General features: G+C 74.4%; 46 protein-coding genes and 3 pseudogenes (1 of these 49 cut by a window edge). 21 read left to right on the top strand and 28 right to left on the bottom strand.

Translation table 11 applies throughout. The features are described from left to right. The 3 genes in view from ACZ4TV_RS19410 to ACZ4TV_RS19400 are tightly spaced (each overlapping or abutting the next) and all read right to left on the bottom strand, a layout consistent with a single transcriptional unit that may run on beyond the window. Positions 1–1068, bottom strand: the 5' portion of a protein-coding gene (locus ACZ4TV_RS19410) for a PLP-dependent cysteine synthase family protein (protein WP_468135899.1). The gene continues 21 nt to the left of window position 1, outside the view; the window shows 1068 of its 1089 coding nt (coding positions 1–1068); its start codon is at positions 1066–1068; its stop codon lies off the left edge, out of view. Further along, positions 1065–1910 carry a Rossmann-like domain-containing protein gene (locus tag ACZ4TV_RS19405; RefSeq protein WP_468135898.1) on the bottom strand — a complete coding sequence of 282 codons (846 nt, stop codon included), beginning with the start codon at positions 1908–1910 and terminating at the stop codon, positions 1065–1067. The genes ACZ4TV_RS19410 and ACZ4TV_RS19405 overlap by 4 nt, the downstream gene beginning before the upstream one ends. Continuing rightward, on the bottom strand, positions 1907–3187 hold the full coding sequence (locus tag ACZ4TV_RS19400) for an ATP-grasp domain-containing protein (protein ID WP_468135897.1): 1281 nt from the start codon (positions 3185–3187) through the stop codon (positions 1907–1909). The genes ACZ4TV_RS19405 and ACZ4TV_RS19400 overlap by 4 nt, the downstream gene beginning before the upstream one ends. A gap of 157 nt (positions 3188–3344) precedes the next feature. Here ACZ4TV_RS19400 and ACZ4TV_RS19395 point away from each other — a divergent pair, with 157 nt between their 5' ends. After that, positions 3345–3917, top strand: coding sequence for a GNAT family N-acetyltransferase (locus tag ACZ4TV_RS19395; protein ID WP_468135896.1), 573 nt, complete (start codon positions 3345–3347; stop codon positions 3915–3917). Positions 3918–4002: 85 nt separating this feature from the next. After that, positions 4003–4839: a class I SAM-dependent methyltransferase gene (locus ACZ4TV_RS19390; RefSeq protein ID WP_468135895.1), complete on the top strand. Its 837-nt coding sequence runs from the start codon at positions 4003–4005 to the stop codon at positions 4837–4839. A 39-nt stretch (positions 4840–4878) separates the two neighbouring features. On the opposite strand, the pseudogene ACZ4TV_RS19385 reads toward ACZ4TV_RS19390, so the two are convergent. Both ACZ4TV_RS19385 and ACZ4TV_RS19380 read right to left on the bottom strand, forming a co-directional pair. Beyond that, positions 4879–6254 (bottom strand): annotated as a pseudogene (locus tag ACZ4TV_RS19385) (DUF2264 domain-containing protein). A gap of 69 nt (positions 6255–6323) precedes the next feature. Then, entirely contained in the window at positions 6324–6608 is a 285-nt protein-coding gene (locus ACZ4TV_RS19380) for a hypothetical protein (protein WP_468135894.1), read from the bottom strand. A gap of 98 nt (positions 6609–6706) precedes the next feature. On the opposite strand from ACZ4TV_RS19380, the gene ACZ4TV_RS19375 reads away from it, so the two are divergent. Next, positions 6707–7096, top strand: a complete 390-nt coding sequence (locus tag ACZ4TV_RS19375; RefSeq protein WP_468135893.1) for a response regulator — start codon at positions 6707–6709, stop codon at positions 7094–7096. Between the two features lie 200 nt (positions 7097–7296). Here the strand turns inward: ACZ4TV_RS19375 and ACZ4TV_RS19370 are convergent, their stop codons facing one another. Together ACZ4TV_RS19370 and ACZ4TV_RS19365 are read right to left on the bottom strand one after the other, a co-directional pair. Then, on the bottom strand, positions 7297–7707 hold the full coding sequence (locus ACZ4TV_RS19370) for a rodlin (RefSeq protein ID WP_468135892.1): 411 nt from the start codon (positions 7705–7707) through the stop codon (positions 7297–7299). A 240-nt stretch (positions 7708–7947) separates the two neighbouring features. Continuing rightward, positions 7948–8394 (bottom strand): annotated as a pseudogene (locus tag ACZ4TV_RS19365) (class I SAM-dependent methyltransferase); the annotation flags it as partial. Positions 8395–8447: 53 nt separating this feature from the next. Here ACZ4TV_RS19365 and ACZ4TV_RS19360 point away from each other — a divergent pair. Beyond that, positions 8448–9965: an AMP-binding protein gene (locus tag ACZ4TV_RS19360; protein WP_468135891.1), complete on the top strand. Its 1518-nt coding sequence runs from the start codon at positions 8448–8450 to the stop codon at positions 9963–9965. Positions 9966–10181: 216 nt separating this feature from the next. Here ACZ4TV_RS19360 and ACZ4TV_RS19355 read toward each other — a convergent pair whose 3' ends face one another. The 3 genes from ACZ4TV_RS19355 to ACZ4TV_RS19345 form a co-directional block, all read right to left on the bottom strand. Further along, positions 10182–10373: a hypothetical protein gene (locus ACZ4TV_RS19355; protein WP_468135890.1), complete on the bottom strand. Its 192-nt coding sequence runs from the start codon at positions 10371–10373 to the stop codon at positions 10182–10184. 106 nt (positions 10374–10479) lie between these two features. Beyond that, positions 10480–11754: an RNA polymerase sigma factor gene (locus ACZ4TV_RS19350; protein ID WP_468135889.1), complete on the bottom strand. Its 1275-nt coding sequence runs from the start codon at positions 11752–11754 to the stop codon at positions 10480–10482. Next, entirely contained in the window at positions 11751–12170 is a 420-nt protein-coding gene (locus tag ACZ4TV_RS19345; RefSeq protein ID WP_468135888.1) for a YciI family protein, read from the bottom strand. Before ACZ4TV_RS19345 ends, ACZ4TV_RS19350 begins: the two co-directional genes overlap by 4 nt. 264 nt (positions 12171–12434) lie before the next feature. Between ACZ4TV_RS19345 and ACZ4TV_RS19340 the strand changes: the two genes are divergently transcribed. The 3 genes from ACZ4TV_RS19340 to ACZ4TV_RS19330 all read left to right on the top strand — a co-directional run bounded on the left by ACZ4TV_RS19340 (position 12435) and on the right by ACZ4TV_RS19330 (position 14397). Further along, positions 12435–12866, top strand: coding sequence for a GNAT family N-acetyltransferase (locus tag ACZ4TV_RS19340; protein ID WP_468135887.1), 432 nt, complete (start codon positions 12435–12437; stop codon positions 12864–12866). Between the two features lie 13 nt (positions 12867–12879). Continuing rightward, complete coding sequence (locus tag ACZ4TV_RS19335) at positions 12880–13260, top strand: PhzF family phenazine biosynthesis protein (RefSeq protein ID WP_468136015.1); 381 nt, start codon at positions 12880–12882, stop codon at positions 13258–13260. 390 nt (positions 13261–13650) lie between these two features. Next, positions 13651–14397, top strand: a complete 747-nt coding sequence (locus tag ACZ4TV_RS19330; RefSeq protein ID WP_468135886.1) for a hypothetical protein — start codon at positions 13651–13653, stop codon at positions 14395–14397. Here the strand turns inward: ACZ4TV_RS19330 and ACZ4TV_RS19325 are convergent. Beyond that, entirely contained in the window at positions 14394–15071 is a 678-nt protein-coding gene (locus tag ACZ4TV_RS19325; protein ID WP_468135885.1) for a lysophospholipid acyltransferase family protein, read from the bottom strand. The genes ACZ4TV_RS19330 and ACZ4TV_RS19325 overlap by 4 nt on opposite strands. A gap of 228 nt (positions 15072–15299) precedes the next feature. Between ACZ4TV_RS19325 and ACZ4TV_RS19320 the strand changes: the two genes are divergently transcribed. After that, positions 15300–17852, top strand: coding sequence for a D-alanyl-D-alanine carboxypeptidase family protein (locus ACZ4TV_RS19320; protein ID WP_468135884.1), 2553 nt, complete (start codon positions 15300–15302; stop codon positions 17850–17852). A gap of 123 nt (positions 17853–17975) precedes the next feature. Here ACZ4TV_RS19320 and ACZ4TV_RS19315 read toward each other — a convergent pair whose 3' ends face one another. Beyond that, positions 17976–18800 carry a hypothetical protein gene (locus ACZ4TV_RS19315; RefSeq protein WP_468135883.1) on the bottom strand — a complete coding sequence of 275 codons (825 nt, stop codon included), beginning with the start codon at positions 18798–18800 and terminating at the stop codon, positions 17976–17978. Next, positions 18800–20083: a VWA domain-containing protein gene (locus tag ACZ4TV_RS19310; protein ID WP_468135882.1), complete on the bottom strand. Its 1284-nt coding sequence runs from the start codon at positions 20081–20083 to the stop codon at positions 18800–18802. The genes ACZ4TV_RS19315 and ACZ4TV_RS19310 overlap by 1 nt, the downstream gene beginning before the upstream one ends. A 169-nt stretch (positions 20084–20252) precedes the next feature. Here ACZ4TV_RS19310 and ACZ4TV_RS19305 point away from each other — a divergent pair, with 169 nt between their 5' ends. Then, positions 20253–20618: a DUF6204 family protein gene (locus ACZ4TV_RS19305; protein ID WP_468135881.1), complete on the top strand. Its 366-nt coding sequence runs from the start codon at positions 20253–20255 to the stop codon at positions 20616–20618. A gap of 4 nt (positions 20619–20622) precedes the next feature. Here the strand turns inward: ACZ4TV_RS19305 and ACZ4TV_RS19300 are convergent, their stop codons facing one another. Together ACZ4TV_RS19300 and ACZ4TV_RS19295 are read right to left on the bottom strand one after the other, a co-directional pair. After that, the gene (locus tag ACZ4TV_RS19300) at positions 20623–22317 is read right to left on the bottom strand and encodes an FAD-dependent monooxygenase (protein ID WP_468135880.1); all 1695 of its coding nucleotides are present in this window, start codon (positions 22315–22317) and stop codon (positions 20623–20625) included. 76 nt (positions 22318–22393) lie between these two features. Further along, the gene (locus ACZ4TV_RS19295; protein WP_030770995.1) at positions 22394–22804 is read right to left on the bottom strand and encodes an organic hydroperoxide resistance protein; all 411 of its coding nucleotides are present in this window, start codon (positions 22802–22804) and stop codon (positions 22394–22396) included. A gap of 129 nt (positions 22805–22933) precedes the next feature. Here ACZ4TV_RS19295 and ACZ4TV_RS19290 point away from each other — a divergent pair, with 129 nt between their 5' ends. Beyond that, on the top strand, positions 22934–23410 hold the full coding sequence (locus ACZ4TV_RS19290; RefSeq protein WP_468135879.1) for a MarR family winged helix-turn-helix transcriptional regulator: 477 nt from the start codon (positions 22934–22936) through the stop codon (positions 23408–23410). A gap of 61 nt (positions 23411–23471) precedes the next feature. Beyond that, positions 23472–24512 (top strand): PHP domain-containing protein, encoded by a 1041-nt coding sequence (locus ACZ4TV_RS19285; protein ID WP_468135878.1) that lies wholly within the window; start codon positions 23472–23474, stop codon positions 24510–24512. A gap of 29 nt (positions 24513–24541) precedes the next feature. On the opposite strand, the gene ACZ4TV_RS19280 is transcribed toward ACZ4TV_RS19285, so the two are convergent. Beyond that, positions 24542–25495: a helix-turn-helix domain-containing protein gene (locus tag ACZ4TV_RS19280; protein ID WP_468135877.1), complete on the bottom strand. Its 954-nt coding sequence runs from the start codon at positions 25493–25495 to the stop codon at positions 24542–24544. Between the two features lie 101 nt (positions 25496–25596). Here ACZ4TV_RS19280 and ACZ4TV_RS19275 point away from each other — a divergent pair, with 101 nt between their 5' ends. After that, positions 25597–26628, top strand: coding sequence for a saccharopine dehydrogenase family protein (locus ACZ4TV_RS19275; RefSeq protein ID WP_468135876.1), 1032 nt, complete (start codon positions 25597–25599; stop codon positions 26626–26628). Between the two features lie 344 nt (positions 26629–26972). Here ACZ4TV_RS19275 and ACZ4TV_RS19270 read toward each other — a convergent pair whose 3' ends face one another. Beyond that, positions 26973–27881 carry a UbiA family prenyltransferase gene (locus ACZ4TV_RS19270; RefSeq protein WP_468135875.1) on the bottom strand — a complete coding sequence of 303 codons (909 nt, stop codon included), beginning with the start codon at positions 27879–27881 and terminating at the stop codon, positions 26973–26975. A 76-nt stretch (positions 27882–27957) separates the two neighbouring features. Between ACZ4TV_RS19270 and ACZ4TV_RS19265 the strand changes: the two genes are divergently transcribed. Genes ACZ4TV_RS19265 through ACZ4TV_RS19255 form a run of 3 tightly spaced genes read left to right on the top strand, consistent with a single transcriptional unit; the run spans position 27958 to position 30694 of the window. Then, complete coding sequence (locus ACZ4TV_RS19265) at positions 27958–29019, top strand: type III polyketide synthase (RefSeq protein ID WP_468135874.1); 1062 nt, start codon at positions 27958–27960, stop codon at positions 29017–29019. A gap of 5 nt (positions 29020–29024) precedes the next feature. Further along, on the top strand, positions 29025–29654 hold the full coding sequence (locus ACZ4TV_RS19260) for an isoprenylcysteine carboxyl methyltransferase family protein (protein ID WP_468135873.1): 630 nt from the start codon (positions 29025–29027) through the stop codon (positions 29652–29654). Beyond that, positions 29651–30694, top strand: coding sequence for an NAD(P)/FAD-dependent oxidoreductase (locus ACZ4TV_RS19255; protein ID WP_468135872.1), 1044 nt, complete (start codon positions 29651–29653; stop codon positions 30692–30694). The genes ACZ4TV_RS19260 and ACZ4TV_RS19255 overlap by 4 nt, the downstream gene beginning before the upstream one ends. A gap of 58 nt (positions 30695–30752) precedes the next feature. Here ACZ4TV_RS19255 and ACZ4TV_RS19250 read toward each other — a convergent pair whose 3' ends face one another. After that, positions 30753–31757, bottom strand: a complete 1005-nt coding sequence (locus tag ACZ4TV_RS19250) for a hypothetical protein (protein WP_468135871.1) — start codon at positions 31755–31757, stop codon at positions 30753–30755. A 177-nt stretch (positions 31758–31934) separates the two neighbouring features. Between ACZ4TV_RS19250 and ACZ4TV_RS19245 the strand changes: the two genes are divergently transcribed. Further along, the gene (locus tag ACZ4TV_RS19245; RefSeq protein ID WP_468136014.1) at positions 31935–33563 is read left to right on the top strand and encodes a carboxylesterase/lipase family protein; all 1629 of its coding nucleotides are present in this window, start codon (positions 31935–31937) and stop codon (positions 33561–33563) included. On the opposite strand, the gene ACZ4TV_RS19240 is transcribed toward ACZ4TV_RS19245, so the two are convergent. Then, complete coding sequence (locus ACZ4TV_RS19240) at positions 33547–34293, bottom strand: hypothetical protein (RefSeq protein ID WP_468135870.1); 747 nt, start codon at positions 34291–34293, stop codon at positions 33547–33549. The genes ACZ4TV_RS19245 and ACZ4TV_RS19240 overlap by 17 nt on opposite strands. Positions 34294–34455: 162 nt before the next feature. Here ACZ4TV_RS19240 and ACZ4TV_RS19235 point away from each other — a divergent pair, with 162 nt between their 5' ends. Next, on the top strand, positions 34456–34935 hold the full coding sequence (locus ACZ4TV_RS19235; RefSeq protein WP_468135869.1) for an HAD domain-containing protein: 480 nt from the start codon (positions 34456–34458) through the stop codon (positions 34933–34935). Here ACZ4TV_RS19235 and ACZ4TV_RS19230 read toward each other — a convergent pair. The 5 genes from ACZ4TV_RS19230 to ACZ4TV_RS19210 form a co-directional block, all read right to left on the bottom strand. Further along, positions 34901–36769 carry a hypothetical protein gene (locus tag ACZ4TV_RS19230; protein ID WP_468135868.1) on the bottom strand — a complete coding sequence of 623 codons (1869 nt, stop codon included), beginning with the start codon at positions 36767–36769 and terminating at the stop codon, positions 34901–34903. The genes ACZ4TV_RS19235 and ACZ4TV_RS19230 overlap by 35 nt on opposite strands. Next, positions 36766–40767, bottom strand: coding sequence for a vWA domain-containing protein (locus tag ACZ4TV_RS19225; protein WP_468135867.1), 4002 nt, complete (start codon positions 40765–40767; stop codon positions 36766–36768). The genes ACZ4TV_RS19230 and ACZ4TV_RS19225 overlap by 4 nt, the downstream gene beginning before the upstream one ends. Then, a complete protein-coding gene (locus ACZ4TV_RS19220) occupies positions 40764–41921 on the bottom strand; it encodes an ATP-binding protein (RefSeq protein WP_468135866.1) in 1158 nt (385 codons plus the stop codon). Before ACZ4TV_RS19220 ends, ACZ4TV_RS19225 begins: the two co-directional genes overlap by 4 nt. Positions 41922–42020: 99 nt before the next feature. Then, complete coding sequence (locus ACZ4TV_RS19215) at positions 42021–46958, bottom strand: DNA-binding protein (protein ID WP_468135865.1); 4938 nt, start codon at positions 46956–46958, stop codon at positions 42021–42023. Further along, the gene (locus ACZ4TV_RS19210) at positions 46955–47821 is read right to left on the bottom strand and encodes a DUF4132 domain-containing protein (RefSeq protein WP_468135864.1); all 867 of its coding nucleotides are present in this window, start codon (positions 47819–47821) and stop codon (positions 46955–46957) included. The genes ACZ4TV_RS19215 and ACZ4TV_RS19210 overlap by 4 nt, the downstream gene beginning before the upstream one ends. A 201-nt stretch (positions 47822–48022) precedes the next feature. Between ACZ4TV_RS19210 and ACZ4TV_RS19205 the strand changes: the two genes are divergently transcribed. Both ACZ4TV_RS19205 and ACZ4TV_RS19200 read left to right on the top strand, forming a co-directional pair. After that, a complete protein-coding gene (locus tag ACZ4TV_RS19205) occupies positions 48023–48739 on the top strand; it encodes a GmrSD restriction endonuclease domain-containing protein (RefSeq protein WP_468135863.1) in 717 nt (238 codons plus the stop codon). Beyond that, positions 48736–49074 (top strand): hypothetical protein, encoded by a 339-nt coding sequence (locus tag ACZ4TV_RS19200; RefSeq protein WP_468135862.1) that lies wholly within the window; start codon positions 48736–48738, stop codon positions 49072–49074. Before ACZ4TV_RS19205 ends, ACZ4TV_RS19200 begins: the two co-directional genes overlap by 4 nt. A gap of 136 nt (positions 49075–49210) precedes the next feature. Here the strand turns inward: ACZ4TV_RS19200 and ACZ4TV_RS19195 are convergent, their stop codons facing one another. Both ACZ4TV_RS19195 and ACZ4TV_RS19190 read right to left on the bottom strand, forming a co-directional pair. After that, the gene (locus tag ACZ4TV_RS19195) at positions 49211–49549 is read right to left on the bottom strand and encodes a lantibiotic dehydratase (RefSeq protein WP_468136013.1); all 339 of its coding nucleotides are present in this window, start codon (positions 49547–49549) and stop codon (positions 49211–49213) included. 38 nt (positions 49550–49587) lie between these two features. Further along, positions 49588–49776, bottom strand: a pseudogene (locus ACZ4TV_RS19190) (lantibiotic dehydratase); the annotation flags it as partial. Between the two features lie 199 nt (positions 49777–49975). Between ACZ4TV_RS19190 and ACZ4TV_RS19185 the strand changes: the two are divergent. After that, positions 49976–51058: a phage baseplate protein gene (locus tag ACZ4TV_RS19185; RefSeq protein WP_468135861.1), complete on the top strand. Its 1083-nt coding sequence runs from the start codon at positions 49976–49978 to the stop codon at positions 51056–51058. A 179-nt stretch (positions 51059–51237) separates the two neighbouring features. Here the strand turns inward: ACZ4TV_RS19185 and ACZ4TV_RS19180 are convergent, their stop codons facing one another. Further along, positions 51238–53790 carry a PEP/pyruvate-binding domain-containing protein gene (locus tag ACZ4TV_RS19180; protein ID WP_468135860.1) on the bottom strand — a complete coding sequence of 851 codons (2553 nt, stop codon included), beginning with the start codon at positions 53788–53790 and terminating at the stop codon, positions 51238–51240. 633 nt (positions 53791–54423) lie between these two features. After that, complete coding sequence (locus tag ACZ4TV_RS19175) at positions 54424–54564, bottom strand: hypothetical protein (protein ID WP_468135859.1); 141 nt, start codon at positions 54562–54564, stop codon at positions 54424–54426. A gap of 466 nt (positions 54565–55030) precedes the next feature. On the opposite strand from ACZ4TV_RS19175, the gene ACZ4TV_RS19170 reads away from it, so the two are divergent. Further along, positions 55031–55609, top strand: a 579-nt coding sequence (locus tag ACZ4TV_RS19170) for a transposase family protein (protein ID WP_468135858.1), incomplete at its 3' end; no start/stop codon positions are given.

Below are 55609 nucleotides of genomic sequence, written 5' to 3'. Positions count from 1 at the left end.
GGGTGCGAGTACGGTCGTGCAGCGGGCCCAGCCCGTCGCCTCGACCGCTCTGGGGTGCGCGATCTCCAGGGGGCGGTCGCAGAGGGCGCGGGTGTCCAGGCCGTGGGCGCGGCAGAAGTCGTCGTCGTAGACGGTGCCGAGGTAGCGGTGCGGTCCGTCGGGGAAGACGGTGGCGACGACCGCGCCCGGCTCGACGCGGGCCGCCCAGGCGGCGACGAGGGCGACGGCTCCGGTGCTCCAGCCTCCGCTGACGAAGGCGGAGCGGGCGAGGCGGCGGCAGGCGTCGACCGCCTCGGCGGGCCCCACCCAGTGCACCTCGTCGAAGGCCTCGTGGGCGACGTTGGCCGGGTGGATGCTGCTGCCGAGGCCGCGCATGAGGCGGGGCCGGGCGGGCTGTCCGAAGATGGCCGAGCCGACGGAGTCGACGCCGATGACCTTCAGCCGGGGCCAGCGGCGGCGCAGCGCGCCGGCCAGTCCGCCGCTGTGGCCGCCGGTGCCGACGCTGCACACGAGGACGTCCAGGTGGTCGAGCTGTGCGGTCAGTTCGGTGGCGAGGGAGAGGTAACCGGCGGCGCAGTCCGGGTTGTTGTACTGGTCGGGCCAGTAGGCCTGCGGCATCCGGCGCAGCAGCTCGCGCAGCCGGTCGAGCCGGGCGGCCTGCCAGCCGCCCTCCGCCGCCGGACGGTCGACGAGCTCGAGCTGGGCTCCGTACGTGCGCAGCAACTGCCGCATGGACGGTTCGAGTTCGCTGTCGCCGACGAGGACGACGGGGTGGCCGAGGGCCTGGCCGGCGAAGGCGAGCCCCACGCCCAGGGTGCCGGAGGTCGATTCCACGACGGGGGCGCCGGGCAGCAGTTCGCCGCGCGCGCGGGCACCGGTCAGCATGGAGACGGCTGCGCGGGCCTTCATCCCGCCGGCGCCGAGGCATTCGAGCTTCGCCCAGAAGCCGGGGTGGCGGTGCGGCAGGTCGGTGCGGATCCGGGCGAGGGGGGTGCGGCCGAGCAGCGGCAGGAGGTCGGGGTTGGCGGCGGGGGCCGCCGGGCGGGGCAGGATCGGGGCGATGGTCACCGGGTGCCCCCGTAGCGGTGGACGACGCCGGGGCCGCCGTCGAGCCAGAAGAAGGGGTACGGCTCGGCGGACACGGCGCTGACCCCGGCGCCGAGGAAGTGCGGCAGGACGGCGCTGCCGGTCTGGGCGAACATGACGAGCGGTTTGCCGGTGGCGGCGGCGTGGTCGAGCAGCGGCTGGAAGGTGCCGTTGCCCAGGGTCATGCCGGAGGCCAGGACGGCGTCGCAGTGCTCCAGCTCCGCGAGGGTGTCGGTGAGGACGGGCTCGCCCCATTCGGTGGCGCCGCCCTTGAGGTCGCAGGGCGCGTACGCGGTCCCGCGCTCGCGGAGCTGTTCCAGCAGGGAGTTGACGACGCCGACGACCAGGACCCGCCGCAGCCCTGTTTCGGGGAGCAGGTCGGCCACGGCGCGGGCGCGGGCCCGGGAGCGCTGGAGGGAGCTGCCGGCCGGGATCGGGTACGGGCGGGCGCCGTTGTCGGGCGTGTGCGGGCGTACGTGCATCAGGTAGGCGTCGAGCGCGGCGATGCGTACGGGCAGCAGCGGGTGGTCGAGCAGGTCGGCGACGGTGGCGCCCGCGCAGTCGTCGAGCGCGGCCGGGGGCAGCGCGCCCGGTTCCACCGCGCAGGAGCCGACGGCCGCGGCCAGTCGCAGGCTGAGCACCTCGTTGCGGTAGCCGCCGGAGCGGCCTTCGTGCCGTACGGCCTGGGCGGTGGTGAAGGCGAGTGCCACGCGCTGCTCGGCGGGGTCGGGTCCGTAGGCCCCGGCGCGCACGCGCCCGAGGAGCTCGGCGACGGTCCGCACCCGCGGTTCCCGGAGGGTGGAGGGGAGGGTGGGGGCGGTCACGCGTTCACCGCCGGGGGAAGGTCGCGACGGTCGTAGGTGGGGCGCAGGCCGGCGAGCAGCCGTTCGGCCGTCTCGCGGGCGCCCGCTCCCTCGGTGTCGGCGGTCATGACGTGGCCGAGGTACTCGTTGTTGCTGGTGGCGGCGCGTACGGTGCGGCCCGCTTCGGCCAGGGTGAGCTCCAGCACGCCGGGGTGGGTGCGGACCTCGTGCGCGCCCTCGATTCCGGTGAGGGTGCCGGCGCCGTCGGGCAGCAGGAAGGCGATGGCGGCGCTGTGCACGCCCGTCGGGCGGACGGCGAGGTCGGGCGCCCGGCCGAGGGCGACGTCCACGCAGGCGGCCGCGAGGTCGACGCCCGTGACGTGGCGGACCAGTTCGGTGATGCGGTTGCCGGCCGGGCGGGGGTTCACCTCGATCAGGCGCGGCCCGTCGGGGGTCAGCTTGAGCTCGGTGTGGCAGACGACGTGGTCCAGCCCGAGTGCCTCGACGGCTCGTACGGCGCTGTCGGCGGCCTCCTTCGCCGGGGCCGGGCCGAGGTCGGCCGGGAACATGTGGCCGGTCTCGATGAAGGCGGGCGCTCCGCCGATGCTCTTGTCGGTGATGCCGACGACGTGGGTGGCGCCGTCGTGGGAGACGGTCTCGACGCTGATCTCCGGTCCGGTGAGCAGTTCTTCGAGGAGGAGGACGGGAGCGCGGTGCTGTCCCCGGGCGTTGACGGGGAAATCGGCCAGGGCCCGGCAGGCCTGGTCCAGTTCCCGCTCGTCGTGGACCTGGCGGACCAGCATTCCGGCGCACAGGTCGACGGGCTTGACGACCAGCGGGTAGCCGATCTCGCCGGCGGCGGTCCGCGCCTCTTCGGCGTCCGCGCAGACGGCGAAGCGCGGGCCGTCCACCCCGGCCCCGGCCAGTACCCGGCGGGTCAGGTCCTTGCGGCAGGCTTTCTCGACCGCTTCGGCGCCGGGGCCGGGCAGTCCGAGTCGCTCGGCGATCCGCGCGACGGCGGGCAGGTAGTAGTCGCAGGAGGAGACCACGCCGTCGAAGGCGAGCACCTCGTGCAGCCGCTCGACGAGCGGGAGCAGCGCGGCGGGGTCGTTGGTGTCGGCCGTGATGATGTTGCGCGCCGCGAGCAGCGGGTGCGGTCCGTCGGCCGGGGCGGAGCGCAGGTAGTGGTGCAGGTCCCGGGTGAGGAAGCTGAACTCGTGTCCTCCTTCGCGGATCGCCCGGGGCAGGAGCCTGCTCATCGACCCCACCCAGCTTTCGACAACCAGCAGATGTCCCACGGGACTTCCTCTCAGATCATGGCGACAGCGCGAACAGCTCTCGGGCACACGTGCGGTACGGAGCGCCTGACAGGAGGCGTCCGGACCGTGACCGACACGAAAGCTATCCGAAATCGTTTTCATTTCCAATAGGACGAATTTCCGCTACGGTGGAGCGATGGAGGATCTGAAACAACATCAGGCGCCGCCGCGTCGCAGAACGGACGCCTACGAGGTACGCCGCGCCCGGCCGGAGGACGTACGGGGCGCGCGCAGCGTCATGCTCGACACCTTCTACCGGGAGTTCACCTACGGGTACGTGCCCGAGTGGCACTCCGACGTGGTCGACATCCGCGGCACCTACCTGGACCACCCGCGCCACACCCTCGTCGTGGCCGTCCGGGACGGGGAGGTGGTGGGCACGTGCGCCGTGCACTCCCGGGGGCCTGCCCACCCCCCGCATCCGCGCTGGCTGGCCGAGCGCTACCCGTCCGGCCGAACGGCGCAGCTCCTGCGCGTCTACGTACGCCCCGCCCACCGGCGGCACGGGCTGGCCCGGGCCATGGTGCGCGAGGCGTGCGCGTTCGTGGCCGGCGTCCCGGGCTACGAACGCGTCTACCTGCACACCAATGTCGACATCCCGGGCGCGGAGGCGTTCTGGCGCAGCCTGGCCACCGAAGTCTGCGACGCCCGTACGACGGGTGAGCACGGCGGCTTCGGGACGGTCCACTTCGAGATCCCGATGCCGTAGGGGGTGTCTTGCCGACGGGCTGGGCAGCCGAAACGTACCTATGCTCGGAGATGGGGGCTGCCCCGAGCCGTGGAGGATGGCTGTCATGACCGAGGCGAGCGAAGCGGAAGCGGTCCAGGCTGACCACGCCCTGAAGGCGCGGCATCGCGCGATGTGGGCGCTGGGCGACTACCAGTCAGTGGCCTCCCACATCATTTCGGAGCTGGGTCCCCTGCTCGTCCAGGAGTGCGGCGTACAGCGCGGCGACCGGGTGCTCGACATCGCGGCGGGCGCCGGCAACGCCGCGATTCCGGCCGCCCTGGCCGGGGCCGACGTGGTGGCCAGCGACCTCACCCCGGAACTCCTGGAGATCGGGCGCCACCTGGCGGCGGTGGACGGCGCCCGGCTCGAGTGGCGGGAGGCGGACGCCGAGGCCCTGCCCTTCGCGGACGGCGAGTTCGACATCGTGATGTCGTGCGTCGGGGTGATGTTCGCTCCGCACCACCAGCGCGCGGCCGACGAGATGCTGCGCGTCTGCCGCTCCGGCGGCACCATCGGGATGATCAACTGGACCCCGCAGGGGTTCATCGGCCGGATGTTCGCCACGATGAAGCCGTACGCTCCCCCGCCGCCGCCCGGAACCCAGCCGCCGCCGCTGTGGGGGGACGAGGAGCACGTCCACGAACTGCTCGGCGACGCGGTCACCGACGTCGAGGCCCGCCGCCGGACGGTGCGCGTGGACCGGTTCACGAGGCCCGCGGACTTCCGGGAGTTCTTCAAGGCCTGCTACGGGCCGACCATCGCGGTCTACCGCAACATCGGCGGTGATCCGGACCGGGTCGCCGCCCTGGACGACGCCCTCGACGCCCTGGCCGCCGAACACACCGTGGACGGCGTCATGGAGTGGGAGTACCTGCTGCTGACGGCCCACCGGCGGAGCTGACCCCGCCCCCGTCCGGTCGGTCGGCGACGAGGGCCCTCATCAGCCCCGCTGCCGCGCGTGGACGTGGTCGACGGTGAGCGGGTCGAAGGTGATCCGGGTCAGCGACCCGTCGTCCGCCCACCGCACTTCGACGGTGTCGGTGCCCGCGTCGGCCTCGGTGACCGCCTCGGACACGGGCGCGGCGTCCGGGGCCGCGCCGAGCACGGCCAAGGCCGCGTACAGCGTGGTCCCTTCCGCCTCGGCCGAGAGCCTCGGCATGCGGGCCCACGCGGTGAAGGCCGTGCCCGCGGGCGCCCGCAGCTCGTCCTGGCCGCTCCACCCGTGCAACGGGTGCAGGGCGGACACCAGGGGCTCCGCGGGGCCCGTCGCCCAGCCCGTCTGGTGCACGCGGGCGCCGGGCGGAGCCCCGAGGACCCGGTGGACGCGCAGTTCGTACGGGCCCCGTCCCCGTCGACGGCGCCGCGGTCGAGGAAGTAGCGCAGGGATCCGCTCAGCAGCCGCCGCGAGGTGCCCGGAGTGAGGGGGGTGTGGCCGGTGACCGCGCCCAGGGCCACGCCCGACGCGGCCGCGAAGCGGTAGGTCAGGGAGCGCCCGAAGTGGAGCGGCGCGCCGTCGGCCCCGAAGAGCAGGGAGAGGCTGTCGAGGTGCTCGCGCAGCCGGGCGCCGTACGGCGACGCGGTGTCCGGGCCGGTCGTGCGGCCGCCGAGGTGGGCATCCAGGACGGGATACAGGTGCAGGGCCCAGCCGTTGTAGTGGTCGAAGGCGCGGCCGTCCCCGTCGGCGTACCAGCCCCGGCCCCGGTACCAGCCCTCCAGCAGGTCGAGGCCGCGTCGGCGGGCCCGGGCGGTCTCCGCGTCCCCGCGGCCCACCGACTCCAGGAATCCGGCCACGGTGAAGGGGAAGAGGTACCAGTTGTTCGGCGAGGGCACATGGCGCAGGGCTCCGCGCAGCCACTGCTCGGCGCGGTCCCGGACGCCCCTGTCCAGGCGGTCCCACAACCAGGGCCGGGTCAGTCTCAGCCCGAGGGCCACGGAGGCGGATTCGACCATCGGCTGGCCCTGGACGTGCAGGTCGCGGATGACCGGCCAGGACTCGCCGTCCTCGCCCCCGGGTGTCCGGGTCCCCGCCGCCAGCCCGCTCGCGTACCGGTCGAGCCAGCCGTGGGGGTCCTCGCCCCCGGCGCCGGCGACCCGGAAGGCGGCGGCGAGGAAGGTCCGGGCGTAGCCTTCGAGCCCGTCCGAGCGGACGCCGGAGGAGGAGGGCCGTCCCGGCAGGTCGAGCAGGGCCCCGCCCGGCGTGGCCCACCGCCAGGCGGCACGCACCAGCCCGTCGGCGGCCGCCTCCCAGTGCTCGCGGGTGTAGCCGGTGTACGGGCTGAGCTCACGGTGGTCGGCCGGCAGTCCGAGGATGCTCATGCCGGGATCCTGATCGCGTGCCCCGCACGGGTCAATGGATCGATCACGACGGCTCCCTCGTCGGCGCCTTCACGTCCGACGGGGGCCCCGGCCCTTCTCGGGCGCGATCATGGCGATCAGCCCGAGGTCCAGCTCCGCACCGTCGACGAGCACGGCCTCGACCGTGCGCGTGTCCGGGTCGATGTCCGCTTCCACGCCCTGCCCGCGGTAGCGGGGGTATCCGGAGGCCCCCCGCTCGCCGGTCGCCTCGACCACGGCCGAACGCAGGGCCCTGTCCGCCGGGGAGGCGCCGCGGAGGTTCTCGATGTGCTCGGGCACCAGCAGGATCTCGAAGCTCTGCGGCTCAGTGGTCATGCCTCGAAGTTACCTGACCAGGTGCCCCGGAGCGGGTGGGCACACGCCCCACCTCGTACGCTCTGCAGGACTCCCCCACGCAGACGAAGAGGAACACGATGAGCGGCGATTCCCCGAGCAAGATCCTCCTTGTGGCGAAGGACCGCACCCTGCGGACCCTGCTGGAGCGCCTCCTCGTGGGCCGGGGTTTCGCCGTGGTCGACGGCGGGAGCGGGGTGGACGCCGTCGCCCTGCTGGGCAGCGACGGCCCCATCGACGTGGTGGTCTGCGAGCGCACCGGTCCGGGTCTGGACGAGGTGGCGATGTTCGAGGAGATCCGCCGCCACCCCGATCACGGACGCGTGCCGATCCTCGCCCTGCCGCCCGCGGACCCGGAGTGCACGGACCGCGCGCTGGAGGCCGGCGTGAGCGACTGCCTCGCGAAGCCGTTCCACCCCACGGAGTTCCTGGCCCGCGTCGAACGCCTCGCCGGACGGGGCGCGGTCTGATCCGGCGCACCCATGCCGAAGAGCCTCCGACCCGATGGGGTGGGAGGCTCTTCGACGTGCGGTTTCGGTGCCCACGCTGACGGCCGCTCGGCCGACGCGCGCCAGTGCAAGAGGCGGATCCGCGGATCCGGGTGGAACAAGCCGGGGCCCCGTGGGCACTCGCGCGGGCGTCGGAGGCCCCGGCTCGCACAAGGGGAACGTCAGCTGTTGGCCGAGAGGTTGCCCGACAGGATCGGGATGTTGCTGAGAATGTGCGAGAGCGGCTCGTCACCCTTGGCCTGGGTGGAGTTCTCGGTGCACTGCTGGGTCTGCGGGTTGGACAGGATCGGGATGTCCTGGACGCCGACGTTGACCAGGGCAAGGATCGACTGGACGTTGACCTTCGCCGGCAGGCCGATGCAGGGCTTGTTCAGGGTGCCCTGGACCAGGCCGAGCTGCGGGCTCAGGTCGCCGTTGGTCTTCTGGTTGCCGTAGATCTGGTGGGCGCCATTGCCGTTGACGGTGTTGATCCCGTTGTCGTTGCCGATGGCCATGGCCGGGGCGGCCAGAGCGGCGCCGGCGCCGACGATGGATGCGGTGGCAGCGGCGGTGGCCATCATCTTCTTGATCATCAGTGGTCCTTCTGTCGCAATCGCACGAGTGCATGGTGGTGAGCGCCTTGATCAACGGTCGGGGCGGCGGCAGGTTCCGCTGCTTCACCCGTTCGGCCGCCCTTACGCCTCGTAGGCCTCGTGCGCCTCGTAGGCCTCGTGCGCGTCACACCCGCGGACCGCCAGGCTCAGCTCGACGACGTAGTGCTCCTCCACCCGCCCGTCCGGGAACCGGTCCATGAGGAGGGCTCGTTCGTCGGCGGTGACGTCCGGGTCGTTCTGCCAGACCGCCAGCGCGCCACCGGGGCGCAGCACGCGCAGCGCCTCGGGGACGGCGCGGGCCGGGTCGGTCCAGTGCCAGGACTGCGCGTACGTCAGCAGGTCCAGGCAACCGGACGCCAGCGGCAGCCTGTTGCCGTCCGCGCGGACGAGCGGCGTCCGGGGGTTGCGGCGCCGGAACTCCGCCGCCATGAACTCCGCCGCCATGCCCTCACCCGGCTCCACCCCCACCACGTGGGCCCCGCGCGCTTCCAGCAGGGCGGTGGCGATTCCCGTACCGGCGCCGACGTCGGCGACTCGGGCGCCGGCGAGCGGAAAGCCGGCCAGTTCGGCCAGCGCGTCGAAGAGTTCGCTCGGGTACGTGGGACGATGGGCGGCGTAGCGCGCGGCCGCGGAACTGAAGGAACGAGCACGGGATTCGTTCGTCATGCCGTCCATGATCCCGGTGGCCCGCAATGGCGCGGAGAGACGGGTTGCACAGGGTGGCCGCACGGTATGTCACGGAACTGGTAGGGGCGTTCGAGCGGTACGCGGATCGGCCCGCGATCGGGGTGGGTCCGGTCGTCCTGCGGTTCCAGGAGGTGCAGGACGGGGCCTGCCGGCTGGCCGGGGTGCTCTCCGATGCGGGGATCGGGCGCGGCTCGGGGCTGGCCTGTGTGACGGGCGCGAACCGGCCGGAGGTGCTGCTGGTACGGATCGCCGCGCACCTGCTGGGCGCGCGGCTGACCCAGGTTCTCGCCGGACCGGCCCTGTACGGGCTGGACTTCATCCTGCGGGACTGCCGGCCGGACCTGGTGCTGCACGACGTACCGGTGCCCGGCACCGGTACGCCCCGGCTCGGCCTGGACGAGGTGGTGCGGCGGGCCGCCCACCGCGAGTCCGCGGCGGTGTCCGTGCGGGCGCGCGAGGACGACATCGCGCGGGTGACGTACACCGGCGGGACCACCGGGCGGCCCAAGGGGGTGGCCTCCACCTTCGGCGCGATGGCCGCGCGCAACACCGTACGGCCGGCGGACTGGGCGGATCCGGTCTACCTGTCGGTGACTTCGCTGGCGCAGCGGTCCGGCGGGCGGTGCATGGAGCAACTGCGGGCCGGGGGGCGGGTGGAGATCCTCGACCCTTTCGGGCCGCGGGAGTTCGCGGCTGCCTGCCGGCGCCTGGGGCCGGTGTCCACGTACCTGACGACCTCGATGGTCTACCGGCTGCTGGAAGATCCGGTGACCGCCGACGGGGTGCCGGGGCTGGAGGTGGTCTCGTACGGCGATTCGCCCGTCCACCCCGAACGGCTGCGGGAAGCGGTGACCCGCTGGGGCGGCCGGTGGCGGCAGGGGTACGGCATGAACGAGGCCGCGGTGATCTGCCGCCTCTCCCCCGCCGACCACGACGCGGCGGTGGGCGGGCGGCCGGAGCTGCTGGCGTCGGTCGGGCGGCCCGTCGCGGGGGTGGAGGTCGAGGTGCGCGACGCGCGGGGCGCGGCGGTGGCGGCCGGACGCACGGGCGAGGTGTGGATGCGGTCGCGGGCGATGATGGCCGGGTACTGGGGCCGGCCCGCGCTGACGGCCGAGGTGCTGCGAGACGGGTGGCTGCGGACCGGGGACCTCGGGCACTTCGGCGAGGACGGCTACCTGTACCTCGACGACCGGGTCAAGGACGTGGTGATGGTCGACGGGGACAACGTGTACTGCGTACCGGTGGAGGCGGCCCTCGCTCGGCATCCCGCCGTGGCGCAGGCGGTGGTGGTGGGCCGGCACAGCGACCTCACCGGCGAGGAGGTGTGCGCCTTCCTGGTGCCGGCGGCGGGGTGTACGCCCGGCGCCGGGGAGGCCGGCGAGGCCTGTGACCTGGTGGAGCAGGAGCTGGCCCCGGCGCACCGGCCCACCGCGGTGTTCTGGGTGCGGGAGGTCCCGCTGACCGCGCGGGGCAAGCCGGACAAGCGCCGGCTGCGCGAGCGCGCGGCGGCGGCCGCTGCCGCTGCCGCTGCCGCTGCCGGGCGGGCGTAGCAGGACGGCGGGGGTGGGGCGGGCCGGGGCGGGCCTGGGCGGGGCGCCGAGACGGTCGGCGCCCCGCGGCGGCGTAGGCCTGGCGGCCGCCGCCGCGGTGGCCGCCGCCGGCGTCGCCGCGACCCCGGCGGGTCAGGCGGGTCAGGCGGGTCAGGCGGGTCAAGGCTGCCGTCGCCTCGCGGACTCATCGGTCGGCACGGCCGCGCTCGCTGCTCGCTACGCGGCCGGGACCACCGAGGCGCGTATCGCCGCGGCCCACTCCCCCAGCAGGACCGCGTGGCGGATCCGCTCCGCGTCGGAGAGGCGGCCCTCGGCGCGGGCGAAGAGGCGGCGGATGTCGGCGTTGATCTCGGCGAGGGAACGCTCGGGGGCGGGCTGGGCGTCTAGGTCGTCAGGGGTCGGGCTCACGTGATCAAGAGTAGGCGGGTCCTCTGACAACGGTGAACCACGTCCGTCATGCGGACGCCCCGATCGGGCCCGTCGTGTCCGGCCGGCCCCTTCCGCGCACCCCCGCTCATTCCGCGATCCGGGCGGCCCGGAACTGGAGGTAGCGGCGCTCCGGAATGCTGAGGGTGAGCCCGGCGGCCCGCGCGTAGGCGGCCCGCGCCGCCGCCCGGTCGCCTGCCATCTCCAGCAGGTGGGCCCGTACGGCTTCGAGGCGGTGATGGCCGGCCAGGCGGTCGTCCTCGTCCAGGGCGGCGAGCAGCTCGAGGGCCTGCCGCGGGCCGTGCACCATGGCCACCGCGACCGCGTGGCCCAGGCGCTCCACCGGTCCCGGGACCAGCCGGACGAGTACCTCGTACAGGGCGAGGATCTCCGCCCAGTCGGTGTCCTCGTCGCTCGCCGCCTCGTCGTGGACGGCCGCGATCGCGGCGCGCAGCTGGTAGGGGCCGAGCGGGGTGTGGGTGAGGGCGTCGCTGACCAGGGCGACCCCCTCGGAGATGGCGGCGCGGTCCCAGCGGGTGCGGTCCTGCTCGGCAAGGGGGATCAGGCTGCCGTCGGGCGCGGTACGGGCGGCGCGGCGGGCGTCGGTGAGCAGCATCAGGGCGAGCAGACCGGCCACCTCGCCGTCGGCCGGCAGCAGCGCGTGGACGGCGCGGGTGAGGCGGATCGCCTCGGCGGCGAGGTCGGGGCGTTGCAGCTCACGGCCCGAGGTGGCGGTGTAGCCCTCGTTGAAGATCAGGTAGAGCACGTGGAGCACGTCGGCGAGCCGTTCGGCGTGGTCCTGGCCCCGGGCGTGCGCGCCGTGCGGCAGGCCGAACGGCGCTTCGGAAGCCCTGATGCGCCGTTTCGCCCGGCTGATCCGCTGCGCCATCGTGGCCTCGGGCACCAGGAGGGCGCGGGCGATCTCGGCGGTGGTGAGGCCGCCCACGGCACGCAGGGTGAGGGCGATCCGGGCGGCGGGGGGCAGTTCGGCATGGCAGCAGAGGAAGAGCAGTGCGAGGGTGTCGTCCTCCGCGGGGGCGCGGCTCTCCCCCGGTGGCGGCGCCAGGAACTCGTCGCGCGGGGTCAGCGCGACGGCCGTCTCCTCGCGGCGCCTGCGCGCGTCCTCGCTGCGCAGCTGGTCCGTGAGCCGGCGGGAGGCGACGCGGATCAGCCAGCCGCGCGGGTTGTGCGGGCGGCCTTCCTCGGGCCACTGCCTGGCGGCGGCGAGCAGGGCCTCCTGTACGGCGTCCTCGGCGGCGTCGAAGTGTCCGTAGCGGCGGACGAGCGCGCCGAGGACCTGCGGCGCCAGCCGGCGCAGCAGGTCCTCGCTCGCGGGGGCGGCGTCGGGGTCGGGGTCGGTCAACACACCTCGTCCCCCGAGGCGCTGCCCACGGGATGGACGATGACCGGGTAGTTCGGCGCGCCCTCGGGGAGCGGACAGGCGTAGGCCCGGGCCGCGATCTCGGCGGCGCGGGCGAAGTCGGGGACGTCGACGATCCAGTAGCCGGCGAGCACCTCCTTTGCCTCCCCGTACGGTCCGTCGGAGACCACGGGGGCGCCGTCGGGGCCGGCGGTCACCAGACGGGCCTGGCGGGGTTCGGCGAGCCCCTGTCCGTCGACCCACTCGCCCGACTCGGCAAGCTCCTTGTTCAGGGCTTCCATGTGGTCGAACATCGCCTTGAGGTCGGCCTCGGACCATGCGGGACTGTCGCTGCTCGCCTTGCCGGCCATGGCGTCGTAGTCGGACTGCTTCCCGAGGACCATCAGCATGTACTTCATGGGGTGCCACTCCTTCTGCTGTGTGCCGCTTTGCGCTGCTCTGTTGCGTTCTGGTCTGGTCTGGTCTGGTCTGGTCTGGTCTGGTCTGGTCACAGGCTCCGGGATCGGGAGCCTCTCGTAAGGGACGTCGGAGCTGTCCTTCCCATTTCGACACGTCGGCCGTGGCCCCGCGCGACGGCTTCGCCTGCCGGAGGCGGACGCCGACCGGGATCCGGCACGGCCCGGGCCCATGACGCTGCCCACGCTGCCCATTACGCTGATCTCATGAAGATCATCGACCTGGAGCCCGGAGACTCGCGGCTCATCACGGACCTGTTCCCCGTGCTGCTCGAGCTCCGTCCCCACCTCACCGAGGAGCTCTTCCTGGGGGTCCTCGCGGAGGGTCACGGCCAGGGGCTGCGCTTCACCGCGGCGTACGACGCGGACGGCGGGTGCGTGGGCGCGGCCGGCTGGCGGATCGTCGCCAACACCTCGATGGTCCGCATGCTCTACGTCGATGACCTGGTCACCTCCGCCACCGCCCGTTCCACCGGTGTGGGACACGCGCTGCTGGCGCACCTGGAGGAGCGGGCCCGGGACGCCGGCTGCACCGCCCTCACGCTGGAATCCGGCACCCAGCGGACCGACGCACACCGCTTCTACTTCCGCGAGCGGATGGCCGTGACCGCCTTCAGCTTCGAGAAGCCGCTCGTCTGACGCGCACGAGGAGATCCGCTGGTTCACTCCGCTCGTCGAGGCCAATCTCTGCGGCCATGCCACATGGGCCACGGTGCACACGTTGCGCCGGGAGGGGCTGCTGGCCGGTGGCCGGGTGCGGTTCCTCAGCCGGTTCGGCGGCCTGCTCACCGCCACCGCGCACGGGGCGGGGTGGGAGGACGGGAAGGGCGGGGAGCGCGGCGGGGCCATCACCCTGGACTTCCCGGCAGCACCGGGACGGAGGTTCCCGTCCCCGAGGGCCTCGCCGACTCCCTCGGGTTCCGGCCCGAGGCCACCTTCCGTACCGGCACGCTGGGCGATCCGCTCACCGTGCTGCCCGACGAGGCCGCCGTACGGGAACTGCGGCCCGACCTCCGGGCGGTCGCGGCCCTGACCCGGCGCGAGGACCTGCGCGGGGACTTCGTCTCCCGTTTCTTCGCCTCGGCGAGGGGCATCCCCGAGGACCCGGTCACCGGCAGCGACCCGGTCACCGGCAGCGCCCAGACGGCGCTGACGCCCTACTGGGCGGCGCGGCTGGGCCGCACCGACACCCTCGCCGGCTCCCAGGCCTCCGCACGGCCCGGCCTGGTCAGGGGCGTGCTCCACGTGGGCCGCGTGTTCCTCACCGGGCACGTGGTCACCGTCCTGGAGGCCGCCCTGCGCGTCTGACGGGTCCTCGGGAAGCCGTGACCGAAACGTCGCCGCCCCGAGGCCCGATCGGGCTCGTCGGCGGCGAACGCGCTTGTTAGGTTCTGCCGAAGCCGACCCTGAAGGAACCGATCTCATGCACCCGTCCCGAGGACCCCGCCGGGGCCTGTGCACCGCAGCCGTGGCCGTCGTCCTGCTGGCGGGCTCCGCCGGCTGCGGCGACGAGGACGGCACGGGCCCGGCGGCGGCCTCGGCGCCGGCGTCCGGCCCGGCGTCCGCGTCGGGCCCGGTGTCGGCAGCCGCCTCGCAGTCCGCTGCCGCCTCTCCCTCGGCCCCTGCCTCCGCTCCCGTTCCCGCTTCCCCGTCCGGGTCCTCGGCACCCTCGGCGCCGCCCACGACCCGGGCCGCGACGCCTCCCCCGGCCCCGACCCGGCTGAAGGTCGCGGTGGACACCGCGGGCGGGCGGCTCGCCCTCGTACGTGGCGGCGCCGCGCAGGAGTTCACCGTCACCCTGCGGAACGGGAACTCCACCGACTACCGGCATCTGCTGGTCGCCTTCCAGATGGAGTTCCTCGTCGGCGAACCCGGCGACCAGCCGGGTACCTGGCCGGGTTTCCTGCTGGAGCGCTTCGACCGGGCCTCGGGCACCTGGCGCCCGGCGGACTTCCGCATCGCCAATGACTTCAAGCCGCCGTCCGTGTTCACGGGCGGCGGCCCGCTCGCCCGTGAGGCCGTCCGCGTCGAGCGGTACCGGCTGCGCGCGACCGCGGGCGGGCCTACGGGCAGCAGCCCGGTCGTGGTGTTCTTCATCGACACGGACGCCGACCGGGAGGCGGCGGCCCACGTGGTACTCGGCCACAGCACTAGCCAGGTCGCGGGCTAGAGCTTTCGCGTCGGGGCAGGCTCCCGGTCGGCCTCGCCGACGGCGAGCGCGGCGGTGCGCCAGGCGGCGGTGACGGCCCGGCGGGCCCGGTCCGTCGCCTCCGGCACCCGGTCGGGGAGGTGCAACGGCGAGCCGATGTGCACGTGGAGGCACGGCCTGCGCAGCGGGGCGGTGAAGACTCCGGCGAGCTGCTTGGCTCGGCTGCCGGAGCACAGGCGGCGGGCGCCCGCCTGACCGACGGGCACGACCGGGGCTCCCGTCGCGGCGGCGAGCCGGGCCAGGCCACTGCGGAAGGGGCCCGGGGCCGACTCCCCCGCGTCGCGGCGCGCCGGGAGCCCGCCTTCTCCGTAGAGCAGCACGCTGCGGCCCGAGGCGAGGGCGACGGCCGCGGCGTCCAGGGAGTCGGCGGCGCGGGCGGTGCCGCGGTGCACGGCGATGTGGCCCTCACGCCGGAGCGCGGAGCCGAGCAGCGGTACGCGCCACAGGCCGCCGGTGGCCAGGATGACGGGCTCGATCCCGTACCGGCGCAGCGCGGCCACCACGACGGCCGGGTCGGCGAGGGAGGTGTGGTTGGCGACGAGGATGCTGCCGGTGGCCGGCCGTGCCCCGGGGTCGGCGGTGACGGTCAGCCGCCCGAAGGCGGGTACGACGGCGGAGGCGATTCGGCTGAGCATGGACGGCCCCGTTCGGATCGTGCGGGTGGTGGTGCGGTTCGGTTCATGGTCGACCGGTGGGGCGGCACGGTCATGAGTAGGCGTACTCACGGAATATGACCGAACGGTCACAAGATCCGACTCGGGGAACGAGTGCGGGCACGGCGGACATCTAGGGATGCGGGGAGGCCCGTGGCCTCCCCGCACGGTATCGGCACGGTGTGAGCAGCAAGGCGGGGCGGGGCTGGGATGAAGGCGGTAACGGTGGCGGGCGGTTCCTCGGACGAGCCGGAGATGGGGGAGGGAACCGCCGTCCCGGTGGCGGAGCCCGAGGAGACGACCGAAGCCGTCGCTGACGGCGCACAGGATGAGGCAGCGGAAACGGCCGCCGAGGACGAGCCCGACGCCCCGCAAGCCACCACGGCGAACGCGACCCCGAAGCCGAAGCCAGCGGCCGAAGCCGAGCCCGAACCCACCGATGCGAAGGCCGAGGCAGAACCCGAGGCGGAGGCCGGGGCCGGGGCGGAGGCCGGGGCCGAAGCTGCGGTCCAGGCCGGGGTCAGGGCCGACCCCGCGGCAGGGGCGAAGGTCATGGCTGGAGCGGAGGCCAAGGCCGGGGCCACCGCCGAGGCTAGGGCCGAGGCCGAGGCCGAGGCCGAGGCGGACGCGGACGCGGTGGCCAAGGCGGAGGCGGAGGCCAAGGCAGAGGCGAAGGCCAAGGCAGAGGCGGAGGCGGAGGCCAAGGACAAGGACCGGGCCGAACCCGAGGCAGGAACCGGGGCCGAGGCAGGGGCCGGGGCCGAGGCACGGGCAGGGGCCGGGGCCGGGGCCGGGGCCGGGAGCGACGTCGAGCCCGGACCCAAGGCCGAGTTGGCCGCCGGGGCCGGGCCCGAGGCTGGGACCCGGGCCGGAGCCGAGACCGAGGCCGGAGCCGGAGCCGAGGCCAAGGCCGACGCCGACGCGGAGGGCCAGGCCGGGGTCGACGTGGACGGCCGGGCCGGGGCCGACGTGGACGGCCGGGGCGGGGCCGACGTCGAGGTTGCGGCCGACGTGGACGGCCGGGGCGAGACCGACGCCCAGGCCGGGGGCGACGTGGACGGCCGGGGTGGGGTCGACGTCGAGGTTGCGGCCGACGTGGAGGGTAGGGGCCGGGGCGGGGCCGGGGGGCGGGGTGGCGTCGACGGTCGGGCCGAGCTTCGGGGTGAGACGCGGGCTGGGGCTGGGTCGGGGTTCGAGGTTGGGTGTGACGGCGGGCGGGGCGGTGTGGATCGGCCCGCTCCGCGCGACGCGTCCGAAGGGGTTGCGGCCGACGATGAGAGCGCGGCGCGGGCCGCGGGCCCGCCGAGCGTGCCCTCCTGGGCGCGGGAGGGCGAGACGGACGCCGAGCGGACGAGCCAGTTCGTGGCGCTCAAGCGGCTCGACCACCCCGGACCCGTTGCCGCTCGGGCACAGCCGCAGCCGGCCGAAGCGCAGGTGGCCGGCCCGGCCGCCGCCGCGGCGGCGCCGTTGGAGCTGCTGGCCGAGCTCACCAACACCGCTCCCCCGCCGCAGACGCCCCGCCGCACCGCGCTGCGGCGCGTCAAGGTGTGGACGCCGGTCCTGCTCCTCCTCGCCGGGGTCTTCACCGGCGCGCAGTTGCTGCGCCCGCTGCCCGCCCCGAAATTCGTCGCCGCCGAGACGGACCACACCATCGACGGACAGTTCTCCATTCCCTGGCCCGCCAAGGGCCAGGGAGCCGTCCGCGTCCCGGGCTCCGGTGACATCGGCACCTTCGGCGAGCAGAAGCCCGTCCCGACCGCCAGCGTCGCCAAGGTGATGACCGCCTACGTGATCCTCAAGGGCCACCCGCTGCGCAAGACCGACACCGGGCCCGACATCACGGTCGACGCGAAGGCCGTGGCGGACGGCACCTCCGAGCACGAGTCCCGCATCGAGGGGCTCACCGCCGGAACGAAGTTCAGCCAGCAGGACATGCTCAAGATGCTCATGATCCCGTCGGGCAACAACGTCGCCCGCCTGCTCGCGCGCTGGGACACCGGCAGCGACTCCCAGGCCGCCTTCGTCGAGAAGATGAACGCCGCCGCCCGCGAACTCGGGATGAAGGACACCACGTACACCGACCCCAGCGGCCTGGACGCGGGCACCGTCAGTACCGCCGCCGACCAGCTGAAGCTCGCTGAGGCCGTGATGAAGGACGAGGCGTTCCGCGCGATCGTCGCCCTGCCCAACGCCAAGATCAAGGGCCTGCCGCGGCCGATCAACAACAACAACGACACCCTGCTCACCGCCCAGGGCCTCAGCATCCGTGGCATCAAGACCGGCTCCAGCACGCCCGCCGGCGGGGCCCTGATGTGGGCGGCGTACAAGGACGTCGGCGACGAGACCCCGCTGATCCTGGGCACGCTGATGGACCAGCGCGTGGACGGCCCGGACCCGGACGCGGTGAACAGCCTGGCGCTGGTGAAGACGAACAGCAAGAAGATCATCGAGGCCGTACGGACGGCCCTCGCCTCGGCCCCGGTCGTCCGCAAGGGCGAGACCGTGGGGTACATGGACGACGGGCTCGGCGGCAGGACCCCGCTCGTGGCCACGAAGGACCTGAACGTGATCGGAGTACCGGGCCAGCGGTTCAAGCTCTCCCTAGGCTCCGGTGCATCACCTGCGCCGCACACCGCGAAGGCCGGGACGGAGGTCGGCGTCCTGACGGTCGGTGAGGGCGAGGGGGCGAAGAGCGTGCCGGTGGCGGTGCGGGGGGACCTGGCCGAGCCCTCGTTCGGCACCCGGCTCACCCGCCTCGGCTAGGTTCTGCCTCCTTGCGGACACCCCCCGGGCGCTGTCGGGCCTGATGGTCACGGCCGTCACGGCGGTCGCGGCCGTCACGACCGTCACGGCGGTCGCGGCTCAGGACCGCGACCGCCTCACCGCTCAGGCGCCGGGCGGTACCCGGGACGGGCGGCCCGAGCCGCGCGTCAGGGAGTAACCGAAGATGCCCGCGAGGGCTCCGAGCACTCCGCCGGCCGCCGTCCAGATCCAGCGGCTCGACCACCAGCCGCCGGACCAGCCGTCCTCCGGTTCGCGCAGGGACGCGGTCACGGTGCCGGCGACCAGCGGAGCGGAGAGGGCTCCGTCCACCGCCTGGACGCCGCCGGTCTCCTTCACCTCGGCCTCGACGGCGGCGCGCACCGGCAGCCCGAGGTCCTCGTCCGGCAGGTCGACGACCGTCAGGCGTACGTAATAACTGCCCGGCAGCGGGTCGTTGGCCCACGGCTCGGCGCCGGCACGGACCGTGCGCAGGGTGCAGGACAGCTGGACCGTGGCGGCCTCCTTGGCCGCTGCCCCGCTCTGCGTGCCGTAAGTGCAGGCCTGCCGGCGGCGCAGTCCGTCGTACACGTCGAGCTGCCAGGTGGAGGCGCCGTGCCGGGCCGCCGGTGCGGGCAGCGTGACCGTGGCCTTCACCGTGACCCGCTGCTGCGCGTCGAGGGGCAGCACCCAGTAGAGGTAGTCGCCGCTGGACGCGTCGGCCGTGGCCCGCTGGCCGGGCCGGAACGCCGTGGCGGTACGGAAGCTGGTGCCCGCCTCGGTCGGAGCGGATTCGCCCTTGCCCGCGCCCGCGCTCGGGCTCGGGCTGGCGGTGGGGGTGGGACTCGCCGAGGACGTGTCCGCGAGTGCCGTACCCGCGGCCGTACCCGCCACCGTGAGGGCGGCGGCTGCGGCCAGAAGGGCGGCGGTCAGTGTGCGTAGGGTACGCATCAGTTGGTCCTCCAGACGGAGATGCGCCAGCGCGAGATCCATCCCCACACCAGACCGGCCAGCAGCCCGGCGAGCGCCAGCACGGCCAGCAGCCACCAGCCCCGCCCGAGGCCGAAGGACGCGACGTCGGAGGCCCCGTCGGGGCCGTCCACCAGATCGATGGTCAGCTCGACGGGCATGCCCGGGGTGGTCTTGACGGACGCGGGGGCGGAGAAGGAGTTGCTGACCTGGAGGCAGACGGTCTCGGCGGCGGGCTTCGCGTCCGTGTCCCCGTCCACGTCGTCGGTCTCGGCCTTCGGGTAGCGCAGGCCGGTCGAGAGGACGTCGGTACGCCCGTCGCCCGCCTCCGAGCCGCGCACGATCTCGCGCCCGTGGACGGTCGTGGCGCGCAACAGGACGCCGTAGTCGTTGTTGACGGCGCGGTCGGCGCCGATGCTCACGGAGGCGCGCAGTTCCTGGCCCGGCAGGACGTCCACCCGGTACCAGCGGTGTTCACCAAAGGTCTCGCGGTCGCTGTAGAGGCCGGCCTTCAGCTGCGGGGCGCCCTCGCACTGCTTCGCGCCCTCGGTCGCCACCGGGTTGACGACGGGGTCGGCTGCCCGGTCGACGAGTTGGCGCACTCTGCTGGAGAGTTCCGCCTTGTGCTGCACCGAGGTGTACGTACCGCCGGTGGCCTCGGCGATGCAGGTCAGCTGGGCCCGGGTCTTGGCGTCCGGGACCAGGCCGAGGGTGTCGATGACCAGGTGGATGCCCTTGGCGGCGATGTCGCGCGCCACTTCGCACGGGTCGAGCGGGGCGCAGGTGTCCTCGCCGTCGGTGATGAGGATGATCCGCTTGGTGGCGTTGCCGCCCTCCAGGTCCTGGGCCGCGCCGAGCAGGGCGGGTCCGATCGGGGTCCAGCCGATGGGGGCGAGCGTCGCGACGGCGGTCTTCGCCTCGGTCCGGTCGAGCGGCCCGACGGGGTAGAGCTGCTTGGTGTCCTTGCAGCCGAGCGCCCTGTCCTCACCGGGATAGTTGGCGCCCAGGGTCCGTATGCCGAGGCGCACCTCGTCGGGTACCGCGTCAATGACCTCGTTGAAGGCCTGCTTCGCCGCGGCCATCCGGGACTGGCCGTCGATGTCGTTCGCCCGCATGGAGCCGCTGACGTCCAGGACCAGGTCGACCTTCGGGGGTTCCTTCGCCGTCGGTCCGTCGGCGGCGGTGGCGCTCGCCGGGAAGAGCCCGACGGCCAGGGCGGCGAGCAGGCCGCACGCCCCGGCCGCCAGCCGTTTTCTTGTGATCATCGCCGGATCGTATTGAGGATCGTCCGGCAATCCAAAACGGGCTCCCGGCCGGGGCTTTGGGGGGCCGCGGGCCCTTGTCGTGCGTCTCGGCCGTGGCCGGGCCGGCGGGCGGAGCGGATCGGTGGATATCCGGGTGCAAGCGACGCTGCGGCCGCTTTAGGCTGCCGTGATGAGTACCCGTACCTTCCGTATCACGGTCCGCGGCTCGTTCGACGGTCTGACCGACGAGCAGACGGCCGAGCTGCTCGCGGCCGCGCCCGAGCACGACATGCTGCGCGCGGAGTTCACCGCCGAGGGGCACCTCACCTACGACCTCGCGGCCCGCCCCTTCTTCACCTTCCGCTTCCTGGATTCGGGCGAGGCCGAGGAGGACATCCTCGACGCGACGGCCCGCGTGGAACTGGCGGCGGAGAGCTGGCTGAGCGACCGTGGGTACGGCTTCAAGCAGTTGAGGTCGCAGGCCCAAGACCTCTCGATGGCTCCGCTGGGCAAGCGCGGGCGCCGGGAGGCCACCCGCGCCGACGTCCGGGCCTGACCGGTCAGTCGTCCTGAGCGTTCGCGGCGAAGACGGCCGCGAGGTGGGCGGCCAGCGGCTGCGGGGCGGGTGGGGAGATGCGGGCGCCGAGGTATCCGTCCGGGCGGATCACGAAGGCGGTGGGCTCTTCGACCGCGTAGAGGCGGGCGAACTCGCCGCCGGTGTCGCGATAGACCGGGAGTACGGTCGCCTCGGCCGGGGCATCGGCCCGGGCATCGGCGGGGGAACCGGCCGGGAGCACCAGGCAGGCAGCCATCCGGCCGCCGGAGGACTCCCATGCCGTCCGCGCGAGTTCGTCGAAGCCGGTACCGGCTCCGGTCCCGGTCCCGGCTCCCGCCCCCGCCCCCGCCCCGTACAGCAGGAGTACGTGTTCGCGGTCCCGTAGCAGGTCGTACAGGCGCAGCGGGTAGGCGGCGATCTGCCCGGTGAGGCCGCCGCAGTCCGGTGCCCGGTCGCCCGGCCGGGGTCCGGGGCCCTCGCCGGGCGGGTCCACGATCGGGCTGCCCCGGTAGCCGACGAGCAGTTGGGCCTCGCGCAGCATCAGCGTCGCCGGGTCCTCCGGGTCGGCCTGGACCCCCTCGGCGGCGTGCCGCACGGTGCGGCCGACGACCTCCTCGCCGACGGGCCGGCGTTCGGCGTCGTAGCTCGCGAGCAGGTCGGGGTGAGCGCGCCCGGCGATGGCGAGGGCGAGCTTCCAGGCCAGGTTCCAGGCGTCCTGGATACCGGTGTTCATGCCCTGGGCGCCGGTCGGCGGGTGGATGTGCGCCGCGTCCCCGGCCACGAAGACCCGGCCGTCGCCGTAACGGTCGACGATCCGGTGGCTGATGCGGAACACCGAGGCCCAGCGGATGTTGGAGGCGGTGGTGGGGCGCGGTGACAGCCGGTCCAGGACGGTCTGGATGTCGGCCAGTCCGGGGGCCCGGCCGCTCTGCAGGCCGTGGGCGACCCCGTCGGTCCCGTCCTCGGCCCGGCGGGCGGTGGACAGTTCGGGCGGCACCCTCATCGACACCCGGTACCGGCCGGGACCGGGCAGCGGGATGCACACCAGTGTGTCGTCGACCGTGCCGTCCTCGCCCCGGTGCATGGAGCGCACGGTGTACTCGTGCGGCAGGTCCCAGTCGAGTTCGACGTCGCCGAGCATGTACTCCTCGGGGAAGGCGCCGCCGGCGTAACTGAGCCCGAGCCCCTTGCGGACGATGCTGTGCGCGCCGTCGCAGCCCACCAGGAACCGGGTCCGTACCTCTTCCTCAGCGCCCGAGGGGTCGTGCAGGCGGCAGGTCACCCCGTCGGGGTCCTGGCCGAACCCCACCAGCTCGGTGCCGCGTTCGACGGAGGTCCCGAAGCGGCCCAGGAACTCTTCGAGGATGCGCTCGGTCTCGTACTGCGGCAGCGCCGCGAATCCGTACGGCACTTCCGGCGGCAGGGCGAGCTCGAGGCGCGACTTCTCGGCGCCGTTGACGTACGCCAGCTGTCCGCGCAGGGGGGCGGCCGCCTCCAGGGCGGTGCGGATCAGCCCCATGCGGTCCCAGATCTCCAGGGTGCGCGGCTGGATGCCCACGGCCTTCGCGAACGGCAGCCGGGCGGGCAGCCGGTCGACGATCCGGCAGGAGACGCCGCGCCTGCGGAGCTCCACGGCCGCCGTCAGCCCGACCGGGCCGGCGCCGACGACGAGTACGTCGGTTGTGTAGGTGTGCGCCACTGGCGTCTCCCGGCGTGCGGCCCCCGAACGGGTCGGTGCCCTTCCATGGTCGCCGCGCGCCGGGCGTCCGGCATCTTTACTCGATCACGAGGTCCACGTCGATGTTGCCGCGCGTGGCCCGGGAGTACGGGCAGACCTCGTGCGCCTGCTTGACCAGCAGGGCGCCCGTCTCGCCGGCCAGGGACTCGGGGAGCTCGACGCGCAGGGTGACGCCCAGGCCGAAGCCGGCGCCGTCCTTGCCGATGGAGACCTCCGCGGTGACCGAGACCTCGCTGGTGTCGGCCTTGGCCTGGCGGCCGACCAGGCCGAGCGCGCTCGCGAAGCAGGCCGCGTAGCCGGCCGCGAAGAGCTGCTCGGGGTTGGTGCCCTGTCCGTTGCCGCCGAGCGCCGGGGGCATGGCCAGGGCGAGGTCGATCTGGCCGTCGGAGCTGACGGTGCGGCCCTCGCGGCCGTTGGCGGTGGCGACAGCGGTGTAGAGCGCGTCCATGAGAGTTCCTCTCGCAGAAATGAACGGTGGCGGGCGGCCGGTGGTCGACCGCGCTCCATGAGTAGAGCACACAATTTAGTTGTGCACAATTAAATGCCTCGCAACCTCACGCCGGGTACACTGGACGTCATGACCCAGCAGCCGACCGCCACCCACCCCGACCAGGACTTCCTGCGCCTGGACAGCCAGATCTGCTTCGCGCTGAACGCCGCGAGCCGTGCCTTCGGCGGCCTCTACCGCGTCGTCCTCAAGGACCTGGGGCTCACCTACCCCCAGTACCTGGTGATGCTGGTGCTCTGGGAGCACGGCGAGATGCCGGTCAAGGACATCGGGCAGCACCTCCGGCTGGATTCGGGGACGCTGTCCCCGCTGCTCAAGCGGCTGGAGGCGGCCGGCCTGGTCCGCCGCGAGCGCAGCACCGAGGACGAGCGCTCCGTGCACGCCCACCTGACCGAGGAGGGCGCCGCGCTGCGGGCCCGCGCGGCGGAGGTGCCCCGGCGGATCGCGACCGCGACCGGCTTCGAGCTGTCCGAGATCCTCGATCTCCAGGCCCGCCTGAACCGGCTCACCGCCGCCCTCGACGCCGCCGCCCCCCTGGAGGCGTAACAGGCGCGAGCGCCTCCCGCGCCGGACACTGGTCCAAGGTCCGGGAGGCAGGAGGTACGCGATGGACCCGGTTGCGGCGCTGGACCGGATCGCCTTCCTGCTGGAGCGCGCGCAGGCGCCCACCTACCGGGTGCGGGCCTTCCGGACGGCGGCGGCCGCGCTCGTACGGATGGGCGAGCGCGAGGTGGCCGAACGGGCCGGCGTCGCCGGTTCCTTGGAGGCCGTCAAGGGCATCGGCCCCAAGACGGCCCAGGTCGTGCGGGAGGCGCTCGCCGGGGCGGTGCCGGCCTATCTGCAGCGACTGGAGGACGAGGCTGCCGCGCTCCCCGAGGGACGACAGCCGGCCACGCCCGCCGCCACCGCGCTGCGGGCGGCGCTGCGCGGGGACTGCCACGTGCACTCGGACTGGTCGGACGGCGGCAGCCCGATCGAGGAGATGGGCCGGACGGCGGCCGCGCTGGGCCACGAGTGGGCCGTACTGACCGACCACTCGCCGCGGCTGACGGTCGCGCGGGGGCTCTCCCCGGAGCGGCTGCGCGAGCAGCTGCGGGCGGTGGCCGAGCTCAACGAGACGTGGGTACCGTTCCGGCTGCTCACGGGAATCGAGTGCGACATCCTGGAGGACGGGGCGCTGGACCAGGAGCCGGAGCTGCTGGAGGGGCTCGACCTCGTCGTCGGCTCCGCGCACTCGAAACTGCGGATGGACGCGCCGGCGATGACCCGGCGGCTGCTGGCCGCGGTGCGCAATCCCCTGATGGACGTACTGGGCCACTGCACGGGGCGGCTGCTCACCGGGCGGACCCGGCCGGAGTCGCGGTTCGACGCCGAGGCCGTCTTCGCGGCCTGCGCGGAGACCGGAACCGCCGTGGAGATCAACAGCCGGCCCGAGCGGCTGGACCCGCCCCGGCGGCTGCTGCGCCTGGCCGTCTCGGCCGGGACCTTCTTCGCGATCGACACGGACGCGCACGCCCCGGGCCAGCTGGACTGGCAGGTCCTGGGCTGCGAACGGGCCGCGGAATGCAGCGTTCCGGCCGAGCGCGTCATCAACACCTGGGCGGCGGACGACCTCCTGACCTGGACCCGCACCCGGCTCGCACCTTAGGGGGTGCGGCGTTGCGTCGCCGCGGTTCGTCAGCCAGGGCTGGACCGGGAGCTGCGGAAGGTACGGCGGTAGGTGTCCGGGGGCACGCCGATGGTGCGGTTGAAGTGTCGGCGCAGCGTCGTGGCGGTGCCCATGCCGGTGGCCTCCGCGATGGCGTCGACACTGTCGCCGGTGGCCTCCAGTAGCTCCTGGGCGCGCCGGATCCGCTGGGTCAGCAGCCATTGCAGCGGGGTGGTGCCGGTCACCGACCTGAAGTGGCGGCCCAGGTTGCGCGAGCTCATGTTCGCCCGGCGGGCGAGGTCTTCCACGGTCAGCGCGTGGTCGAGCCGTTCGATCACCCAGGGGAACAGCTCGGCGAGCGGGTGGTCGTCCTGGGCGGGCACGGGGGTGGTGACGAACTGGGCCTGGCCGCCGGCCCGGTGCGGGGGCACGACCAGGCGGCGGGCGAGCGTGTTGGCGATCGCCGAGCCGTGGTCCTGGCGGACCAGATGCAGGCACAGATCCATCGCGGCGGCCTTGCCGGCGGAGGTGAGCACGCTGCCGTTGTCCACGTACAGCACGTCCGGGTCGACCTCCACGCGCGGATAGCGGGCGGCCAGCGCCTCGGTGTGCGCCCAGTGCGTGGTCGCGCGTCGCCCGTCCAGCAGCCCGGCTGCGGCCAGCACGAACGCGCCCGTGCACAGGGAGGCCACCCGCGCGCCCGCCTCGTGGGCCGCGCGTACCGCGTCGACCAGGTCGGCGGGCGGATCCACGTCGATGTCGGCCCACCCGGGGACGATCACCGTGTCGGCGTACGGGAGCCGTTCGAGCCCGCAGTCGGGCTCCAGCCGGAACCGGCCGACCCGCACGGCGCCCGGCCCGCAGACGGCCATGCTGTACCAGGGGTCGGCCACGCCGGACAGGTCCGCGCCGAAAACCTCGCAGGCCAAGGACAGTTCGAAGTGCAGCATTCCGTCGGTGACGGCCAGCGCGACAGTACCCATGTCCGAAATTGTACGGGCCATGTCGTTCCGGACACTCGTGCCGGACCGTTCCCACCGACAGGATGTTCTTGCAGCTGATCGTTCGAGCACGGGGAGAACTGATGGAAACCGGTCACACGGTCGCGGTGTTCGGCGCGTACGGGCACACCGGGCGCTTCGTGGTGGCGGAGTTGCGGCGTCGTGGATTCGTCCCGGTTCTGTCCGGGCGCGACGCGGACAAGCTGGAGGCGCTCGCGGCGTCCCATCCCGGGCTCGGCGCCCGACCGGCCACGGTCGACGACCCGGCCTGCCTCGACCGCGCGCTGGCCGGCGCGGCTGCCGTCATCAACTGCGCCGGGCCCTTCGCCACGACCGCCGCACCGGTCATCGAGGCGGCACTGCGCGCCGCGATCCCGTATGTGGATGTCGCGGCCGAAATCGAGGCCAATCTCGACACGTTCACGCACTTCGCGGATCGTGCCCGCGCCGCGGGCACCGTGGTGATCCCCGCGATGGCCTTCTTCGGCGGCCTCGGCGACCTGCTGGTCACCGCGGCGATGGGCGACTGGACGACAGCCGACGAGGCGCATGTCGCTTACGGGTTGAACAGCTGGCACCCCACAGCCGGAACCCGCGACGCGGGCACGGTGTCCCGGGAGCGCAGGGCCGGCCGGCGGGTCCGCTACAGCCACGGCCGGCTGGAGTACCACGATGACGCCCCGTCGACCCTGAAGTGGCCCTTTCCCGAACCGATGGGCACCCGGGCCGTGATCGGGGAGTTCAGCATGGCCGACGTCGTCACCGTCCCCAGCCACCTCGCCATCCCCGAGGTGCGCTCGTACATGACGGTCGAGGCGGCCGGAGACCTGGCGGCCGCGGACACACCGGCGCCGACCGTGGTCGACGAGCACGGCCGGTCCGGGCAGACCTTCCTCGTCGACGTCGTCGTGCGCTCCGGCGGCGCGGAACGGCGCGCTGTCGCGAGGGGGCAGGACATCTACGCCGTGAGCGCGCCGCTCGCGGTGGAGGCGGTCCACCGTGTCCTCACGGGGCGGACCAGGACGGTCGGTGTCGCCTCCGCCGGCGCGATCTTCGACGCGCCCGACTTTCTCCGCGCCCTGTCGGCGCACATTTCGCTCGAACTCCGCCAGTAGGCGCCGCCGTCATACGTCGTCCTTCAGGCGCCGCGGAGGCCGGGAGAGGGCGGCTGGTCCGGCCCGGTCCTGACGCCTGCCGCCGGCGCCGCCGCTCGCGGCGAAGGCCGCTCCCGGCGGTTGGGTACGGCCGGGGGCGGAAGCATGCCGGCGTCAGGACCGGTCTGCCGGCGGGGGTGCGCTCGGGTGACCCCGGCCGGGCAGCCCGCCCGCGCGGCGGGGATGCGGGAAACCGCCCCGGGAGGGGGAAGTACCGGGGCAGGCGTGCATCCCACCCTTTCAACGAGCATCCGCCAAAACGGTTCTGCACCGTGAGCCGCGCGGACCAACGGAAGCCGCCCGCCTCACCCGGCGAGCCCGAGGACCAGCAGGACCACGTCGGCTCCGGCCACGGCCATCGTGGCCAGGAACGGGAGCCTTCCGGCGGGCCGGCGGGCGGCGAGGAGCAGCGTCGCCGTCGTCGCGGCCAGCAGCCCCCAGCCGTACGGCGTCACCCGCCCGGGCGGTCCCACGACCAGGGCGGCGGTCGAGCCGAGGACGAGCAGACCGGCCAGCGCGGCCGAGGACCGTACGCCGAGCCGCTGCGGCAGCCCCAGGACCCCGGTGGCCAGGTCGTCGTCGATGTCGGGCAGGACATTGGCGAAGTGCGCGCCCGCGCCGAGCAGGGCGGCGGCGGCCGTGAGCCACGGTGGCGGCCAGGGCGCGCCGGGCAGGCCGAGGGTGACGAAGGCGGGCAGCAGGCCGAAGGCCAGGGCGTACGGGACCCAGGAGGCGGCGGTGCTCTTCAGCCGGAGGTTGTAGCCCCAGGCGGCCGCCACGCCGACGAGGTGCACGGCGCCGGCGAGCAGCCCGCCGGCCAGCGAGAGCGGGACGCAGAGCGCCAGCGCCAGGGCCGCCGCCCGGGTGACGGCAGCGGGTGACACCGTACCGGCGACCAGGGGTTTGTCCCGTCGGCCGGTGGCCAGGTCGCGCCGCAGGTCGGCCCGGTCGTTGCACCAGCCCACCGACAGCTGTCCGGCGGCCACCGCGGCCACCGTGACGGCCGCTCCCGGCAGGCCCCGCCCCGCTGCGGCCGCCAGGGCGGCGGCGAAGAGGGTTACGGCGGCCGCGGGCAGCGGGTGACATGCCGCCAGCAGGCCTGCGATCAGGCCCGTGACCGTACGTCCGGACTCGGCGGTCACGGCAGTCACGGTGACATCGGCATTCTCGGTGATCTCGGTGATCTCGCTCAAGTGCGTGGTTCGCGCGGGCACGGCGACACGCTATGCTGCGCCGCGCCCGGTTCGTCTGATTCATAACGATGTGTCAGTTATTTCCTATGGTGAATCAATGACACGTGTTCTGGCAGTGCGCAGCGTGTTCCCGCCCCATCGCCACCCCCAGTCCGAGATCACGGAGGCGCTCGCCCGCTTCCTGCCCCCCGGCTCCGACACCGCCCTGCTGCGCCGGGTCCATGCCTCGGTGCGCGTGGAGGGCCGTCACCTCGCGCTTCCGCTGGAGCGTTACGGGCCGGGGAACGACTTCGGCGCGACGAACGCCCTTTTCCTCCAGACGGCTCTGGAGCTCGGCGCCGAGGCCCTCGCGCTCGCCCTCGCCGACGCCGGTCTGGCGGCGGGAGAGGTCGATCTGGTCATGTCGACGACGGTGACCGGACTCGCGACGCCCTCTCTGGAGGCCCGCCTCGCCACCCGCGGCGGGCTCCGCCCCGACGTGCGGCGGGTTCCCCTCTTCGGCCTCGGCTGCGCGGCCGGCGCCGCCGCTCTCGGCCATCTCCACGACCATCTGACGGGCCGGACCGGCCACGCGGCCCTCCTGCTGTCCACCGAGCTCTGTTCGCTCACCCTCCAGTGCGGGGACACCTCGATGGCGAATCTGGTGGCCGGTGCCCTCTTCGGCGACGGGGCGGGCGCCCTGCTGGCGGTGGGCCGCGACCATCCCCTGCACGCCACCGGCGCCGGACCCGAAGTGGTGGCCGCCCGCAGCCGCATCTACCCGGGCACCGAGCACCTCCTGGGCTGGGACATCGGCCACTGGGGCATGCGCATGGTGCTCGGCCGCGAACTCCCCGACCTGGTCAGCCTGCACGTGGCGGAGGAAGTCGAGACCTTCCTCGCCGCACACCACCTCAAGCCCGCGGACGTCGACGCGTGGATCTGTCATCCCGGCGGCCCGAAGATCCTCGACGCGCTCTCGGACGCGCTGGCGCTGCCGGATTCGGCCTTCGCGGCGAGCCGGCGGTCGCTGGCGACCGTGGGAAACCTGTCCTCCGCCTCGGTCCTGCACATTCTGGACGACGTCCAGAGCGCGGGGCCGCCTCCTCCCGGGTCGGTCGGGCTCATGCTCGCCTTCGGTCCCGGCTTCGCCTCCGAACTCGTCCTCCTGCGCTGGTGAGCCCGATGAACTCATTGAACTCCGTGAACTCCTCCCTCGACTCCCTCGACTCCCTCAACTCCCTCAACTCCCTCAACTCCCTCAGCCTGTACCTGCTGCTCATCGGCCTCGTCGTCGTCGAGCGGCTCGCCGAGCTGATCACCGCCCGCCGCCACACCGCGTGGAGCGTGGCGCGGGGCGGCCGCGAGTACGGTCGCGGCCACTACCCGGCCATGGTCGCCCTGCACACCGCCCTGCTGGTGGGCTGCGTGGTCGAACCCTGGGCGACCGGCCGGCCGTTCGTCCCCCTGCTCGGCTGGTCGGCGCTCGCCGTCGTCGTGGCCGCCCAGGGCCTTCGCTGGTGGTGCGTCGCCTCCCTCGGGAAACGCTGGAACACCCGGGTGCTCGTCGTTCCCGGACAGCCGCTGGTCGAGGTGGGACCGTACCGGCTGCTGCGCCACCCCAACTACGTGGCGGTGGTCGCGGAAGGGGTCGCGCTGCCGCTGGTGCACACGGCATGGATCACCGCGCTCGGCTTCACCGTGCTCAATCTGATGCTGCTGCGCGTGCGGATCGGCTGCGAGGACGCCGCCCTGACGGACGGCGGCCGGCTGCGTGCGCCGTCCTCCGTACCGTCGGCGGGCGCCCCCTCGTGATCGATCTGCTGATCGCCGGCGGCGGGCCGGCCGGGCTGGCCACCGCCATCCACGGCGCACTCGCCGGCCTGGAGGCGGTGGTCGTCGAGCCGAGGCCCACCCCCATCGACAAAGCCTGCGGGGAGGGCCTGATGCCCGGAGCCGTGGGGCGCCTCCTGGAGCTGGGCGTGCCCGTGGCCGGGCAGCCGTTCCACGGCATCCGCTACGTCGACGGCGTGAGCGGCCGGCACGCGGAGGGGCTCTTCCGCTCGGGCCCGGGCCTCGGCGTCCGGCGGACGGTGCTGCAGGCCGCACTGGCCGAACGCGCCGCACAGCTCGGCGTACGGGTGCTCCGGCGGCGCGTCGACCAGGTGCGCCAGGACGTCCACCAGGTCAGCGCGGCGGGGCTCACCGCCCGGTACCTCGTCGCGGCGGACGGCCTGCACTCCCCCGTCCGGCGGGGGCTCGGCCTGTCGGCGCCGCTCGCGCCCGGCCGGCCGGCGCGCTACGGGCTGCGCCGCCACTACGCCGTCGAGCCCTGGAGCGACCTCGTCGAGGTGCACTGGTCGGCGCGTTGCGAGGCCTACGTCACCCCGCTGGCGCCCGACCGGATCGGCGTGGCCGTCCTGACCAGCGACCAGGCCCCCTTCGACGTACAGCTCGCCCGCTTCCCGCTGCTGGCGGCGCGGCTGGCGGCGGGTGGCGACACGCCGGTACGCGGCGACACTCCGGTACGCGGGGCCGGGCCGCTGCGGCAGGGGGCTCGCGTACGGGTGGCGGGGCGCGTGCTGTTCGTAGGAGACGCGGCCGGGTACGTGGACGCGCTGACCGGCGAGGGGCTCACCCTCGCCGTGACGGCGGCCGGCGAACTGGTGCGCTGCGTACGGGCGGGGCGGCCGCAGGCGTACGAGCAGGCCTGGCGGGACCTGTCGCGCAGCTACCGCACCCTCACCGCGTCCCTGCTCTGGGCCCGCCACCAGCCGCGACTCGCCCACCGCATTGTCCCGCTGGCCGTCCGGCTCCCGCGCGCGTTCACGCGGGCGGTGAACCTGCTCGCGTGAAAAAGCGGCACCCCGCGCACGGGGCGCGGGGTGCCGCTCACGCGGGGTCGGCCGCCGGTCAGGCCGAGCTCTCCTGACCGCTCCTCAGTGCCAGGCCGGCGAGGACCGCGCCCGCCGCCGCGCACAGCACGACGGCGGTACCCGCCCAGGCCGGTGAGCCGCCCACCGCCCCGTGCAGCGGGTCGAAGTCCACCGATCCCCCGAGCACGTGCAGGGCCACGACGCCGAGGGCCGTGATCGCGCCGGCCCGCCACACCGCCACGGTGTCCCGGAGCGCCACGAGTGCGCCCGCTCCCAGACAGATCACGGTGACGAGGAGGGGCAGGAAGGCGACGGGGGGCGCGGACGGCAGGGCCCTCAGGTCGTCCGGCAGGTGCAGGGCGCCACTGACCAGCAGGGCGATCGCCACGGGCCAGCGCAGTGCGTGCCGCAGCACGGCGGGCCCCGCCGGGGAGCGGCCCGGCTCACCGGCCGGGGAGCGGCCCTGCGAGCCGGCCGGTGCGCCGGCCGGTTCACCGCCGCGTGCGGTGCGCCCGGGCGGCTCCTGGTACGGCGCGTCGTACAGCTCCCTGTACGGCAGCACGTACGGCTCCTCGTACGGCTCGGCCGGCCCGGCGCGGTCAGCGGGCGCGGCGGGGGCGGCGGACCCGGCGGGTTCGGCGTGGTGTGGCCGCTCCGGCCCACCGGGCTCGTCCTTGCCGAGGAGGGAGACCAGCAGGGCCACGTCCTCGATGGACCGTCCGACAGCGGCGGCGCGCAGCGTGATGTCCGCCTCGACCACCTCGTGCGGGGACTCGCCCAGGAGGGTGAGCATCCGGCCCACGTCGTGCACGGGCCGGGTCACGGCGGCCGTGCGCAGCGCCTCGTGTCCGGCGTCGGGCAGCCGGCCGTCCTCCTTGAGGAGGCTCACCAGTGCGGTGACCTCCTCGAGCGGACGGCAGGTGGCTGCCGTTTCCAGCAGGGTCCGCGCGAGCTGGGTGTTCGGCTCGTCCGGTGCGGTCGTGTCGGGGGTCACGGGGCGGTCTTCGGGTTCCGTCGCCTCGAGGGTTATGGGGTCAGTCATGGAAAGCTCCGTTCGCCGACGCACGGGTCTACGCATCGCGCGCCGGTCATCGTGCGTCATGGGAAGCGCACGCTTTGTTACATTGAGTGTCAGTTCCGCTCACTGCGCCATTCGGGGCGGGCAAACGGGGGTCTCCACCCGGGCCCCACGGGGAAAGGGGCGTCGGCCGTGCCCGACATGCGCGAGGTCCGACGCCGGTGCGCACTCCTGCTGCCCGTCGTGCTGCTGCTGCCCGTCGTGCTGCTGCTGGTGGGCGCCGCGGCCGGGCCGCCGCAGCGGCCCGTCGTGGACACCGACCGGGGGCCCGTACGCGGCCGGGCGCACGGCGCGTACAGCACCTTCGAGGGGATCCCCTTCGCGGCTCCGCCGACCGGCGCACTGCGCTGGCGGCTGCCGGAGCCGGCGCCGCGGTGGGAGGGCGTACGCGACGCCGGGGCCGCCGGTTCGCGCTGTGTGCAGCTGCCCGCGATCGGGCCCGGCGGGCCGAGCGGCTCCGAGGACTGCCTGTACCTGAACGTCACGGCTCCGGCGGGGCGCGACCCCGGTGGCCGGCCGCGGCCCGTGATGGTCTGGTTCCACGGCGGCGGTTTCTTCAGCGGCGCGGGGGATCTCTACCGTCCGGAGCGGCTGGCCGTGCAGGGCGGGGCGGTGGTCGTGACCGTCAACTACCGGCTGGGCGTCTTCGGCCTGTTCGGCCATGCGGAGCTCGGCGGGGCCCCCGATTTCGCCCTCGCGGACCAGCGGGCGGCGCTGCGCTGGGTGCGGGCGAACGCGGAACGCTTCGGCGCGGACCCGCGCAACGTCACCGTCTTCGGTGAGTCGGCGGGAGCCCTCAGTGTCTGCGCGCACCTCACCTCCCCCGCCTCGGCGGGCCTCTTCCACAAGGCGATCGTGCAGAGCGGATCGTGCTCGACCACGATGCCTCCACGGTCTCTGCTGCCCGGACTCGGCGCGTACGAGCCCTTCGTGCCGGAGCGGCGCACGGTCGCGGACGGCGCCCTGGCGGCGGCCCGGCTCGGCTGCGAACGACCGGTCGGGGTGCTGGACTGCCTGCGGCGCCTGGACACCGGCGCCCTCGCGACGGCCGACCTGATGCAGCGCTTCTCCCTGGTCTCCTACGGCAACAGCACCCTGCCGCTGGAGCCCCGGCGGGCACTGGAGGCCGGACGCTTCCACCGGGTGCCGGTGATGCAGGGAACGACCCGGGACGAGATGCGCCTCTTCCTCTCACAGACGCTGGCGGCCCATCCGATCGGCGACGAAACCGGCTACCGGGCCCGGCTGGAGGCGTCCTTCGGCGCGTCCACCGCCCGCGCCGTGGAGGCCCGTTATCCGATGTCGGCCTACCCGACCCCGGCGGTGGCGTGGGCGACCCTGCTGTCCGACGTGTCGTTCATCTGCCCGACGCTGCGGGACGGCGCGGCGCTCGGGCGGCGCGTGCCGACGTACGGCTACCGGTTCAGCGACCGTGACGCGCCCAACTTCACCGGTCTGCCGGAGGTGCCGGGGCTGCCGTACGGCGCGGCCCACGGTTTCGAACTGCCCTACCTGTTCACGATGGCGCCGCTGGCCGAGCCGCAGCGGCAGCTCGCGGACCGGATGACCGGCTACTGGACCGCCTTCGCCCGCACGGGCGTTCCGGCGGCGCCGGGAGCCCCGCAGTGGCCACGCCACCCGGCGCCGGCCTCGGTACTGTCCCTGGCACCGGGGACGGGCGGGATCCGTACTGTGGACGCGCGGGCCGAACACCACTGCGCGCTCTGGGACTCGCGGTGGCCGGGGCCCGGGGTCACCACGGCTCGGTGACCTCCAGCGAGCCGTCGGCCGTGCGGACCGTCACCGTGCCCGAGTCCCCGTACACCTCGTGCCGCCACGCGGCGAACACCCCGGCGATCCTGCGGGCGTCCTCGCCCCGGCCCTTGCCCACCGAACCGGTGACGAAGGTGATCCTCGCCTCGCCGACCGTGCGCACCTTGCGGACGCGGGCCTCCTGGACGGCGGCAGCGGCGGGCAGGAACGAGTCGGCCCCGGTCCGGTGCCTGGCGTAGTAGCCGTTGAAGTCCGGGGTCATGTCGAACCAGTCCGCCGGTCCGCAGGGGCCACCGCCGTTGGCCATGTCGCCGTCGGTCGGCGGGCCGGCGTATCCACCGGTCTGCTGGTCCGTCGGCGGCCCCGCGTACCCGCCGGTCTCCTGGTCGGTCGGCGGCCCCGCGTATCCACCGGTCTCCTGATCCGTCGGCGGACCCGCGTACCCGCCGGTCTCCTGGTCGGTCGGCGGACCCGCGTGGCCGCCCGTTTCCTGATCCGTGGGCGGGCCTGCGTAGGCGCCCGTCTCCTGATCCGTCGGCGGGCCGGCGTGACCGCCCGGATCCTCGTCCGTCGTCAGGTCGAGATCGCACTCGGCCGGCGCCAGCGTGGGTACGCCGGCCGGTGGCGCGGCCTGCCCCGCCCGTGTGGTCCCGCAGCCCGCCAGGACGGCGCACAGGAACCCCGCCAGCACAACGCGCCCGGTCACGGACATCGCCGTCATCGTCATGGTCATCCCCCTTTGGTCATCAAGAGGCCATCGCGGCGGCCGGGGTTCCACCCGCGGTCAGGCCATCGCGCGCGCCGTGCCGGTGACGCCGGCGCACCCCGTGCCCGCACCCCGTGCCCGCACCCGTGCCCGCTCCCTGCCAGGGAGGCTTACGGTGGCGTCATGACCGGTTCCGCAGCCCGTCCGCTCCTCTACCTCGATGTCGACGGACCGCTCATCCCCTTCGGGGCGGGCCCGTACCCGCGCGGGGACGACGCCCATCCCCTGCTCGCCCGGATCGATCCCACGCTCGGGCCGCGGCTGGCGGCGCTGCCGTGCGAACTGGTGTGGGCCACGACCTGGATGGCGGAGGCCAACGAGTGCGTCGCGCCTCGGCTCGGCCTGCCGGAACTGCCCGTGGTGGACTGGCCGGAGCCGTCCGACGAGGACGGGCGGGGCGGCATCCACTGGAAGACCCCCGCCCTCCTCGATCACGCGGCGGGACGGCCGTTCGTATGGGTCGACGACGAGATCACCGGCGCCGACCGGGCCTGGGTGGCCGCCCGCCACCCCGGCCGGGCGCTCCTGCACCGCGTCGATCCGGGCCGGGGCCTGACCGACGCGGACCTCACCGCGCTGCGGGCATGGCTCCGCCCGGGGTAGCGGCCCAGGACGCGGCGACCAGGGAGCGTTCCGCCGCCGCGAGGTGGGTCGCCGCGGCCAGCCAGGCCCAGGCGTAGCCGTCGGGCGAGGGGTCGGCGAGGCGGCCGAAGGCGTCGCGGGGACGGCGGTCGGCCTCGGCGGCGAGGGCGGCGGCCAGGTCCGCCGCCGCGCTGAGCCCGGCCCGGCGAAGCGGGCCGTACGAGGCCGTGGGCGCCGTACCGCGGGCCGCCTCGGCGACGGCGCGGCGGCCACCCGCAACCCCGCTCTCCAGCAGGCGGCGCACCCGCCACAGCGGGGAGTCGGCCAGCGGGTCCGGGCCGTCGGCGGCCGGGACCGGTTCGGGGGCGACGGCCCGCTGCGGGAAGTGCCCGCCCTGGAGGCGGTCGTAGCCGAGGTCGGCGCGGCCGAGCCACTCCTCGGGCAGCCGCAGCGTGTACTGCGCGCCCGGCACCGGGCCGACGGCGAGGGGGTGCAGGGTGGCGGCGCGGTCCAGGTCGGGTCGGCCCAGGACACGCAGCAGGAGTCCCGGGTACGAGGCGATGCGGCGCAGGTTCTCCGTGTGCGGCAGCTCCGCGTGGGGGTGCGCGGGCAGCAGCCGCAGCAGCGGTGCGTCCGGCCGCGCCTCGCGCACGAGGAGGTGTTCGCCGGCCGCGCCGACGACCGTGACGTCGCAGCCGAGCAGCGCGGACTCGGCCCTTTCGGGGTCGGCCAGCAACTCGGCGACGGCCTCGGCCGCCGGGCGGGCGAAGAGCGGGGCGGCGGGCTGCTCGGTCCATGGGGTGCCGGGCAACGGGGTCGCCCTGACTCCGCGTCCGGCGCCGAGCCGGCCCTCCGGGGAGACCGTCGCGCCGACGATGCGCAGGCCACCGCGGGCGAGACCGGCGTGATCGAGGGCGGCGCCGCCGAGGGCGACGGAAGCGGAACCCGCTCCACGGGCGCGGGCCAGGCCGCCGGGGCGGACGTCGGAGACCGAGTAGTGGTCACCGTCGGGGCCCAGCAAGTGGGTGACGACCCCGCCGTATCCGGTGGCGGAGAGCACGGGCTCCCGGCACAGGCCGTGCACCTGGAGGCTGCCGCCCGGGGCGTAGGCACGGCGGGCGGTGCCCGTCAGCGTGGGGTCGGCCGCGCCGGAGGCCAGCACTCCGGCGGTGTGCAGGAGCTCGCGGAAGGCTCCGGTGAGGTCGCCGAGGCGCTGTGCGGCCCGGCGCTCCCGGGCGGCGCGCAGGCCGCGTACGACGCGTAGGGCGGCTGCCTCGGCGCGCGGCAGTCCGGCGAGGCGGGCGGTGTGGGCAGCGCGGAGCAACTCGGCCTGGACCACGGCTCCCCCGGCCGTGACCCCGGCGGCGAGGGCTTCGGCTGCCGCGTGCCAGAGCGCGACCGCGGCGCCGAGCTGGGCTGCGGTGAGGGCCGGCGCGGGCTCGGCGGATTCGGTGGATGCGGTGGATGCGGTGGATGCGGTGGATGCGGTGGATGCGGCAGGTTCGCCGGGCCCGGCGGCCGTCGAAGGCTCCGGCTCCCGCTCCGCCATCGGAAGGGGCGCCGCATCCGCGAGCGGGGCCGCGCCCAGGGCAGCGGCCCGGTGGAGGCAGCGGGGCGCCAACAGGCAGCTGCAGGTGGCTTGTTCGGCCTTGGCGACCACTCCCGCCGGGCCGGGGCGCAGGGTGACGAGGGCGTCCTCGCCGAAGCGGAGGGTGACGCTGCCGTCCGCCGCGCGGGAGGCGCCCGCCGCGCAGTTCGCGGTGGCGTCGTCCAGCTTCTTGCGCAGGCGGGCGGTGAGGTTCTCGACCGCTTCGGCAAGCACCTCGGGTGCGACGGGCGGCAGTTCGGTGCTCAACGGGACTCTCCACGGAGGCGTTCGCCCACCCAGCGGGCGAGGGCGAGAGGGCTGAGGGCGGCCACGGGCATGCCGGCCGCCACGAGTTGCCGCGCGACCGGGACCGAGTACCGGGGCGTTCCCGCGTCGTCGAGCGCGGCGCAGCCCAGCAGGTGGGCACCGGAGGCGGCCAGCGCGCGGACCTCCCCGAGCAGCCCGCCGATGGGGGCGCCCTCCTCGAAGTCGCTGACCACGACGACGAGGGTGCGGCTCGGCACGGTGATGAGGGAGCGGGCGTGCGCGAGGCCGGCGGCGATGTGCGTGCCGCCGCCGACGCGGACCTCCAGCAGCAGGGAGAGCGGGTCGTCGACCCGGTCGGTCAAGTCCACGACCTGGGTGGAGAAGGCGAGGAAGTGGGTGGACAGGGTCGGTACGCCGCCCAGTACGGCCGCGGTCAGGGCCGACCAGATGACGGAGGCCTCCATGGAGCCGGAGACGTCGACCACCAGGATCAGCCGCCAGTCCGCCTCGCGGCTCGCCCGCGTGCTGAAGACGGGCCGTTCCGGGACGACGACCACCCGGCCGTCGGCCCGGCGCCGGGTGTGCGCGAGGTTGGCGCGCAGGGTGCGGGCCAGGTCGAGTCTGCCGCCGGGGCGGCGGGTGGGGCGCGGGGTGGCGAGGCCGGAGAGGGCCGGGCGCAGCCGGGTGGCCAGCTCCTTGGCGAGCTCGTCGACCAGCCGCCTGACCAGGGGGCGCAGTGGGGCGAGTCGGGCCTCCGGCAGGCCGCCGGCGAGGGACAGTACGGAGCTGAGCAGTTCCACGGAGGGCCGTACGGCCGCCGGGTCGAGCTGGGCGAGCACGTCGGTACGGCCGGCTTCGGCCGCTCCGGCGAGCACCTCCTCCCGTACGTCGGCGCCGAACAGCGCTTCCAGCTCCTGCGACCACTCGCGGGCCGTGGGGAAGGAGGCTTCCTGGCCGCCGCCCTGGCCCCCGCCCTGCCCCTGGCCGGAGTCGACGTCGCAGGCGCCTTCGCCGCGCCCGGCGCCGTACAGCTCGTCGAGGGCGTGGGCGTAGCGGCGGGCGCCGGCGGGGAGCCGGTCGCGTTCGCGGCCGAGCAGCAGCCGCCAGCGGTCGGCGGGGGCCAGGCGCAGGCGGTTCGTTGCGGGGGCCGGGTCGCGCGGCGGTGTCTCGGGGGTCTGGGGGGCCTCGGGGGTCCGGGAGGCCTCGGGGGTCTGGGAGGCCTCGGGGGTCCGGGAGGCCTCGGGGGTCTGGGAGGCCGGAGTCGGAGCGTCCGCCTCGGGCAGCGGGAGGGCCTTGAGCGCGGCGAGTCCGGCGGCGTCCGCGGCGGACCAGAGGGCGAGCAGGGCGGGCGACGCGTCGAGCGCGAGGTCGATCCGGTCGCCGAGCCGCTCGGTGACGGTGTCCAGCAGCCGGTCGCGGGCGGCGGGCGACAGGGCGTCGAAGCCGCCGCGCAGGGCAGGGAGCCGGTCGAGGAAATCCTGGTCGGCGAGGTGCTCGACGCGGTCGAGGAGCGGGATGAGGGCGGCCGGGGAGGACTGCAGCAAGGGACCTGCGGCGGTGAGGAGTCCGCCGAGCCGGCGGGTCAGGGCGCGCCTGGTGTCGGCGGTGCCCGCGCTGTCGATCCAGCCGGCGGCGCGGCCGCCGAGCTCGGCGGCCGGGTCGAGGTCGAGGAGGACCCGTACGGCCAGGGCCGCGCCCTGCATCAGCGGGGACGCCGAGGCGGCCAGGGCGGCGAGGGCGTCGTCCGTGCGCAGGCCGAGGTGGTGGGCGGCGGCGCGGTCGGCGAGGGCCACGAGGGCGGTCGCGTCGGCGGGGTCGTCACTGCCGGCGAGGCCGGGCAGGCACCGTACGGCCGCTTCGAGGAGCTCGCCGCCGAGAGCGGCCGAGGCGGCGCGGGACGCGGCGCGGGTGCCGGGCAGGTGGCCGCGGTGCAGGGCCTCCAAGAGGTCCAGGGCATCGAGGAGTTCGGGCAGGGTCGCCGTCTGCGGCAGAACCGTGGCCGCCTCGTGGAGGCGTACGTCGACCAGCGCGGGCAGATCGCACCGCGCGGCGGCGGCCAGCCCGGCGAGGATCTGCGCCGGGGTCGGCCCGCCGTCGGCGGCGGCGCGGCGGGCGGTGTCGCGCAGGGTTCCGGCGGCCGCCTGGGCGGCGGTGACGCCGCGGACGCCGGCGAGATCCAGGCGGGCCGGGACGGAAGGCGTCCAGGACAGCCGCCACTTGGTGCCGAGGGCGGTGCCGTCTCCGGTGGCGGCGACGGTGAGGGGCTCCCCGTAGGAGGCGCCGCAGACGAGGAGCCGTTGCAGCAGGACCTCGCGGCGGCCGTCGAGGGCGGAGCGGAGCGGGTCGAGGCGGATCTCGCGGGGCGCGGGGTCCTCGGGGGACGGCAGCCGGAGCGCGGCGAGTTCGGCCTCGACGGAGGGGCCGAGGCCGGAGCGCGGCGCGTGCGGGGTGATCCGGCCGCGGGCGGTGCCGACGAGCACGGCCTCGAGGGCGCGGGCCAGCGCCCGGCCCCGGCCGAGCGGTTCGCCTTGGCCGAGGACGGTGGTGACGGCTTCGAGGAGCTCGCCGCGGCCGGGCGCGGGGAGCCCGCGCAGGACGGCGAGGTCGCAGGCGAGCCGCAGGGTCTCGGCGGCCTCGCCGGTGCCGGCGGTGTGCCCGGCGCCGCGCAGCTCCCGGCAGAGCCGTGTGACGGCGACGGAGGCCGCCTCGCGGACGCGCCCGGGGTCACCGCCGGCTTCCAGGACGGCCTGCTGCCAGAGGGGGCCGCGGATGCCGGCGGGGTAGCCGGAGCGGGAGTCGAGCAGGTCGAAGGAGTACGGCACGAGGGAGGTGACGGCCCCTTCCCCGTGCGCGATGGCCTCGCCGATGCCGGCCGGGCCGGCCGACCCGCCGGAACCCGGGCGACCCCCACGGGCCGAGCCCTCGGTCGCATGCTCCCCGGATCCGGAACGCCCCGCACCGGCCGCGCGCTCGGCGGGTCCGCCGGACGCGGCGGGTCCGCCGGACGCAGCGGTCCGGCCGGGCCGGGGAACCGGCACGGCCGGGGCGCGGACATCCTCCGGTCGGGTACCGGACGCGGCGCTCCCGTGGCCCCCTGTCCCCGGACCGGAACCCAGGTTCCGCCCCGGGACAGTGACGGAGGCGGGACCGGCGGTCCGGGCGTCCGTGGCCGCCTCGATTCCGGGGCCCGCGTCTAGGAGGGCGGGGGCGTGGAAGGCGCCGATGACCGCGGCCACGCGGTGACCCGCCGCCGCGGCGGTCCCGATCACGGCCCGCATGTGGGCCTCGCGGGCCAGGTCCGTCGCGGGTACGGCCGGCGCGTCCTCGCGCAGGGCCCAGCCGACGCCGAGGGCCGCGCGCCGCACGGCTTCCGGGAGGCAGCCCGGTGCGAGGACCTCGACGGCGCGGTCCCACATGTCGTCGCCGTCACGGCCCGTGCCGGCGGCGGTGAGCGCATCCGCGAAGGAACCTCCGCGCCGCGGCTCATCGTGCGGCCCGGACACCGTGTTCTCCTCAGCCGCAGCCGCGGACGGTTCCCCACCCGGAGCCGGGACCGGGGCCGCGCCTCGGGGCAGCACCTGACCGGGGAGCGGCACCCGGACCACCTCGGGCACCGCGCCCGCCTCCGGATCAGGCAGAGTCCAGCCGCGGTCGGCCAGGGGGAGGTCACAGCAGACGACGGCCGCGCCGGACCGGCGGGCCCAGCGGATCGCGGCCAGCTCCGGGGAGAAGTCCGCGAACGGGTAGAACGCCAGGCGGCCGTCCTCGCCCGTGCCCGCCAGGGCGACCGGGGCGACGGTCTCCGGGTCGGCCAGGTGCTCCAGCCACGGCTGAAAGTCCGCCGGGAGCTCGACGCAGACCACGTCCGCACCGGAGGCGTCCAGCAGGGCGGGGACCACCGCGGCCAGCGCGGGGCTGTGGTGGCGCACCCCGAGCAGGTACGGATCACGGGCCGCGGCGAGCGCGTCGACCGCGGCGCGCGGGTCGGTGGGGGTCAACGCAGGCTCCCGCGCAGGTCCCAGAGGCGGCGCCACATCGCCGAGCCGTCCTCGGCGCGGCGGCGGACCGGGCCGTCCCAGTACCCCAGCAGCCGTCCGTGGTCGGCCGGGTCGTCCTTGCGTACGACGCCCAGCAGGTGGCCGGGCAGCAGGTCCAGCACGTCCCCGCCCGGCAGGTACGCGGCCGCGACCCCCAGCGAGGCCGCCACCTGAACGGCTTCGGCGGTGGACATGACCGTACCGGGGCGCTCCACGTCCCAGCCCTCGGCTGAACGTCCCGAGCGCAGGTCGCGGAAGACCGTGACGAGCGCGTCGAGCACCGCGTCGTCGACCCCGAAGGCGGCGCCGGCCCGCTGGACGGCGGCGACCGCCTGGCGGCGGATCAGCGTGGCCTCGGCGTCCGGGTCGGCGATCGGGGCGACGGTCTCGAAGTTGAAGCGCCGCTTGAGGGCGGCGGACATCTCCGAGACGCCGCGGTCCCGCAGGTTGGCGGTGGCGATGACGGTGAAGCCGGGGGCCGCGGAGACCACCGCGTCCTCGGTGGCGGTCAGTTCGGGCACGCTGACGCGCCGGTCGGACAGCATCGACACCAGTGCGTCCTGCACCTCGGGCAGGCAGCGGGTGATCTCCTCGACGCGGGCCACTCGCCCGGTGCGCATGGCCGAGAGCACCGGGGAGTCGACCAGGGCCTGCGAGGTCGGGCCCTGCGCGAGGAGCAGCGCGTAGTTCCAGCCGTAGCGGAAGGCGTCCTCCGTGGTGCCGGCCGTGCCCTGGACGGTGAGGGCGCTGGTGCCGCAGACGGCGGCCGCCAGCAGCTCGGACAGCATCGACTTGGCGGTGCCGGGCTCGCCGGTGAGGAGCAGGCCGCGTTCTCCGGCGAGGGTGACGACGCAGCGCTCCACCAGGGAGCGTTCGCCGACGAACTTCGGGGCGATGGTCATCTTCGCCGGCAGCCCGGCGCGGCGCTTCGGCAGGGCCAGTTCGGCTCCGTCGCTGCCGCAGACGAAGGTGACGACGGCACGCGGGGTCAGGGCCCAGCCGGGCGGGCGGGGGCCGGGGTCCTGGGCGGCGAGGAAGGCGAGCTCGGCGGCGTGCCGCTCTTCTGCGGGCAGCACCTGCCGGGCGGCGGGGGCGGGTTGTTCGGTGACGGTCATCAGGTTCTGTTCCTCTGAAGGTGTACGCGAGTGGTCGGGGGCGCGGCGCACCCGGGCGGGGTGCGCCGCGCGTGGCTCCGGCCGGGTGCCGGGCCGGGTTCAGCGGCGGCGGGTGCGGGTGCGCTTCACCTTGAGCTCCTCGAAGCGCGGTACGTCGCCCTCCCGGACGCGCTGCCAGGCGCGGCGGTAGAGCTCCGCGGCCGGTTCGGCGGGCGCGAGCACCCCGAGCAGCGGCCGTTCGCCGGGGGTCAGGCCGTACATCGGCAGCTTCCACTGCTCGACCGGCGGCGTCGGGGAGGACATCTCCGCCCAAGCGCCCGGCAGGAACAGGGAGCGCCCGGCCCGGCTGCGGTTGGCCGACACCACGAGATCGGTGGCGGCCAGTTCGGCGCGGGCGGCCTTGAGGCGGGCCGGCTTCCAGCCGGTCCACCGTGCGGTGTTGCGGTCGGTGGGGTCCGGCATGGCGAGGAGTGCGAGATAGAGGGTGGCCGCGTCGCCGCCCAGGCCGTACTCGGCGCGCACCTCTTCGACCAGCTCGGGAACCGAGCGGCTCGGGTCCTGCGGCCACCAGGTTCCCTCCGCGTCCACCGCGCCCGCCGCCGGGGCGCCCGGGTCGGCGAGCAGCGCGGCGAAGCGCGGGTCGTGGACGGTGCGCAGCGCCCGTTCGACCGCGAAGGGTCGCTGTTCGGCGCCGCGCAGCGCCGGCAGGTACGGGTCCGAGCCGGTGGAGTCCAGCAGCGCCGGGCGCAGGGCCGGCTTGGGCTGGTTGTCGTGGGTGGCCATGACGACCGCGCCGTAGCGCTCGTAGCCCTCGCCCGTCTCGGTCGGCGTGCCCGCCGCCTGGCGGAAGTCGGACAGGCTCGTGTAGTGCGCGATCTCCAGGAGCAGGCCCGGTGCGGCGAGCCGCTGGCGTACGGCGGTCAGGGCGGGCGGCAGGACCGCCCGTACGGGATCGCCCGCGGGCAGCCGGTGGGCGAGCCAGGCCGCCATGGCCAGGGACCCGGTCAGGACGTGTCCGGTGAACGGGTCGGTGGCCGGCTCGGCGGGCTCCACGTGGTCGCCCTTGACCGCCCACTCCACGTCGACGGAGAGCTCGCGCGAGGCGGCCGGGTCGAGGAGGGCCGCCAGGATCCGGTGGGCGGGCCAGGCGCCGCCCACGGCGCGCGCGGCCTCCGTGGCCAGCCAGTCGGGCACCGGGGTACGCCGGCCCACGCGCCGGTTCCACACCTCCGCGGCGGCGGCCACGTCGGGGCCCTCGCTCCACAGCCGCGCCGGATCGGCGGGCAGCAGGGCCGCGACCACGGCGCGCCGTACCTCGGCGTCGAGTTCCTTGAGCTCGTCGCGGGCGTAGGCCGCGTCGGTGGCCTTCACCCCGAGGGCGGTGCGCAGTTCAGCGGGCAGGAAGTTGCGCTCGTAGCTGTCGATGTGCGGGAGCCCCGCGACCACCAGGCGTGCGAGGGCGCCGGAGACTCCGGTGAGCCGGGCGAACTCCTCCGCGGCCTCCGGGCGGAAGGGCGCCGGGCCGTGCTCGGCGGCCGCGCCGAGGAAGGCCGTCAGCCAGCCGGCGCCCCGTTCGCGGTCGCCGAGCGGGGCGTCACCGCACACGGTGTAGGGACCCGGCACGGCGAAGCGGCCGGTGGGGTCGTGGAACAGGGCGCCGAACCGGTGGCCGTCGGGCCGGGTCTCGCTGTGCTCGGTCAGGGCGAGGACGGCTCCAGCGCCGAGCGGCAGCAGGCTGCGGTGGTGGAGGTTGCGTTCGAGGCCGTCGGGCGTGAGCAGATGGGGCCGGTCGAGGTGGAGCAGGACCCGGCGCCAGCGGTCGGCGGACCCTCCGGCCGATGCCAGCCCGAGGGCGTCCACCCCGGCGAGCAGGGTGACGAGGGCCGCCCGCTGCTGGTCGGTGGCCGAGACGGTGACGGCGCGGTAGGCGACGGCGGCCGGCTGGTCGAGCAGTGGCGTCCACGGGAGGGCGGAGTAGGGCAGCGCGGGCGTGTCGAAGTGCAGCCTGCCGGGCGACTCGGCCTCGCCGGTCCGCGCGCAGGCGGCGGCGAGTTCGCCCAGCGCGCGGTGGGCGGCGTCGCTGTCGCCGCCCCAGCGGTAGTACCCGGAGCCGATGAGGCCGCTGAGTGCGTCGCCGAGCAGTCGGTCGCTGGGACCCTGTTCGCGCGCCTCGGCGGGGGCGGTGTCCTGGCGGAGCCGGGCGGCGATCGCGTCCAGGGCCTTCTGCTGGGTGAGGGTGAAGCGGAGGACCTCGACGATCCCGCCGATCAGTTCGGGGGCTGTGACCTGCGGCAGGGCCGCGCTCACCAGGCCGGGGAGGTCGGTGAGCTTGTCGGCCGCGGCGGCCGCCTTGAGCAGCGCGGCGACGGTCTCCCGGTCGGCGGCGCGCAGGGCGGCCGAGCCCTCGGTGTCGCGGGGGCGCAGGGCGTACCAGTGGGTGAGCGGCGGCAGGTCGACGCTGCCGGTGCCGGCGGTGGTGTGGTGGCGGCGGTGGTCGCTGCGCGACCGGGCGGTGACCACGCCGTCCGGGTCGGTGATGCTCAGCTCCTGCCAGTGCTGCGACAGTGCGCGGGGCCGGTCGTCGCCGGGGAAGGTGAGCGCTGCGAGCGGCATGTCACGGCCCTCGGGCAGGGTGACGGTGCGGCCGCCGGTGTCGGTTCCTTCCCAGCCGTGGCCGGGGATGCGGACGGTGCGCCAGCCGAGGAGGCCGTCGGCGGGTGCGCCGAGCACGGAGCCCGCCACGGTCGGCGCCGGCCGCAGCCAGTTGGTGTGTCCGAAACGCCGGGCGGCTTCGGGGTACGGGCGCTGCCCGTCGGTGAAGAACCCGGGAAGGGAGAACCGGCCGTGGGCCGCCCCGACGGGGTCGTACTCGAGCCAGCCGCTGTCGGCGCCTTCGATGGTCCGGTCACGCCGCTGCCACACCCAGTACGAAGTGCCGTCGGACAGCAGCGCCCGCTCGTCCGGCAGTTTCGTGTCGCCGCGGTGCAGGACCCCGCCGCCGGTGGTGCGCCCGCCGCCGGGGAGCGGCAGGGAGATGTGGTCGCCACGCAGCGACCAGTGGTTGCGGTCGGTGTCCAGCGTGAAGACGGTGCCGGGCGAGGTGTGCCAGTAGCCCTTCGTCTCTCCGGCGCTCCAGGAGGACCAGAAGACGAGCAGTTCACCGTCGACGTAGTGGAAACCGTACCGGTGGTTGGATCCGGTCGGCACGCGCAGGTCGTGCGTGAGGACGGTGGTGTCGGCGTCGATGACGCGGACCTGGGTCTCGTTGGCGACGATCAGGTACGGCCAGGCTTCCACGACGGTCAGGCCCTGCCGGTTCTGGCCCGGGGTCAGGTCGGCGAGGGCGCTCTCCCAGGCGGGCCAGGCCAGCTCCTCGAACAGGCCCCCGCGCAGGGTACGGGCGAGGGTTTCGGCGAGGTCGGCGCCGGCCGCCGCCGCCACCTCCTCGGGAGCGAGTTCCAGCGCTTCGGCGGGCAGCCAGGTCAGGCGGGAGATCGCGTCGGGGACTCCGGGCAGGCCTGCCGCGATGGAGTCGCGGGCGACGCCGCGCACCCACTCGGCCAGCAGGGGGCGGCCGCCCGCAGAGGCGGCGACGCACCGGACGACGTCGCGGTTGCCCTCGCCGAGGCTGTTCAGGGCGCGGTGGAAGGCGGGGTGGAACCGCTGGTCGGCGGCGAGGGCGAGTAGCTCGCGGCGCTGGTCCGCGCGGGCCCAGTCCGTGAGGTTGAGCTCGGTGTGCCGGCGGTTGCCCTTCTCGGGTTCGGGATCGGTGACCGGGAGTTCCAGGGCGAGCAGCAGGTCGAGCAGGCCGGCGTCCTCGACCCCGACGCGCAGGCCCGCTTCCCGGCCGGGCCGGGCGAGTTCGGTGCTCAGCTGCTGCGCGCAGCGCTCGACGACGTCCAGGAGGAGCGGGGGCGTGGGGCGCTGGCCCCAGCCGGTGTGGCGGGCAGCGTGGAAGCGCTCCAGCCAGCCGGCGGCGCCGTCGGCGCACCGCTCCTCGGCGGGCAGCTCCTCGCGGGCCAGGCCGGCGGTGGCGCCGGACTCCTCCAGGACGTCCAGCCACAGGCTGGTGAGGTCGCCGTCGCCTCCGCCGGGCGGAGTCAGCCCGAGGAGCGTGCCGCGTACGGCGGGAACGCGGCGGGCGAGCGCGACGAGAGCCCCGCGGTGGGCCTTCCACCAGCCGGATGCGGCGCGCAGGGTGGCGGGCAGGGGCAGCAGTTCGGCGAGGTAGTCCTGCTCGGGTTCGCTGCCGGTCAGGCCCGCGGCACGGGCGAGGCGGCGCAGTTCGACGGTCGCCTGGGCGGAGGGCGGCAGCCCGCCGGCGGTACGGCGTACGCACAGGCGGCGGAAGCGCTCGTAGGCCTCGGCGGGTGTGACGCGGACGGCCAGCGCCTTGCCGTAACCGGTGAGCACCTTCACCGGGAGGGCGCCGGCCAGGGCGAATTCGAGGAAGACGGCGTCGAGGCGGTCCTCGTCGACGCTCAGGCCGTGCTGGGCCTCGGCGGCGCGGGCGCGGCCGAACAGCTGGGCGGCGTAGGTGGTGTTCTCGACGGCGAGGAAGAGGCGGGCCGCCTGCTCGTGGAAGAGGGGCAGGAAGTGCGGGACGGAGGCGGCGAGGCGGCCGGCCAGCTCCAGGCAGGCGTCGAGGGCGGCCTTGGGCTTGGTCTTGGCCTGACGGGCGATCCGGTCCAGTTCGGGGACGACGGCGAGGGCGTGGTGGCCGTCCTCGGGGTGGTGCACGAGGACCCATTCGGGGAAGCCGAGTGCCTGACGCCGGCTCAGGCCGACGACGGGCGGCTCGCCCGCGTCGCGTACGAGGCCCAGGAAGCCGGCGGCGAGGTCCTCGGCCGCGCCCAGTTCGGCGGCGGTCAGCCGCACGACGACGCGGTCCTCGCCGAGGCCGGGGTGGCGGTAGATGCGCGCGGTCAGGTCGACGGCGGCGGGGCCGGCGTCCGCGGTGCCGAGCGGCAGGACGGCGCCCGCCTTGAGCAGCAGTTCGGCCTCGTTCATCTTCGTGTCCCTCAGGTTGGTGCTCACGCGTCCCGGCCCTCCTCGATCTTGCGCCCGGCGTACAGCGCCGCGGCCATCCGCATGCCCTCGGACCAGGCCACCGGTCCGACCGCTGCCAGGGGTACCGCCCGGCCGTCCTCGTCGTGCCAGCTCAGGCCGCCGGTGCTCGTCTCGTCGTCGTAGTAGGGCTCGCCGATCCACACCGCGGCCTCCGTGCCGGAGCCCGAGTCGCGGACCTTGCAGGTGGCGTAGCCGCCGGAGACCCGGTAGCCGAGGCCGGTCGCCCGGGCGGCGAGGCTGAAGCGGGTGGGGAAGACCCCGCCCGCGTAGTCGCGGACCTCGGTGGCGGTGGCGGCGACCTCGGCGGGCTTGCGCCAGGTGGCGCGGTGGATCTGCTCGACCCGCTGCACGATGCCCAGTTCGGCCGCGAAGTCCCGTATGTCGTCCAGGTCCGGCAGCAGTACCGGGTGGGGCAGGGTCACCGTGCGCGGGGAGAGCCGTACGGTCTCGCCGTCGAGGTTGACCACCTTCAGCTCACCGGATGCGGTGGCGTCCCGCAGGAAGCCCACCTCGTCCGGGTCGTCACCGACGACGGCCAGGTCGCGCAGGGCGCTCTGCCAGGCCTCGTCCGGCCAGACCCGGGCGAGCAGTTCGGTCGGCACCGGCAGCGAGGAGACCATCCAGTGGTCGACCTGCGCGACGCAGGCCGCCGCGTGCCGGTCGAGCCATTCGGCCAGCCGGCGCAGCCGGTCCACCTCGGGATGGTCCTTCAGCGCCTTGGGCAGCGTTTTCAACTGCCGTCCCGCCGTCCGGCCGGTGGCGGACCTCGCCGCCACCCGTCCCTCCACCAGGGCGATCTCGTACCCCTCGCCCGCCGCCAGCCATGCCATCAGCCGTGCCCCTCCGCCTGTCCCGTCCAGTTGCGCGCAGCCCTGACAGGGGGAGCCAAACCCCCCTGAGCTGCGGTATGTCGGGAGACTAGCGAGGGCCACTGACAATGCACGCCGGAGGGCCCTCGGCAGGTTGATTGTCCGGTTCTGGGTAGTCTTCGCGGGACAGCGTGCGAAGCGGTGCCGGCTCGGGGTGGGGTTATGGGACGTCAGATACGTGTGCCGGGTGCGGTCCTGGCGGCCTTGCTGCTGGCGGCCGCGGCCGGCTGCTCCGGTCCGGTAGTCGCGCCGGGCGGCGGGGACGCGAAGCCGTCGGTCTCGCACCCGGCGCCGCCTCCCGCCGGGGCGCCCGCCGGCGGGGACGTACTGCCCGGCATGGTCACCACCGCCGTCGCCCGCACGCAGTTGGCCGCGCTGAAGGTCGCTCCGGTGGGCACGATGGCCGGCTACAGCCGCGCCAAGTTCACGCACTGGGCCGAGCAGGGCAACAAGTGCGACACCCGCGAGACGGTACTCGAACGGGACGGCGCCGACGTGACCCGGGACGCCGAGTGCCGGGCCGTCTCCGGTACCTGGAAGAGCCTGTACGACGGGACGGTGGTCACGGACGCGGCGAAGATGGACATCGACCACATGGTGCCCCTCGCCGAGGGCTGGCGCTCCGGCGCGGCCGGCTGGGACGCCGCCAAGCGCAAGGCCTTCGCCAACGACCTGACCCACCCCCAGCTGCTGGCGGTCACCGCGTCCTCGAACCGGTCGAAGGGCGATCAGAGCCCCGATCTGTGGCAGCCGCCGGAGCGGTCGAGCTGGTGCCAGTACGGGCGGGCCTGGACCACCGTCAAATCCGCGTACGAGCTGACCGTCACAGAACCGGAGAAGAAGATGCTCACCACGATGCTGGACACCTGCCCGTCATGACCGAGGGGAACGACCCGCAACAGTGGCGGCGAGAGCGACAGCGACAGTGGCAGTGGCAGTGGCAGGACGAGGTGCTCGCCGGCCCGGGCGGCGCCATGACCGACGAGGTCGGCGTCATCACCGGCCCGCTCACCCTGCGCAGCACCGCGGTGGCCGGGGGCCTGCTCCGGTTCGACGTCCAGTACAAGGACGCCGACGAGTGGTACACCCTCACGGGCAGCCCCCTCCCCCACTACGGGGCCCCGGCCGCCCTGCACACCGCCACCCTCACCGCGATCCGCGCAGGCGGCGCGGCCACGGCCCCGGCGGCTCGGAATCGCGGTTCAGGGTCCTGATGCCAGGCTGTGGCGGGTGCGGTAGAGCATCGGCGAGCCGCTCGGCGACGTCTGCCGGGTGATGACGACTCCGGGCGAGGACGTCGCCGATGAGGAGGGGAAGCTGGCCGAGCCCCGCCCCCCGGTCAACAGGTCGTCAATGGTGAGCAGTGCCAGACTCGTTCCAAGACGCTGGCGGACCACGCTGCCGCTGGGCCGCAGACGGTTCAGGCTCGCCGTATCTCTCGTTGGCGTGGGAATGCGCGGGGGCGTCGATGAGGAGCCGGTGGTCCGCGGCCGTGTCGCTGCTCGTGAGGTGCGTGTAGCGGGGCACCCGCCACTGGCGGCGCCAGGCGTCGAACCGGTCCGGGAACCGGTCCGGCGGCCCGGCCATCTCGTGCGCCGTGGCGTGGTCGACGCGCCACTGGGCCGGGCGCAGGATGACCCGGCCGGAGATGAGGCGGGGCAGATAGGAAAGTCGCGGGCCGGGCCCCAGTCGAAGGCGACGATCTGGGCGGTGCCATCGCGGATCGCGGGCCGGACGACGACGTTCGCCGAGCGGGTCTTCTCGGGGAGGTACACCAGTTCGGCCAGAATACGGCCGGCTTCAACGGCTTGTTCGGCGTCGGCGAGGTCCCCGAGGGCCGGAACGACACCGATGAGCATGCCTGCGAAGCGGCCGAGGTTGCGTCCGGCTGCTCCGGCACCGACGTTGGGGCCCACGACCACTCGACCCACCTCGTCCGACCAGTCGGATTCCTGTTGTCGTAGCTGGCGCGGATCATCACCAGGGTGGTTCAATCGGCCGCCGCAGGACTGTTCGAACACCCTCACATCTCGTCAGATCACCGATCCTGGCGGGACGTGAAGGATCGGACTTTGCAAGCCGCGATGAAACGTCGAGCAAGGGGTGGGACCAGTCATGGCCAGCGAGGCATCCGGGATCAACCGTCGGCAACTGTTCAAATGGTCGGCCGGCGCCCTGGGAATCGGGGCGCTCGGCACCGCGGGCATCGTCGCCACCGGCGGGCAGGCCGCAGCCGTCGAGGCCTCCAAGCGCTTCGACCTGACCGACCCCTCCACCGTGCTGTTCCGCGAGATCTGGCTGAACGAGACGCGCGTACTGCAGTCGTTCTCCTTCGACAACACCAACAAGCACCTCTACACCGTGAGCCTGATCAACGGCGGGCGGCAGCTCCCCGGCGAGACCCGCGCCTACACCGGTGACGAGCGCGCCAAGTACGGCGACCTGTGCGTCACCCGCCTCGACCTCACGGGCGCCATCATCGGCCGCATGTTCCTCAAGGGATTCGGCCACGGCGTCTCGATAGCCGTCGAGCCCTCCGGCAACAGCGCCTACCTGTGGACCGAGACCGACTCCGTCGAGGCACCCGACCCCAACTATCCGGACGACCCGTCCAAGAACATCGGCTGGGGAAGCAAGATCGGCCGGTTCGAGTTCGCCAACGGCACCGTCCTCACCAACGACTCACACGAGATCACCAAGCACAGCCCGGTGGCGGGCGCCGACCGCACCACCATCGCCATCGACCCGGTCAACAGCAGACTCGTCGTCCGCTACCGCCTCAATGGCGCCTTCCACTTCGGCCTCTACGACCTCGCCGCCTTCCGGTCCGGTACGTACACACAGCTCGCGCATGTACTGCAGCCGACCGACATCACCGATGCTCCGCCGTTCCAGGGCTTCACCAGCCTCGGCCAGTACCTGTACCTGCTCGAAGGCTCCGCCTACAGCAGCACCAACCCCGCCCCCGGCAACACCTACCAGTCCGTCATCAACTGGAACACCGGAGCCAGGGTCGACCGCCGCCTCTCCGAAGCCGGAAGCAGCCTGCTCTTCCGCGAGCCGGAAGGCCTCGCCATCCAGATCCCCAACACCGCCACTCCCGCGGCCGCCCGCCTCGTCACCGGATTCGCCTCGTACGCATCCGCCACCGACACCAACAAGAAGGCCAGCTTCTACTACAAAGACGCACTGATCTGAGAACGCTCTGGCCGCCCCGCCCCTCCCCGCCCCGCTCCGCCCCGCCACTGCCCGTAGTCCGGATCATCGTCGCTCTCGAAGAGCAGTCGTCGGGGCGTGTCAGAGGAGCGTGGCGCGGCCACGGGGGGCGACGACCGCCAGATCGGCGCTGTGTTGGCGGCGGCGCCGGGCTCGGCGCTTCAGCGGCTCGGGCGGAGGACCAGCCCGTGGTCGCCGTCGACGCGGACCCGCTGGCCGTCGGTCAGTCGCCTGGTCGCGTCGGCGGCGGCCATGACCGCGGGGATGCCGTACTCACGGGCGACGATCGCGGCATGGGAGGCCACACCCCCCGTGTCGGTGACGACGGCGGCCGCCCGGCGGAAGAGCGGCGTCCAGGCGGGACTCGTGTAGGAGGCGACCAGGACGTCACCGTTGCGGAGAGCGGCGAACCCGTCCGGGCCGTGGATCACGCGGACCGGTCCCTCCGCTGCACCGGCACTGCCCGGGGTCCCGCGCAGCAGGACGTCGGCGCCGGTCGCGGTCGCACGGAACGGCTGTGCGGGGGCGAGCGGGACGAGCGGTGTCCGGGCGAGGGCGGCACGCGTGGCCTTGCGGCGGGTGGCGATCTCGCGTAGCCCCGCGGCGAGTTCGGGCGCGGGCGGCCAGGGCCCGATGCGGTCGAGTTCGTCCAGGCGCAGGTGGAAGACGTCCTCCGCGGCGTCGAGTACCCCAGCTGCGACGAGCCGGTGGCCCATCTCCAGCAGCGCCTGCCGCATCGCAGGCAGCGGCAGCATCGCCAGGAACCGCGTGTCGTCGCGGATCTGCTGGAACCAGCGCGCCTGCCGCAGCATCGCACGGACCGCCGACCGCAGCGGTTCCGGCCCCCGGCGGAGCAAGGGGTGGCGGAACAGGGTCTGTTCGGCCTGCTCGCCGGGGTGTGGGCCGGCCGGCGGCGGGTCCTGGGAGGCGAGGCCCTTCAGCATGCTCAGGACGACGTCCGGCCTGTCGCGCCAGGTCCCCGGCGTGAGCAGCAGCGGTGTCGCCGTGTCACGGTGCCCGTACAGGTCCAGGAACCCTTCGAAGTCGGCCACGAAGGCGGGTGCCGACTCCCGCATGCTGGTGTGCAGCGCCTCGTACAGCTCGTCGGCGGTGAGCCGGGCGAAGGCCTCCGAGAGCCCCGTGTCGGCCCGGATGGCGGCTGCCAGGTCCTCCAGCGAACGGTTCGCGTCGGCGGTCAGGGTGTCCACACCCGACAGCAGCGCGCCCATGAGCCGGCGCCGCCGCAGCGCGGACAGCGTGAGGTACAGCCCCGCCAGCGACAGCAGGGTGCGGGGGAAGTAACGCAGCCGGAGTTCCAGCAACGGCGCGGCGATCCGGGGCCCTTCCTTCAGAACGGCCATGAGTTCCGGCCAGGAACCCCCGGCGATGTCCCGTCCGCGGAGTTCATCCGCACGTCGGCGCATGGCTCCGATGAGCGGATCGGACGTCCACCGGGCCGGGTCGTGGCGGCGGGCCGCGCGTACGAGACGGACGGGCGCCGTCAGCAGCCGCCAGGTGGGCCTGGGCAGCGGCATCTCCACACGGACCGCGACGCCGGAGTCCTCGGCGAACATCCGGGACGGCGGTGGAAGGGCGATGCCGATCGCCTGGACCACAGCTTTCTCGAGCAGTCCGAGCAGCGGTGCCAGCCACGCGGTGATGTCGATCGGGTACGGGCGGACCGGCAGGACCTCGCTGAGCATCGCGCTCGTCATCCGCTGCAAGCGGGTCGGCAGGCGCAGCAGGCCCGCCAGCCTCGCCTGCTCGGGTAGCGCGGGCAGCTCGGGCAGCGCGGTGATCGGGCGGGTCTGCAGGACGTACAGGGTCCCGTCGGCCCAGGCCCATTCGATGTCCTGCGGTCGGCCGAAGTGCCGCTCGACGTCGTCGGCGACGCCGATGAGTTGCCGTACAGCCGACTCGGGCAGAGCGGCGCCCGCCCGGTCCCCCGTGACCTGCTCGGTGCCACCGCCGGGGCGGGGGCGGACGACGACTTCTTGCTGTCCGGCGCTGCGGCCGACGACCTTCGATCGCCGCCTGTCGACGACGATGTGTTCCGGGGAGACCAGCCCGGAGACCACCGCCTCGCCGAGCCCCGGGCTCGCGTCGATGACCAGCGCATGCCGGTCGCCGGTGACGGGATCGCTGGTGAACGCCACCCCCGCGAACTCGGCGTCGACCATGCGCTGCACGACGACCGCCATCCTCACCCGGCCGTGGTCGATGCCGCGGCCGGTACGGTAGTCGACCGCGCGGTCGGTCCACAGCGAGGCCCAGCAGCGGACGACGGCGTCAAGGACCTCCGGCTCGCCGATGACGTTGAGGAAGGTGTCCTGCTGACCGGCGAACGCCGCCTCCGGCAAGTCCTCCGCGGTAGCGCTCGAACGCACCGCGACCGCGACCGCCCCGCCGCCGTCGCCGCCGCCGCCGAGACCCCGGTAAGCGGCGCGCACCGCCTCCGCCACCTCGTCCGGCACGCCGGCGCTCACCACGGCCTCGCGGACCGCCGCCGGACCGTCGGTGCCGAGACGGCCGAGATCCGGCGGCCGGTACGCCGCCGTGGTCACGACGAAACCCGGAGGCACCGCGAAGCCGGCGCGGACCAGCTCCCCCAGGTTCGCCCCCTTCCCGCCCACGACCCCCAGATCGGTGCCGCCCAGCCGCCCCAGCGGGACGACGAGGCCGGCCGCACCCACCGCGCTCGCCTCGTTGTCCATGCCGCGCTCCCTCCCCGCGGACGACCGTCGTCTGGACCACCAACCCTCGCACCTGACCCCACAGGGCGCTCCCCGAAGGCACTGTGCCCCGCAGCCCATTCGCCCAGTCGGGCTACCCCGGCTCGCGTCCATCGGCGGTGGCAGGAGGCGTACCGAAGGTGGAAGTCCGCTGCCGATGCAACAAGTCGCTGTTGTCGCAAGCGATACGGGATGAGGCAGCAAGCCCCCGAACAAGAGGCGGCCGGACCACACCAGGGCCGGCGGTGCGCAGCGACTGCTCGACGTCGCGGTGGGTACGTGGTGCTCGTAGAACAGCGCCCAGACGTAGCAGTCGTGCGGGGCAATGCGGTCGTTGCGCTGGTGGGCGCCGGCGACGCCCGGACGAGCCAGGACGTCCCCGGCTCCGCCGGGCCACTACACGAAACCGACAGCGCGCCCCGGACCGAAAGCGACGGCGAGGCCCAGCACCCGCCCGCCCATGCGGCCCACACCAGGGGCACGGGCCGCGAACATGGCCGAGCTGTGCCGCGCGGCGCACGGCGTCACCAGCCCCGCCGTCACCGCACTGTGCCACTGCCCCGTGACATCGAACCATCGATGAGCGACGGGGAGCACGCCACGCGAGGGTGGGCGTCAATCCAGGATGGCCACGAACCCGCCGTGGGCCGCACCGGAGCCCAGCAGATGGGCCCAATCGAGCACCTGGGGCAGTTCGTCGAGTGACAGGGCGACCGCGCCACCGGCTGGTTCGGCACCCGCACACCAGTCGCCCATATCACCAGGCTCAGCGCCCCCCCCTCGTCGGCCTCATCGATCACCAGGGCTGGGAGCGCAGGGACGATGAGCCCAGCCTCACCGGGCCCGTCCACGACACACAGGGTGAGTTTGGGGACAATACTCCATCCCTCGCACCGGGGCACCGCCCCGTCCGGCGCGGCTAGGACCGGTAGCACGTCATGGACTGGGGCATCGGAGAGCAGGAGCACAGGGGTAGCGCCCCGAACGAACAGGGTTTTCTCAGGACTCAGAAGCATTGGGTCACTCTGGCAGGCCGGAGCGGCCAGTGGGATCGGCGGGGCACGCCGATCAAACTTCGAGGGTACGCGCTCAAGGTTCGATGTCACAGGACAGCCACCAAACTGTCCGGTCTCACTGAAGCTTGATGTCCTGTCTCTGTCGATCTAGACGAGTAAGTCCGAAGTCTTCGGGCGCATGAAGCGAGGGTCTCGTTGATCCGTTTGTGACGACAGATCTCGAAACCCTCGCGACAGCACTGTACGTGAAGATCGATGACTCTCTGGCAGGAACGCGGCGGCCAGGGCGGCCTCCGAGGCTGACGGACGCGGAACTGCTGACGCTGGCGGTGATGCAGGCCGTCCTGGGCTTCACCTCCGAAGCGAGGTGGCTGCGGTTCGCCCGCCGCCACCTGGCCGCCGAGTTCCCCTACCTGCCCGGGCAGTCCGGGCAGTCCGGCTACAACAAGCGCCTGCGGGCCGCGAACACGCTGATCAGCAGGTTCATCCGCACACTCGCCCGGGACACCGACCTGTGGCACGACGACGTATGGATCGTGGACTCCACACCCGTGGAATGCGCCCGCTCACGGCCCACCGTCAAACGCTCCGACATGGCCGGCTGGGCCGGCTACGGCTACTGCCCCTCACACTCACGGTTCTTCTGGGGCCTGCGCCTCCACCTGCTCTGCACCCCCGCAGGCCTACCCGTCGCCTGGGCCCTGGCCAACCCCAAAATCGACGAACGCGAAGTCCTGGCCGACATGCTCACCCAGGACGCCGATCTGCTGGCCACCCACCCCGGA

It is taken from the genome of Streptomyces sp. NPDC028910, assembly GCF_055564955.1.
Note: the sequence above shows the minus strand (reverse complement) of the source record. Positions and strands in the feature narration are given on the sequence as shown.

Bases quoted from the DNA above. Each gene is read 5' to 3' on its own strand.
- ACZ4TV_RS19325 (WP_468135885.1), bottom strand. From the start codon at position 15,071: ATGCTCAGCCGAATCGCCTCCGCCGTCGTACCCGCCTTCGGGCGGCTG.
- ACZ4TV_RS19375 (WP_468135893.1), top strand. From the start codon at position 6,707: ATGAGCGGCGATTCCCCGAGCAAGATCCTCCTTGTGGCGAAGGACCGC.
- ACZ4TV_RS19235 (WP_468135869.1), top strand. From the start codon at position 34,456: ATGACCGGTTCCGCAGCCCGTCCGCTCCTCTACCTCGATGTCGACGGA.
- ACZ4TV_RS19330 (WP_468135886.1), top strand. From the start codon at position 13,651: ATGCACCCGTCCCGAGGACCCCGCCGGGGCCTGTGCACCGCAGCCGTG.
- ACZ4TV_RS19185 (WP_468135861.1), top strand. From the start codon at position 49,976: ATGGCCAGCGAGGCATCCGGGATCAACCGTCGGCAACTGTTCAAATGG.
- ACZ4TV_RS19275 (WP_468135876.1), top strand. From the start codon at position 25,597: ATGGAAACCGGTCACACGGTCGCGGTGTTCGGCGCGTACGGGCACACC.
- ACZ4TV_RS19320 (WP_468135884.1), top strand. From the start codon at position 15,300: ATGAAGGCGGTAACGGTGGCGGGCGGTTCCTCGGACGAGCCGGAGATG.
- ACZ4TV_RS19340 (WP_468135887.1), top strand. From the start codon at position 12,435: ATGAAGATCATCGACCTGGAGCCCGGAGACTCGCGGCTCATCACGGAC.
- ACZ4TV_RS19180 (WP_468135860.1), bottom strand. From the start codon at position 53,790: ATGGACAACGAGGCGAGCGCGGTGGGTGCGGCCGGCCTCGTCGTCCCG.
- ACZ4TV_RS19205 (WP_468135863.1), top strand. From the start codon at position 48,023: ATGGGACGTCAGATACGTGTGCCGGGTGCGGTCCTGGCGGCCTTGCTG.
- ACZ4TV_RS19175 (WP_468135859.1), bottom strand. From the start codon at position 54,564: ATGGGCGACTGGTGTGCGGGTGCCGAACCAGCCGGTGGCGCGGTCGCC.
- ACZ4TV_RS19345 (WP_468135888.1), bottom strand. From the start codon at position 12,170: ATGAAGTACATGCTGATGGTCCTCGGGAAGCAGTCCGACTACGACGCC.
- ACZ4TV_RS19390 (WP_468135895.1), top strand. From the start codon at position 4,003: ATGACCGAGGCGAGCGAAGCGGAAGCGGTCCAGGCTGACCACGCCCTG.
- ACZ4TV_RS19265 (WP_468135874.1), top strand. From the start codon at position 27,958: ATGACACGTGTTCTGGCAGTGCGCAGCGTGTTCCCGCCCCATCGCCAC.
- ACZ4TV_RS19395 (WP_468135896.1), top strand. From the start codon at position 3,345: ATGGAGGATCTGAAACAACATCAGGCGCCGCCGCGTCGCAGAACGGAC.
- ACZ4TV_RS19290 (WP_468135879.1), top strand. From the start codon at position 22,934: ATGACCCAGCAGCCGACCGCCACCCACCCCGACCAGGACTTCCTGCGC.
- ACZ4TV_RS19280 (WP_468135877.1), bottom strand. From the start codon at position 25,495: ATGGGTACTGTCGCGCTGGCCGTCACCGACGGAATGCTGCACTTCGAA.
- ACZ4TV_RS19310 (WP_468135882.1), bottom strand. From the start codon at position 20,083: ATGATCACAAGAAAACGGCTGGCGGCCGGGGCGTGCGGCCTGCTCGCC.
- ACZ4TV_RS19305 (WP_468135881.1), top strand. From the start codon at position 20,253: ATGAGTACCCGTACCTTCCGTATCACGGTCCGCGGCTCGTTCGACGGT.
- ACZ4TV_RS19285 (WP_468135878.1), top strand. From the start codon at position 23,472: ATGGACCCGGTTGCGGCGCTGGACCGGATCGCCTTCCTGCTGGAGCGC.
- ACZ4TV_RS19295 (WP_030770995.1), bottom strand. From the start codon at position 22,804: ATGGACGCGCTCTACACCGCTGTCGCCACCGCCAACGGCCGCGAGGGC.
- ACZ4TV_RS19240 (WP_468135870.1), bottom strand. From the start codon at position 34,293: ATGACGATGACGGCGATGTCCGTGACCGGGCGCGTTGTGCTGGCGGGG.
- ACZ4TV_RS19370 (WP_468135892.1), bottom strand. From the start codon at position 7,707: ATGATCAAGAAGATGATGGCCACCGCCGCTGCCACCGCATCCATCGTC.
- ACZ4TV_RS19245 (WP_468136014.1), top strand. From the start codon at position 31,935: ATGCGCGAGGTCCGACGCCGGTGCGCACTCCTGCTGCCCGTCGTGCTG.
- ACZ4TV_RS19200 (WP_468135862.1), top strand. From the start codon at position 48,736: ATGACCGAGGGGAACGACCCGCAACAGTGGCGGCGAGAGCGACAGCGA.
- ACZ4TV_RS19220 (WP_468135866.1), bottom strand. From the start codon at position 41,921: ATGACCGTCACCGAACAACCCGCCCCCGCCGCCCGGCAGGTGCTGCCC.
- ACZ4TV_RS19250 (WP_468135871.1), bottom strand. From the start codon at position 31,757: ATGACTGACCCCATAACCCTCGAGGCGACGGAACCCGAAGACCGCCCC.
- ACZ4TV_RS19260 (WP_468135873.1), top strand. From the start codon at position 29,025: ATGAACTCATTGAACTCCGTGAACTCCTCCCTCGACTCCCTCGACTCC.
- ACZ4TV_RS19380 (WP_468135894.1), bottom strand. From the start codon at position 6,608: ATGACCACTGAGCCGCAGAGCTTCGAGATCCTGCTGGTGCCCGAGCAC.
- ACZ4TV_RS19210 (WP_468135864.1), bottom strand. From the start codon at position 47,821: ATGGCATGGCTGGCGGCGGGCGAGGGGTACGAGATCGCCCTGGTGGAG.
- ACZ4TV_RS19315 (WP_468135883.1), bottom strand. From the start codon at position 18,800: ATGCGTACCCTACGCACACTGACCGCCGCCCTTCTGGCCGCAGCCGCC.